Source organism: Pseudoduganella violaceinigra DSM 15887, from assembly GCF_000425385.1.
Classification (GTDB): domain Bacteria; phylum Pseudomonadota; class Gammaproteobacteria; order Burkholderiales; family Burkholderiaceae_D; genus Rugamonas; species Rugamonas violaceinigra.
Window position 1 is genome coordinate 227,993 of record NZ_KE384356.1, and the last position, 55,245, is coordinate 283,237.

At 62.3% G+C, this 55,245-nt stretch carries 59 protein-coding genes (2 of these 59 only partly in view); 28 read left to right on the plus strand and 31 right to left on the minus strand.

From position 1 onward, the window contains the following. The 3 genes from H597_RS0117610 to H597_RS31450 all read right to left on the minus strand — a co-directional run. A protein-coding gene (locus H597_RS0117610) for a M13 family metallopeptidase (RefSeq protein WP_211232067.1) crosses the window boundary here: on the minus strand, nt 1–567 show its beginning. The gene continues 1,431 nt to the left of window position 1, outside the view; the window shows 567 of its 1,998 coding nt (coding positions 1–567); it begins with the start codon at nt 565–567; the stop codon falls past the left edge of the window. 51 nt (nt 568–618) lie between these two features. Continuing rightward, the gene (locus H597_RS0117615; protein WP_028103280.1) at nt 619–2,808 is read right to left on the minus strand and encodes a TonB-dependent receptor plug domain-containing protein; all 2,190 of its coding nucleotides are present in this window, start codon (nt 2,806–2,808) and stop codon (nt 619–621) included. Nucleotides 2,809–2,914: 106 nt separating this feature from the next. Further along, the gene (locus H597_RS31450; protein WP_035374582.1) at nt 2,915–3,481 is read right to left on the minus strand and encodes a hypothetical protein; all 567 of its coding nucleotides are present in this window, start codon (nt 3,479–3,481) and stop codon (nt 2,915–2,917) included. 286 nt (nt 3,482–3,767) lie between these two features. On the opposite strand from H597_RS31450, the gene H597_RS0117625 reads away from it, so the two are divergent. From H597_RS0117625 to H597_RS0117635, 3 genes are all read left to right on the plus strand, one after another. Further along, nucleotides 3,768–5,198 (plus strand): S41 family peptidase, encoded by a 1,431-nt coding sequence (locus H597_RS0117625; RefSeq protein ID WP_028103281.1) that lies wholly within the window; start codon nt 3,768–3,770, stop codon nt 5,196–5,198. A 111-nt stretch (nt 5,199–5,309) separates the two neighbouring features. After that, nucleotides 5,310–6,431, plus strand: coding sequence for a beta-ketoacyl-ACP synthase III (locus H597_RS0117630; protein WP_028103282.1), 1,122 nt, complete (start codon nt 5,310–5,312; stop codon nt 6,429–6,431). Between the two features lie 86 nt (nt 6,432–6,517). Continuing rightward, a complete protein-coding gene (locus H597_RS0117635) occupies nt 6,518–8,221 on the plus strand; it encodes a cation:proton antiporter domain-containing protein (protein ID WP_028103283.1) in 1,704 nt (567 codons plus the stop codon). Nucleotides 8,222–8,245: 24 nt separating this feature from the next. Here the strand turns inward: H597_RS0117635 and H597_RS0117640 are convergent, their stop codons facing one another. After that, nucleotides 8,246–10,285: an NADPH-dependent 2,4-dienoyl-CoA reductase gene (locus H597_RS0117640; protein ID WP_028103284.1), complete on the minus strand. Its 2,040-nt coding sequence runs from the start codon at nt 10,283–10,285 to the stop codon at nt 8,246–8,248. Between the two features lie 158 nt (nt 10,286–10,443). Here H597_RS0117640 and H597_RS31455 point away from each other — a divergent pair, with 158 nt between their 5' ends. After that, complete coding sequence (locus tag H597_RS31455) at nt 10,444–11,001, plus strand: SRPBCC family protein (protein ID WP_229632204.1); 558 nt, start codon at nt 10,444–10,446, stop codon at nt 10,999–11,001. A gap of 6 nt (nt 11,002–11,007) precedes the next feature. Here H597_RS31455 and H597_RS0117650 read toward each other — a convergent pair whose 3' ends face one another. The 10 genes from H597_RS0117650 to H597_RS0117695 all read right to left on the minus strand — a co-directional run bounded on the left by H597_RS0117650 (nt 11,008) and on the right by H597_RS0117695 (nt 18,517). After that, complete coding sequence (locus H597_RS0117650; RefSeq protein ID WP_028103285.1) at nt 11,008–11,460, minus strand: hypothetical protein; 453 nt, start codon at nt 11,458–11,460, stop codon at nt 11,008–11,010. An 8-nt stretch (nt 11,461–11,468) separates the two neighbouring features. Continuing rightward, entirely contained in the window at nt 11,469–11,921 is a 453-nt protein-coding gene (locus H597_RS0117655) for a DUF2721 domain-containing protein (RefSeq protein WP_028103286.1), read from the minus strand. A 2-nt stretch (nt 11,922–11,923) separates the two neighbouring features. After that, nucleotides 11,924–12,883: a prolyl aminopeptidase gene (pip, locus tag H597_RS0117660; protein ID WP_028103287.1), complete on the minus strand. Its 960-nt coding sequence runs from the start codon at nt 12,881–12,883 to the stop codon at nt 11,924–11,926. A 37-nt stretch (nt 12,884–12,920) separates the two neighbouring features. Then, on the minus strand, nt 12,921–14,204 hold the full coding sequence (locus tag H597_RS0117665) for an amino acid deaminase (RefSeq protein WP_028103288.1): 1,284 nt from the start codon (nt 14,202–14,204) through the stop codon (nt 12,921–12,923). 87 nt (nt 14,205–14,291) lie between these two features. Continuing rightward, nucleotides 14,292–14,687, minus strand: coding sequence for a DUF1761 domain-containing protein (locus H597_RS0117670; protein WP_028103289.1), 396 nt, complete (start codon nt 14,685–14,687; stop codon nt 14,292–14,294). A gap of 63 nt (nt 14,688–14,750) precedes the next feature. Further along, nucleotides 14,751–15,098, minus strand: coding sequence for a hypothetical protein (locus H597_RS0117675; RefSeq protein ID WP_154668156.1), 348 nt, complete (start codon nt 15,096–15,098; stop codon nt 14,751–14,753). Between the two features lie 77 nt (nt 15,099–15,175). Then, a complete protein-coding gene (gene phbB, locus H597_RS0117680; RefSeq protein WP_028103291.1) occupies nt 15,176–15,916 on the minus strand; it encodes an acetoacetyl-CoA reductase in 741 nt (246 codons plus the stop codon). Nucleotides 15,917–15,955: 39 nt separating this feature from the next. Then, nucleotides 15,956–17,134 carry an acetyl-CoA C-acetyltransferase gene (locus H597_RS0117685; RefSeq protein WP_028103292.1) on the minus strand — a complete coding sequence of 393 codons (1,179 nt, stop codon included), beginning with the start codon at nt 17,132–17,134 and terminating at the stop codon, nt 15,956–15,958. Nucleotides 17,135–17,209: 75 nt separating this feature from the next. Beyond that, entirely contained in the window at nt 17,210–17,482 is a 273-nt protein-coding gene (locus H597_RS0117690) for a hypothetical protein (protein WP_028103293.1), read from the minus strand. Between the two features lie 126 nt (nt 17,483–17,608). Next, nucleotides 17,609–18,517 carry a LysR family transcriptional regulator gene (locus H597_RS0117695; protein WP_028103294.1) on the minus strand — a complete coding sequence of 303 codons (909 nt, stop codon included), beginning with the start codon at nt 18,515–18,517 and terminating at the stop codon, nt 17,609–17,611. 101 nt (nt 18,518–18,618) lie between these two features. Here H597_RS0117695 and metE point away from each other — a divergent pair, with 101 nt between their 5' ends. Further along, nucleotides 18,619–20,949, plus strand: a complete 2,331-nt coding sequence (gene metE / locus H597_RS0117700) for a 5-methyltetrahydropteroyltriglutamate--homocysteine S-methyltransferase (protein WP_028103295.1) — start codon at nt 18,619–18,621, stop codon at nt 20,947–20,949. 128 nt (nt 20,950–21,077) lie between these two features. On the opposite strand, the gene H597_RS35730 is transcribed toward metE, so the two are convergent. Continuing rightward, complete coding sequence (locus H597_RS35730; RefSeq protein WP_028103296.1) at nt 21,078–21,407, minus strand: hypothetical protein; 330 nt, start codon at nt 21,405–21,407, stop codon at nt 21,078–21,080. 2 nt (nt 21,408–21,409) lie between these two features. After that, a complete protein-coding gene (locus H597_RS0117710; RefSeq protein ID WP_028103297.1) occupies nt 21,410–21,796 on the minus strand; it encodes a RidA family protein in 387 nt (128 codons plus the stop codon). Between the two features lie 205 nt (nt 21,797–22,001). On the opposite strand from H597_RS0117710, the gene minC reads away from it, so the two are divergent. Genes minC through minE form a run of 3 tightly spaced genes read left to right on the plus strand, consistent with a single transcriptional unit; the run spans nt 22,002 to nt 23,845 of the window. Beyond that, nucleotides 22,002–22,757, plus strand: coding sequence for a septum site-determining protein MinC (gene minC / locus H597_RS0117715; protein WP_028103298.1), 756 nt, complete (start codon nt 22,002–22,004; stop codon nt 22,755–22,757). A gap of 21 nt (nt 22,758–22,778) precedes the next feature. Beyond that, entirely contained in the window at nt 22,779–23,594 is an 816-nt protein-coding gene (gene minD, locus H597_RS0117720; RefSeq protein WP_028103299.1) for a septum site-determining protein MinD, read from the plus strand. Further along, nucleotides 23,594–23,845: a cell division topological specificity factor MinE gene (gene minE / locus H597_RS0117725; protein ID WP_028103300.1), complete on the plus strand. Its 252-nt coding sequence runs from the start codon at nt 23,594–23,596 to the stop codon at nt 23,843–23,845. Before minD ends, minE begins: the two co-directional genes overlap by 1 nt. A 44-nt stretch (nt 23,846–23,889) precedes the next feature. Here minE and H597_RS31460 read toward each other — a convergent pair whose 3' ends face one another. After that, on the minus strand, nt 23,890–24,396 hold the full coding sequence (locus H597_RS31460) for a hypothetical protein (protein ID WP_035374587.1): 507 nt from the start codon (nt 24,394–24,396) through the stop codon (nt 23,890–23,892). Between the two features lie 193 nt (nt 24,397–24,589). On the opposite strand from H597_RS31460, the gene H597_RS0117735 reads away from it, so the two are divergent. From H597_RS0117735 to H597_RS0117765, 7 genes are all read left to right on the plus strand, one after another. Next, nucleotides 24,590–25,279 carry a response regulator transcription factor gene (locus tag H597_RS0117735; RefSeq protein WP_028103301.1) on the plus strand — a complete coding sequence of 230 codons (690 nt, stop codon included), beginning with the start codon at nt 24,590–24,592 and terminating at the stop codon, nt 25,277–25,279. A gap of 54 nt (nt 25,280–25,333) precedes the next feature. Next, entirely contained in the window at nt 25,334–26,608 is a 1,275-nt protein-coding gene (gene hemA / locus H597_RS0117740) for a glutamyl-tRNA reductase (RefSeq protein ID WP_028103302.1), read from the plus strand. 79 nt (nt 26,609–26,687) lie between these two features. Beyond that, entirely contained in the window at nt 26,688–27,764 is a 1,077-nt protein-coding gene (prfA, locus tag H597_RS0117745) for a peptide chain release factor 1 (protein ID WP_028103303.1), read from the plus strand. 70 nt (nt 27,765–27,834) lie between these two features. After that, nucleotides 27,835–28,305: a disulfide bond formation protein B gene (locus H597_RS0117750; RefSeq protein ID WP_028103304.1), complete on the plus strand. Its 471-nt coding sequence runs from the start codon at nt 27,835–27,837 to the stop codon at nt 28,303–28,305. Next, nucleotides 28,302–29,132, plus strand: a complete 831-nt coding sequence (prmC, locus tag H597_RS0117755; RefSeq protein ID WP_028103305.1) for a peptide chain release factor N(5)-glutamine methyltransferase — start codon at nt 28,302–28,304, stop codon at nt 29,130–29,132. The genes H597_RS0117750 and prmC overlap by 4 nt, the downstream gene beginning before the upstream one ends. Before the next feature lie 111 nt (nt 29,133–29,243). After that, nucleotides 29,244–30,836 carry a glutamate--cysteine ligase gene (gene gshA, locus H597_RS0117760; RefSeq protein ID WP_028103306.1) on the plus strand — a complete coding sequence of 531 codons (1,593 nt, stop codon included), beginning with the start codon at nt 29,244–29,246 and terminating at the stop codon, nt 30,834–30,836. A 3-nt stretch (nt 30,837–30,839) separates the two neighbouring features. Beyond that, nucleotides 30,840–31,838, plus strand: a complete 999-nt coding sequence (locus tag H597_RS0117765; RefSeq protein ID WP_028103307.1) for a histone deacetylase family protein — start codon at nt 30,840–30,842, stop codon at nt 31,836–31,838. Here the strand turns inward: H597_RS0117765 and H597_RS0117770 are convergent. Both H597_RS0117770 and H597_RS0117775 read right to left on the minus strand, forming a co-directional pair. After that, complete coding sequence (locus tag H597_RS0117770) at nt 31,835–33,142, minus strand: ATP-binding protein (protein WP_028103308.1); 1,308 nt, start codon at nt 33,140–33,142, stop codon at nt 31,835–31,837. The two genes, H597_RS0117765 and H597_RS0117770, sit on opposite strands and share 4 nt — an antisense overlap. Continuing rightward, entirely contained in the window at nt 33,139–33,879 is a 741-nt protein-coding gene (locus H597_RS0117775) for a response regulator (protein ID WP_028103309.1), read from the minus strand. The genes H597_RS0117770 and H597_RS0117775 overlap by 4 nt, the downstream gene beginning before the upstream one ends. Before the next feature lie 152 nt (nt 33,880–34,031). Between H597_RS0117775 and H597_RS0117780 the strand changes: the two genes are divergently transcribed. From H597_RS0117780 to H597_RS0117800, 5 genes are all read left to right on the plus strand, one after another. After that, nucleotides 34,032–34,733: a cytochrome c biogenesis CcdA family protein gene (locus tag H597_RS0117780; RefSeq protein ID WP_028103310.1), complete on the plus strand. Its 702-nt coding sequence runs from the start codon at nt 34,032–34,034 to the stop codon at nt 34,731–34,733. Nucleotide 34,734: 1 nt separating this feature from the next. Further along, on the plus strand, nt 34,735–35,247 hold the full coding sequence (locus tag H597_RS0117785; protein ID WP_028103311.1) for a thioredoxin family protein: 513 nt from the start codon (nt 34,735–34,737) through the stop codon (nt 35,245–35,247). A gap of 154 nt (nt 35,248–35,401) precedes the next feature. After that, a complete protein-coding gene (locus tag H597_RS0117790) occupies nt 35,402–35,830 on the plus strand; it encodes an organic hydroperoxide resistance protein (protein ID WP_028103312.1) in 429 nt (142 codons plus the stop codon). A gap of 55 nt (nt 35,831–35,885) precedes the next feature. Then, nucleotides 35,886–36,179: a DUF4148 domain-containing protein gene (locus H597_RS31465; protein WP_051293892.1), complete on the plus strand. Its 294-nt coding sequence runs from the start codon at nt 35,886–35,888 to the stop codon at nt 36,177–36,179. Nucleotides 36,180–36,220: 41 nt separating this feature from the next. After that, nucleotides 36,221–36,673, plus strand: a complete 453-nt coding sequence (locus H597_RS0117800) for a GNAT family N-acetyltransferase (RefSeq protein ID WP_028103313.1) — start codon at nt 36,221–36,223, stop codon at nt 36,671–36,673. Nucleotides 36,674–36,721: 48 nt separating this feature from the next. Here H597_RS0117800 and H597_RS0117805 read toward each other — a convergent pair whose 3' ends face one another. Together H597_RS0117805 and H597_RS0117810 are read right to left on the minus strand one after the other, a co-directional pair. Continuing rightward, complete coding sequence (locus tag H597_RS0117805) at nt 36,722–37,204, minus strand: FKBP-type peptidyl-prolyl cis-trans isomerase (RefSeq protein WP_028103314.1); 483 nt, start codon at nt 37,202–37,204, stop codon at nt 36,722–36,724. Nucleotides 37,205–37,313: 109 nt separating this feature from the next. Next, on the minus strand, nt 37,314–39,194 hold the full coding sequence (locus tag H597_RS0117810) for a potassium transporter Kup (RefSeq protein WP_028103315.1): 1,881 nt from the start codon (nt 39,192–39,194) through the stop codon (nt 37,314–37,316). Nucleotides 39,195–39,326: 132 nt separating this feature from the next. On the opposite strand from H597_RS0117810, the gene rarD reads away from it, so the two are divergent. From rarD to H597_RS31470, 5 genes are all read left to right on the plus strand, one after another. Continuing rightward, a complete protein-coding gene (gene rarD, locus H597_RS0117815; protein ID WP_028103316.1) occupies nt 39,327–40,202 on the plus strand; it encodes an EamA family transporter RarD in 876 nt (291 codons plus the stop codon). Between the two features lie 158 nt (nt 40,203–40,360). Then, nucleotides 40,361–41,167, plus strand: a complete 807-nt coding sequence (locus tag H597_RS0117820) for a PEP-CTERM sorting domain-containing protein (protein WP_028103317.1) — start codon at nt 40,361–40,363, stop codon at nt 41,165–41,167. A gap of 16 nt (nt 41,168–41,183) precedes the next feature. Continuing rightward, on the plus strand, nt 41,184–41,993 hold the full coding sequence (locus tag H597_RS0117825) for a hypothetical protein (protein ID WP_154668157.1): 810 nt from the start codon (nt 41,184–41,186) through the stop codon (nt 41,991–41,993). Between the two features lie 50 nt (nt 41,994–42,043). Beyond that, nucleotides 42,044–43,711, plus strand: coding sequence for an energy-dependent translational throttle protein EttA (gene ettA / locus H597_RS0117830; RefSeq protein ID WP_028103319.1), 1,668 nt, complete (start codon nt 42,044–42,046; stop codon nt 43,709–43,711). A gap of 137 nt (nt 43,712–43,848) precedes the next feature. After that, nucleotides 43,849–44,322: a DUF6265 family protein gene (locus H597_RS31470; RefSeq protein ID WP_051293893.1), complete on the plus strand. Its 474-nt coding sequence runs from the start codon at nt 43,849–43,851 to the stop codon at nt 44,320–44,322. 101 nt (nt 44,323–44,423) lie between these two features. On the opposite strand, the gene H597_RS0117840 is transcribed toward H597_RS31470, so the two are convergent. Together H597_RS0117840 and H597_RS0117845 are read right to left on the minus strand one after the other, a co-directional pair. Further along, entirely contained in the window at nt 44,424–45,008 is a 585-nt protein-coding gene (locus H597_RS0117840; protein WP_028103320.1) for a porin family protein, read from the minus strand. A gap of 184 nt (nt 45,009–45,192) precedes the next feature. Next, nucleotides 45,193–45,786: an alpha-ketoglutarate-dependent dioxygenase AlkB family protein gene (locus H597_RS0117845; RefSeq protein WP_028103321.1), complete on the minus strand. Its 594-nt coding sequence runs from the start codon at nt 45,784–45,786 to the stop codon at nt 45,193–45,195. An 18-nt stretch (nt 45,787–45,804) separates the two neighbouring features. Between H597_RS0117845 and H597_RS0117850 the strand changes: the two genes are divergently transcribed. Then, on the plus strand, nt 45,805–46,383 hold the full coding sequence (locus H597_RS0117850; RefSeq protein ID WP_028103322.1) for a putative pterin-binding protein: 579 nt from the start codon (nt 45,805–45,807) through the stop codon (nt 46,381–46,383). Here the strand turns inward: H597_RS0117850 and H597_RS0117855 are convergent. The 6 genes from H597_RS0117855 to H597_RS0117880 all read right to left on the minus strand — a co-directional run bounded on the left by H597_RS0117855 (nt 46,374) and on the right by H597_RS0117880 (nt 51,137). Continuing rightward, nucleotides 46,374–46,736 (minus strand): hypothetical protein, encoded by a 363-nt coding sequence (locus tag H597_RS0117855; protein ID WP_028103323.1) that lies wholly within the window; start codon nt 46,734–46,736, stop codon nt 46,374–46,376. The two genes, H597_RS0117850 and H597_RS0117855, sit on opposite strands and share 10 nt — an antisense overlap. 171 nt (nt 46,737–46,907) lie before the next feature. Next, a complete protein-coding gene (locus tag H597_RS0117860) occupies nt 46,908–47,738 on the minus strand; it encodes a Rossmann-like and DUF2520 domain-containing protein (protein WP_035374589.1) in 831 nt (276 codons plus the stop codon). Further along, complete coding sequence (locus H597_RS0117865; RefSeq protein WP_028103325.1) at nt 47,738–48,322, minus strand: DUF924 family protein; 585 nt, start codon at nt 48,320–48,322, stop codon at nt 47,738–47,740. Before H597_RS0117865 ends, H597_RS0117860 begins: the two co-directional genes overlap by 1 nt. A 9-nt stretch (nt 48,323–48,331) precedes the next feature. Next, nucleotides 48,332–49,075 carry an MgtC/SapB family protein gene (locus tag H597_RS0117870; protein ID WP_028103326.1) on the minus strand — a complete coding sequence of 248 codons (744 nt, stop codon included), beginning with the start codon at nt 49,073–49,075 and terminating at the stop codon, nt 48,332–48,334. An 11-nt stretch (nt 49,076–49,086) separates the two neighbouring features. Continuing rightward, entirely contained in the window at nt 49,087–49,350 is a 264-nt protein-coding gene (locus tag H597_RS0117875; protein ID WP_028103327.1) for a hypothetical protein, read from the minus strand. Continuing rightward, nucleotides 49,347–51,137, minus strand: coding sequence for an aminopeptidase P family protein (locus H597_RS0117880; RefSeq protein WP_028103328.1), 1,791 nt, complete (start codon nt 51,135–51,137; stop codon nt 49,347–49,349). The genes H597_RS0117875 and H597_RS0117880 overlap by 4 nt, the downstream gene beginning before the upstream one ends. Before the next feature lie 137 nt (nt 51,138–51,274). Between H597_RS0117880 and H597_RS0117885 the strand changes: the two genes are divergently transcribed. Beyond that, entirely contained in the window at nt 51,275–52,060 is a 786-nt protein-coding gene (locus H597_RS0117885; protein ID WP_028103329.1) for a nucleotidyltransferase domain-containing protein, read from the plus strand. 4 nt (nt 52,061–52,064) lie between these two features. Here H597_RS0117885 and H597_RS0117890 read toward each other — a convergent pair whose 3' ends face one another. Both H597_RS0117890 and H597_RS0117895 read right to left on the minus strand, forming a co-directional pair. After that, nucleotides 52,065–52,871 (minus strand): beta/gamma crystallin-related protein, encoded by an 807-nt coding sequence (locus H597_RS0117890; protein ID WP_028103330.1) that lies wholly within the window; start codon nt 52,869–52,871, stop codon nt 52,065–52,067. A gap of 113 nt (nt 52,872–52,984) precedes the next feature. Beyond that, the gene (locus H597_RS0117895; protein ID WP_035374591.1) at nt 52,985–53,668 is read right to left on the minus strand and encodes a Crp/Fnr family transcriptional regulator; all 684 of its coding nucleotides are present in this window, start codon (nt 53,666–53,668) and stop codon (nt 52,985–52,987) included. A gap of 122 nt (nt 53,669–53,790) precedes the next feature. On the opposite strand from H597_RS0117895, the gene H597_RS0117900 reads away from it, so the two are divergent. After that, a protein-coding gene (locus tag H597_RS0117900; RefSeq protein WP_028103332.1) for an AMP-dependent synthetase/ligase crosses the window boundary here: on the plus strand, nt 53,791–55,245 show its 5' portion. Its footprint extends 468 nt past the window's final position; the window shows 1,455 of its 1,923 coding nt (coding positions 1–1,455); it begins with the start codon at nt 53,791–53,793; its stop codon lies beyond the right edge, outside the window.

The window sequence follows — 55,245 nt, forward strand, 5'->3', positions numbered from 1 at the left end:
GTACTTGGCCAGCACCTCCGCCATCTTGGCGTCGTCCTTCTTCAGGTAGTAGTCGCGGTCAGGCAGGCCCAGGCCGGACTGGCCCATGTGGGCAGCATACTGGGTCGAGTCGCGCGCATCCTGGCTGACGAAGACGCCGTACGGCGCCGGCACGCCGGTCTTGTTGAAATGGGCGATCAGGGCGGGGATGCCCTTCTTGTCTTGCATGCCGCGGATCTTCGACAGCTCGCCGGCCACCGGCTTGGCGCCCAGCTTTTCCAGCTTCGCTTCATCCATGTAGGAGCCGTACAGCACAGCGATCTTGGCGTCGTCGCCCTTCAGGTTCTTCTGGCCTTCCAGGCCCTGGATCAGGTCGCGCAGCTGGAACAGGCTGTCGTCGCGCAGCTTGGCGAAGGAACCCCAGCTCGATTTATCGGCCGGGATCTCGGTGGTGCGCAGCCATTCGCCGTTCAGGTGCTGGAAGAAGTCGTCCTGTACGCGCACGCTGTTGTCGCTGTATTGCGTTTCAATGCCCGATGTCGGCGCCGGGGTGGCGTCATGGCCCGCTGCTTGCGCGAAGGCCGCCATCACGCTCAGGGTAATGGTGCTCAGGATAAATCGTTTCACTCTCTGGTCCCTTTAGAATTTGGTTTCAAGTCGAACACTCCACTGGGTATAAGTGGGGTTCAAGGTGGCTGCCTGTGAGGCGATGCCGTTTGCGTTCACCAGGGTGTACCCGGTTGCATCATCCGCCAGCAGGTTATTGGCGCTGATGCGGATTTGCGTGCGGCCGTCGAAACGCCACAGCGCATACATGTCCAGCACGCGTTTGCGGCTGGATTCTACTATTTGCTGGTCGCTGGTCCGCGTGCGGATAGCCGGCGTCCAGTTGTAGCTGGCGCCCAGCGTGAGCGGAATATCTTTCCAGCGGTAGTCCATGCCCAGGTTGGCCGTTTGTTTGGCCTGCTGGTCCAGGCGGTTGTCCGGGCCCGGAATGCCGTCGACGTTCGACCAGAAACGGCTGTAGTTGCTGCGGAAGTCGATCTGGGGCGCATTGTCCATCAATTCGGACAGCGCAAACTTGGCTTCCAGCTCGACGCCGCTGGTGCGGGCATGGCCGATATTGGCGGGCGAGGACACCCAGCGCAGGCCAAGGTCGGTCTGCTGCTGCGACAGGTCGCGGCGGATCAGGTTGTCGATATCGCGCACGAAGCCGCTGACGCTGACGATGCCGCTGCGGCCCAGGTAGTGTTCATAGGCCAGATCCAGGCCGGTGGCCAGTTCCGGCTTCAAGTTCGGGTTGCCGGTGCGGTCGGGGCTGGTGGCGCTGTTCAGGCGCGACAGGTAGGGCGCGGCAATCAGGTCCTGCACATTGGGCGACTTGTAGCTCTTGGTCAGGCTGGCGCGCACCTGGTCCTTTTCATAGCCGGGAATCTTCCATACCGCATGCAGCAGCGGGCTGAATACCTTGCTGGTGTTGCTGACCGAAGCGGCGCTGCGGTCCGAGGTGGTGCGGATGCCTTCCCAACGCGCGCCGGCATAGGCCGACCACTGCGGCGTGATTTCCCATTCGTCCTGCGCGAACAGGGCGGCGCGGCGGGTATCGGCGGTCAGGTTGTCGCCGGAATCGGCGAACTGCGATTTTCCATCTTTATCGAGCGAAACGCGCACCTGCTCGCGGTGGCTCGCCTCCAGCTCCCAGCCGGCGGCCAGCAGGTGGCCGGCGCCCAGCGGCGAGGTGTACTTGCCGCCGGTGTTGACGCTTTTGTCGCGCGTGTCGTCGGTATCGGTGAAGCGGTCCAGCAGCGCGCCCTGGCTGTCGTACTGGTAGCGCAGCGAATCGCTATCCCGTTTGCCGAAGCCGAAACCGAATTTCACATCCAGCTTGCTGGCGCCTTGCAGGCGGTGCACCCAATTGCCGAATCCGCGCAGGAAGGTGACGTCGCCGCCGGTCGATTGCCGCGCGAAGTTGTATTCGGGCGGTTGGCTGCCGACCGGCTGCGCCAGATTGGTCTGCGCATCGCCGCTCGTCTTCTGGCGCATCAGGAAGGTCTGGAAGTTCAGCGTGTCGCCGTTCTCGAACTTGTAGGAGAAGCGCGGCGCCAGGTGCAGGCCCTTGGCATTGCCGGCGCTATCGCTGTCCAGGAATTGCTCCTTGAGCAGGCCGCCCAAGGCGTCGGTTTCCATGTTGTGAACCAGTGCGCTGTCGTGCTGGCGGCCGTAGCTGAGCGAAGCCGACAGGGTATAGCTCAGCGCCCCCGACTTGCCCGGCGCCGTCAGCGTCAATTCGGGCGAATGGCGGCCCTGCTCCAGGCGATCCGACGCCTTCACCACCAGGTCGTGCATCTGGTAGCCGTCGCGCAGCACGATGTTGATGGTGCCGGCGATGGCGCGCGTGCTGTGCTCGGCTACCGGGCCCCGCATGACTTCAATGCGCTCGACCTGGTCGGGCGACAGCGATTCCATGGAAAAGCCGGCCGGCGGGCGCTCGCCGTTGACCAGCACCTGCGTGTAGCCGTTGCCCAGGCCGCGCATGCGGACTTCGCCCCCGCGGCCGGCACGCCCGCCAAGGGTCACGCCGGGCAAGCGCTTGAGCACGTCGCCGATATTGCTGTCGCCATTGCGGTCCAGCTCTTCGCGGCCGAAGATTTGCTTGCCCGCCGTGGAATTGCGGCGCTCGGTCATATCGTCCTGGCGGCCGCCGCTGATCGTCACCTGGGGCATGACCTTGTCCGCCGGCTTGGCAGCAGGCTGTTCCTGCTGGGTTTGGGCCATGGCCGGCATGGCGGTGCCCAGGGCAGCCAGGGCAAGGGGGATCAGCTTCTTCATAAGTTGACAATATTCCACGCGGCAACACGGGTTGCGCCGCGCAGGCATTGTAAACGCCGTTCCCGGCGGCGGGGACGGCACCCGCCGGTTTTTTACTTTTTGATACCTACATTCCGCGCCCAGGGCCGCCGCCGGCACCGGATCCGCCACCCATGCCACCCATGCCACCGCGCCCGCCGTGGGCGCCGCGGTGGCCGCCTTCGCTGCCCGCCGGCCGCTCGCCGCGCCCACCGCCCGCCCCATCTTCCATGCGGATTAGTTGTTCAAGTAGAAACTTTGCCGCCGCCTCGCGCTGGCCATCGTCCAGCGCATCATTGATGCCCAGCCACCACTCGCGCAGCTGGCGGTCTTCCGCCGCCGTGGCGGCCTGCTCCGCTTCCAGCCCCGCCTGCAGTTCGCGCAGCTCGACATTCTGGGCTTGCAAGCCTTGGCGGGTGGCTTCCTGCACGCGTGCGCGGCGCGCCTTGCGTTCGCGCAGCAAGGCCTTGCTCTGGTCTTCCACCTTGGCCCACAGGGTTTGCTGGTTGGCGTTCAGGTTCAGGGACTTGCGGAATTCGGCCGCCATCGGCACCAGGTCTTCGGCGCGCAGGTCCATGACGGGCACGGCGAAGGCCGGCGCCACGGCCATGGCCAGCACCAGCCAGGCGGCGCGGGCAGTGCGGATCAGTCTCATAACGTGCTCCGGAAAAAAAGATGCCCGCGGGGTGGCCGCAGGCATAAACCACTTCAGGGTAGAGAGAAATACGAGAGCCCAGTGTAGGGCGCGCAGCCCGCCAGCTCTGGCTTTCTTACAATTACTTACTCCGGTTAAAACCTTGATAAACATCTACAAAGTTGCGAATAAATCGTGGCTTTCAAGCTGATTTATTCCATGCTGGCAGCGCAGATTGCTGGAAATCAGGTTTATACTGAATTTCGATGGCGGACGAGTTAACCGCTGTATTTGAAACAGGTGACGCATGGGCAAGAAACTCAAAAACGCTGGCCTGATCGGGCTGGGCGTAGTCGCGGGGGTGGCGGTATCCCTGCAGTTTTCCGCGATGGCGCAAAAACAGGCGGATCCTGCCCTGCCACTGGAAGAGCTCAAGCAGCTCGCCGATGTGTACGGCCTGATCAAATCCGACTATGTCGAGTCAGTGGACGACAAGCGCCTGCTGACCGAGGCCATTTCCGGCATGGTCGCCTCGCTCGATCCGCATTCCGCCTACCTCGACAAGAAGGCCTATGCCGAGCTGCGCGAAGGCTCGCAAGGCAAGTTCGTCGGCCTCGGCATCGAGATCGCCCAGAGCGACGAAGGCTATATCAAGATTGTCGCCCCGATCGAGGATTCGCCCGCCTACCGCGCCGGCATCAAGCCGGGCGATATGATCACCCGCCTCGACACCACCTCGCTCAAGGGCCTGAGCCTGGACGAGTCGGTCAAGAAGATGCGCGGCGAGCCGGGCACCAAGGTCATGCTGACCATCATGCGCAAGGACGAGCCGCAGCCGCTGCAGTTCACCCTGAACCGCGAAGAAATTCACCAGAAGAGCGTCAAGGCCAAGATCGTCTCGCCGGGCTATGCCTGGCTGCGCATCTCGCAATTCCAGGAACCGACGGTGGACGACCTGGCCAGCAAGATCACCGAGCTGTACCGCCAGGACCCGCACCTGAAAGGCCTGGTGCTGGACCTGCGCAACGACCCGGGCGGCGTGCTGCAAGGCGCCATCGGCGTGGCGGCCGCTTTCCTGCCAAAGGACACCCCGATCGTCTCGACCAACGGCCAGCTGCCCGATTCCAAGCAGATTTTCTACGGCCGCGCCGAGTACTACTCGCTGCGCGGCGACGGCGACCCGCTGGCCAAGCTGCCCGATGCGGTCAAGCACATCCCGATGGCCGTGCTGGTCAACACCGGCTCCGCCTCCGCCTCGGAAATCGTGGCCGGCGCCCTGCAGGACTACAAACGCGCCACCATCATCGGCTCGCAGACCTTCGGCAAAGGCTCGGTGCAGACCATCCGCCAGCTGACCGCCGACACCGCCGTCAAGCTGACCACGGCCCGCTACTACACGCCGCACGGCCGCTCGATCCAGGCCAAGGGCATTGCGCCCGACCTGGCGGTGGACGAGAACGAGGACGGCGATGGCTTGAACAGCCTGCGCATGCGCGAAGCCGACCTGGCCAAGCACCTGGTCAACGACCGCGAACAGGAAGCCGGCAAGGTCCAGCGCGACGAGCTGGAAGAGCAGATGCGGGTGCTGGCGGCCGAGAAGAAGCGCAAACCGCTGGAATACGGCAGCGGCGACGACTTCCAGCTGAAGCAGGCGCTCAACCACCTGCAGGGCATCCCGGTGCAGATCGCCAAATCCGAATCCAAGCTGGTCAAACTGGATCCGCCGCCGAAGAAATAAGGTGCGCAGGATCAAGGCGGCGCCCCCTGGGGCGCCGTTTTTGCTTGTAGATAAGGTAAAATCGGCCATCTTACCGGTCGCCTGACCCATTCGAAAAAAGAAAGATTGATCATGAAACAAGCCGTCATCAGCGGAACCGGCCTCTTTACGCCCTCGAATTCGATCAGCAATGAGGAGCTGGTCACTGCTTTCAACGCCTACGTTGAGCTGTTCAATGCGGACAATGCCGCCGCCATCGCCGCCGGCACCGTGACCGCCCTGGAACCTTCCAGCGCCGCCTTCATTGAAAAGGCGTCCGGCATCAAGTCCCGCTATGTGATGGAAAAGTCCGGCATCCTGGATCCGAAGCGCATGACCCCGCGCATCGCCGAACGCAGCAACGAGGAACTGTCGCTGCAGGCCGAAATCTGCGTGGCCGCCGCGCGCCAGGCACTCGACCGCGCCGGCCGCAGCCCGGCCGATATCGACATGGTGCTGGTGGCGTGCTCGAACATGCAGCGCGCCTACCCGGCCATGGCGGTGGAAGTGCAGCAAGCGCTGGGTATCGACGGCTTCGGCTTCGACATGAACGTGGCCTGCTCCTCGGCCACCTTCGGCATCCAGACCGCCGTCGGCGCGGTGCAGAGCGGCCAGGCGCGCGCGGTGCTGATCCTGAATCCGGAAATCACCTCCGGCCACCTGGACTACCGCGACCGCGACAGCCACTTCATTTTCGGCGACGCCTGCACCGCCATCATCGTCGAAGCCAAGGACGGCGCGGTCTCGCAGCACCAGTGGGAGATCCTGGACACCAAGCTGAAAACCAGCTTCTCCAACAACATCCGCAACAACTTCGGCTTCATGAACCGCTTCGACGAAAGCGGCATCGGCGCCCCGGACAAGCTGTTCAAGCAGCAGGGCCGCAAGGTGTTCAAGGACGTGTGCCCGATGGCCGCGCAGATGATCAAGGAATCGATCGGCCGCGCCGGCCTGCAGGTTGAGCAGATGAGCCGCTTCTGGCTGCACCAGGCCAACCTGAGCATGAACCAGCTGATCTCGCGCACCATCCTGGGCCGCGACGCCGAGCCGATGGAAGCGCCGGTGATCCTCGACACCTACGCCAACACCTCCTCGGCCGGCTCCATCATCGCCTTCCACAAGCACCAGGACGACCTGCCGTCCGGCGCCTACGGCGTGATCTGCAGCTTCGGCGCCGGCTACTCGATCGGCTCCGTCGTCGTCCGCAAAGCCTGACAGCAAGTTTCGTCCACTTCGGGGTCAGGAACTGAAGTGGACGATTGTTGCATGCGGTTATACTCCTTACGAAAGGAGGCCTCCGCATGCCCCATGACGTCAGCCTGATCACGACCATTGCCGCAGCCCTCGGCTTCGGCCTCCTCTTCGGCTTCATCGCCACCCGCCTCAAACTTCCCGCCCTCGTCGGCTATCTCGCGGCCGGCATCCTGATCGGTCCCGCTACCCCTGGCTTTGTCGCCGATACCGCCCTCGCCGGCCAGCTGGCGGAAATCGGTGTGATGCTGATGATGTTCGGCGTCGGCCTGCATTTCTCGTTGGACGACCTGTGGGAGGTGCGCAAGGTGGCCCTGCCCGGCGCCATCCTGCAGATCGCGGCGGCGACCGGCATGGGCATGGCGCTGGCCCATTGGTGGGGCTGGAGCCTGGGCGGCGGCCTGGTGTTCGGCCTGGCGCTGTCGGTGGCCAGCACCGTGGTCCTGCTGCGGGCCCTGGAGGAGCGCGGCACGCTGGATTCCTTCAATGGCCGCATCGCCGTCGGCTGGCTGGTGGTGGAGGACCTGGTGACCGTGCTGGTCCTGGTGCTGCTGCCAGCCCTGGCCGGCGCGCTGGGCGGCACGCCGGTGGAGGGCCAGGGCGCCGAGTCCGGCATCGGGATGGCGCTGGCGGCCACGCTGGGGCAGGTGGCGCTCTTCGTCGGCTTCATGCTGCTGGTCGGGCGCAAGCTGTTCCCCTGGATCCTGTGGCAAGTGGCGCGCACCAACTCGCGCGAGCTGTTCACCCTGTGCGTGATTGCGGCGGCGGTGGGCATTGCCTACGCGGCGACCAAGCTGTTCGGCATTTCCTTCGCCCTGGGTGCCTTCTTTGCGGGCATGGTGCTGCGCGAGTCGGAATTGAGCCACCGCGCGGCGCACGAATCGCTGCCGCTGCGCGATGCGTTCGCGGTGCTGTTCTTTGTTTCGGTCGGCATGCTGTTCGAGCCGTCTATTCTGGTCGAACAGCCGCTGCGCGTGCTGGCGGTGCTGGCCATTATCCTGTTCGGGAAGTCGATTGCCGCCTTCGTGCTGGTGGTGCTGCTGCGCTATCCGGCCAGCACGGCGCTGATGGTGTCGGCCAGCCTGGCGCAGATTGGCGAATTCTCCTTCATCCTCGCTGCGCTGGGCATTTCCCTGGGACTGCTGCCGCATGAGGGCCAGAGCCTGGTCCTGGCCGGCGCCATCCTGTCGATTGCGCTGAATCCGCTGATGTTCATGCTGGCCGGACCGCTCGAGCGCCTGCTGGGCAGGAACCAGACGCTGGCGGCGCAATATGCCCGCACTGCCGACCCGCTGGCGGAATTGCCGATGACGACGGCGCAGTCCAAGCTGGAAGGCCAGGTAGTGCTGGTGGGCTACGGCCGCGTGGGGCGAAATATCGCCGCGTCGCTGGCGGCACAGGGCATCAATTACGTGGTGGCGGAGCAGAACCGGGAGCTGGTCGACCAGCTGCGCCAGGAAGGCATCGCCGCGGTGGCGGGCAATGCGGGCGAGCCGGCGGTATTGATCCAGGCGCATATCCACAAGGCGCGCATGCTGGTGGTGGCGACGCCGGATACTTTCCATGTGCGCGCCATGATCGAAACGGCGCGCGCCCTGAATCCGGACATCAAGATCGCCGTGCGCACGGACAGCGAGGAAGACGCCGATTTGCTGCGCAGCGAGCGCGCCGGCGCCATCTTCATCGGCGAGCAGGAACTCGCCAAATCAATGGCGGCCCACGTCGCCGCGGAAATTGGCAAGCAAAGAGCCTGACCCCAAGGTTGCCAAGGCTGCCGATTACAGGCCGGCGGCGAGTTCGGCGCCTTCCTTGATGGCGCGTTTGGCGTCCAGCTCGGCTGCCAGGGCGGCGCCGCCGATCTTGTGGAAGCGCGGGGCGCCGGGCTTGGCGGCTTCGCCTTCCGGCGGCATCAGCTCGGTCAGGCTTTCCTGGCCGGCGCAGATCACCACATTGTCCACCGCCAGCAGGCGCTCTTCTTCGCCGACCTTGATATGCAGTCCGTGGTCGTCGATCAGCTTGTACTGCACGCCGGGGATCATCACCACGCCGTTGCGCGCCAACACCGCGCGGTGCACCCAGCCCGAGGTCTTGCCCAGGCCGGCGCCCAGCTTGCTGGTTTTGCGCTGCAGCAGGTAGAGCTGGCGCACCGGTTCGGCCGCCTTGGCCGGTACCAGGCCGCCGCCCGTGTTGGCGTGCAGGTCGACGCCCCATTCGGCGGTCCAGTGTTCCTTCGCCACGGGCAGGCTGTGCTCGGGGTTGTGCAGCAGGAATTCACCGACGTCGAAGCCGATGCCGCCGGCGCCGATGATGGCGACGCGCTTGCCGACCGGCTTCTTGTCGCGCAGCACATCGAGGTAGGTCAGGACTTTCGGGTGGTCGATGCCGTCGATCTGCGGTTTGCGCACCTTGATGCCGGTGGCCACGATCACGTCGTCATAGCCGCCGGCCAGCAGTTCTTCGCGCGTGACGCGGTGGTTCAGCTGCAGCTTGACGCCGGTCAGCTCGATCTTGCGGCCGAAGTAGCGCAGGGTTTCGTTGAATTCTTCCTTGCCCGGGATTTGCTTGGCAATATTGAACTGGCCGCCAATGCGCTCGCCGGCGTCGAACAGGGTGACGTCGTGGCCGCATTCGGCCGCCACGGTGGCGGCCGACAGGCCGGCCGGGCCAGCGCCGACCACGGCCACTTTGCGGCGCACCGGGGCCTTGCGGTACACCAGCTCCGTCTCATGGCAGGCGCGTGGGTTGACCAGGCAGCTGGCGCGCTTGTTCTGGAAGGTGTGGTCCAGGCAGGCCTGGTTGCATCCGATGCAGGTATTGATTTCGTCGGCGCGGCCGGCGGCGGCCTTGTTGACGAATTCGGCGTCCGCCAGGAAGGGGCGCGCCATCGAGACCATGTCGGCGTCGCCGCGCAGGATGATGTCTTCCGCTTCGGCCGGCATATTGATGCGGTTGGAGGCCACCACCGGGATGCTCACCTCCTTGCGCAGGCGGCCCGCCACTTCGGCGAAGGCGGCGCGCGGCACCGAGGTGACGATGGTCGGTACGCGGGCTTCATGCCAGCCGATGCCGGTGTTCAGGATGGTGGCGCCGGCCTGCTGCAAGGCCTTGGCCACGGTGACCACTTCTTCCCAGGTGTTGCCGCCATCCACCAGATCCAGCAGGGAGTGGCGGTACATGATGATGAAATCGCGGCCCACGGCTTCGCGCATGCGGCGCACGATTTCCACCGGCAGGCGCATGCGGTTGTCGATGCTGCCGCCCCAGCGGTCGGTGCGCAGATTGGTGCGGGCGCACAGGAACTGGTTCAGCAGGTAGCCTTCGCTGCCCATCACTTCGACGCCGTCGTAGCCGGCTTTTTGCGCCAGCTTGGCGGCGCGCACATAGGCTTTGATGGTCGATTCGATGCCGCCTTCGGTCAGGGCCTTGGGCTTGAAGGGCGAGATCGGGGATTTTTTGTCCGAGGCCGAGACGGCGAAGGGCTGGTAGCCGTAGCGCCCGGCGTGCAGGATCTGCATCAGGATCTTGCCGCCTTCTTCGTGCACCGCGCTGGTCAGCTTGCGGTGGTTGAAGACGTCGCCGATGAAGTTCATGGTGCCGCCGAAGGGCAGCAGCCAGCCCTGGCGGTTCGGCGAGATGCCGCCGGTCACGATCATGCCGACGCCGCCCTTGGCGCGTTCGCGGTAGAAGGCGGCCAACTTGTCATAGTTGAAGAAGCGGTCTTCCAGCCCCGTGTGCATGGAACCCATGATGACGCGGTTGCGCAAGGTGGTGAAACCCAGGTCGAGGGGCGAAAGGAGGTGCGGGAAATTCGTGGTCATGGCATATGGCGGGAGTTCTGTGCGCTGTCTAACGATGGAAGCGCGCAGCGCTTGTATTCTGCCACCAGTTACCTTACGCTGGTAGCATGAAGCGACTGTTATTAGTACTGTTCCTCGGTTTTACCGCACCTGCATTCGGTGCCGGGCAAGCGACCAGAATGGAAATCCCGAAGCTGGAAGTGACCGTTAACCGGGTCAAGGCAGACGCACAGCAACTCTATGAAGTGAACGCCAGCGGCACGGTGCATGCCTCCTTGCCAACTGTCTGGCGCGCCCTCACCTCCTACGACCGCATGGAGGAATTCGTTCCCGATATGGCTTCCTGCCGTGTGCTCTCGCGCAATGGCAATGAAGTCATTATTGAGCAATTTGGTACGGCCCGCTTCCTGTTCATGTCGCGTTCCATCCACTTGGTGGTGCGCGCCACGGAGCAGCCGATGTCCACCATCGACATCGCCCTGGTCTCGGGGGACATGAAGCATTACGAGGCGCGCTGGGAATTGATTCCCATTCCGGAAACCGGCGGCACCCGCGTGGTGTACAGCGGCCGCCTGATGCCGAACTTCTATGTCCCCGGACTGTTGGGTACAAACATCATTCGCGGCGACATCGAACGCATGATGAACGCGGTACTGGCCCACCTTGAGCGCCAGCCGGCGCTGCCAAAACAGTCGGAACTGGCGCGCGGGCTGGGCGGCTTGCCCAGCATCCCCTAAGCCGCCTTAGGCGGTGTAGTGGTCGCGGTCGCGCACTTCCGCGAAGTTTTCCAGGCTGCCGATGCGGATCACGACCGGGTTCATGGTCGATGCGGTTTGCATGGAGCGCCAGGCGAACTGCCATTCTTTCTCCATTGCATCTTCACGCGTCTTGGTGAAGGCGGCGCCCAAGGCGGCGCGGCCGCCATATTCGATGGCGCCGTCGATGCCGGCCCAGTTGGGCAAGGTGCGCTGCACGGCGCGGTGGATGCGCTCGCCGAATTCTTCGGTGTTGTGGATCACCAGGCAGCTGTCGGCGCCGAAATGATCGAACAGGTCGCGGTTCCAGGCTTGCGAGAAGCTCAGGGTCAGGAAGCTGCCCACGGGGCGCAGCACGAACTGTCCTTCCTTCAGGGCTTGTTCGAGTTCGCTGCGCGGGCCGTAGCGGTGCAGCGTAGGTGGGCGTTTGTAGTCGTGCATGATGATTCTTAGTTCTGGTTTCTTTCAATGTGCCGCACATGGCGGTGGGCACGCATAAACGCCGAGGCGATAAAGATTTCGCGCAGCAGGTAGCCGAAGTGGGCGATCAGGCAGACCATCGAGGCGACGAACAGGCCGGCGATGTATTTGTCGAGCGCCATATTGGTGGTGTCGCCGATGAACAGCAAGGCCACCACCAGGCAGACGAACAGGCCGCAGGCCGTCGCCAGCGCGATCGCAATATTGATCAGGTGGGAACGGCGGTACAGCACATCCAGCTCGTTGATATAGGTATCGTTGTAGGCGACGTCCAGCCGTTCTTCCAGTACGCGCGAGCGGTCGATGATGCGCGCCAGGCGGTTCAGCAGCACCAGCAACAGGGTGCCCACGGTGGACAGCATGAACACCGGCGCAATGGCGAGCTGGATGATGTGGCCGATGTCGCCGAGCTGGATATTCATATTCATGCGAAGCGTCGTTGCTGGCGGAATTGTTCGGTGGCGTTGACCAGGGCGCGGCTGATGCCCTGCTCCATGGCGCCGTGGCCCGCGTCCGGGATCATCTTCATCACGGCGTTGGCGCCCCAGGCCTGCTGCAGGCGCCAGGCCGATACCGGCGGACAGATCACGTCATAGCGTCCCTGCACGATCAAGGCCGGAAGGTGGGCGATGCGCGCAGTGTTGGCCAGCAGCTGGCCGTCGGTGAAGAAGCCGAGGTTGGCCATGTAGTGCGATTCCATGCGGCCGACGCCCAGGTCGAGGGTGTCCGACGGCGGTTCATCCGGCTGCGGCAGCAGGAAGACGCGGCGCCCTTCGAATCTGCTCCAGGCGCGAACGGCCGGCCAGTGGATTTCCGGGTTCGGGTCCATGATGCGTTTGACGTAGGCTTGCAGCAGGTTGCCGCGTTCCTCCATCGGGATCGGGGCCACGAATTCGTCGTACACCTCAGGGTGGAACCATTCGGAGCCCTGCAGGAACCAGTCGATTTCCTTTTGCGTGCACAGGAAGATGCCGCGCAGGACGAAGCCCAGGCAGCGCTCCGGGTGGGCCTGGCCGTATGCCAGCGCCAGCGTGGAGCCCCAGGAACCGCCGAAAACCAGCCATTTTTCGATGCCGAACAGGTTGCGCAGGCGCTCGATATCCTCAATCAGCAACTGGGTGGTGTTATTGCGCACCTCGCCCAGCGGGGTCGATTTGCCGGCGCCGCGCTGGTCGAACAGGATGACGCGGTAGTGGTCCGGATTGAAAAAACGGCGGTGCTGCGGCGACATGCCGGCGCCCGGGCCGCCATGGAAGAAGACCACCGGGATACCGTTCGGGTTGCCCACTTCTTCCCAATAAATTGTATGGATGTCATCGACCGCCAGCATGCCGCTATTGCGGGGCTGGATCGGCGGGAACAGGTGTGGCAGGGCGTCGGGCATGGTTATCCTCTGTGCATGAAGCCAAGATTGTAACCGCTCAGAAGAAGGTGTTGATGGCTTGAAGGACCTGGTACGTGTCATCCACAAGCAGCAGCACCGGCCATTTGTCGAAGGTGGTGCAGGGGTGGGAAATGCCGCAGCCCACCAGATCGCCCACCTGCAGAGCGGCGCCCGCACCCTCCGGCCAGCGCAGGTAGGCATGCTGGTCGTTCATTTTGACGATGGCCGCGCCTTCGGGGAGCTCCAGCTTGCCCGTTCCCGGGCGCTGCGCGGCGATCGGCAGCGGCAGGCCCAGGTCGTGCGAGGCGTCGCGCTTGCCCATCGCGAGGATGGCCAGGCCGGGTTCCGGCAGGGACAGCACCGTGCTCCACACTTCCAGTGCCGGACGCAGTCCCTCGCCGCCTTCGCGGCCGGCCAGTTCGCCGGTCAAGCCGCCGTAGTAGCCATGGTCGTTGGTCAGGTAGCAGCCGCTGCGCATGACCGGCAGCACCTTCCTGCCCCGCAGCGCCAGTCCGGCAAACTCGCGTGCCACGCGGTCGAAATAGGCCGAACCGCCAGCCGAAATGATCACCTGTTCGCCGCCGAACAGGTCTTCCGCCGCGACGGCTTTCAGCATGTCCGCCATGCTGCGCAGGAAGCCGTTAACCACGTCCACGTCCGCCACCCGGTTGTCGGTGACCACCAGGCCTTCATAGCCTTCGATACCGGCCAGCTGCAGGCCCAGCGCGGCGGCAATGGCGCGGGCCACTTCCATTACCTGCTCCGGCGCGCGGCAACCGGCGCGCTTGCCTTTCATGCCCAGTTCCACCAGCAGCGGCAAAGGCCGTTCCAGGCCGAATGCCTGCACGGCGCGCGCCAGGCGCGCGACGCCCTGCAGCGAATCGGCCAGGGCGAAGAATTCGAAGTTGGGGTCTTCCTGCATCAGGTGCAGGACGGCGCGGATATCGGCGGGCGCCACCAGCTGATTGGCCAGGATCACGCGCCGCACCCCGAAACGTGCCGCAACCTGCACCTGCTGGACGGTGGCCAGCGTGATGCCCCAGGCGCCGTTGTCGATCTGCGCCGCAAACAGCTGCGGGCTCATGGTGGTCTTGCCATGCGGCGCCAGCAGCACCTTGTGGCGCTCGCAGAACCGGCGCATCCACGCCAGGTTGTGCTGCAGTGCGGACGCTTTCAGCACCGCCACCGGCAGGCTGGTGTCAGCCGCCAGCACGTTCCAGTGCTGGGCGCCGATCATGTGCTGGCGCAGCGGCTCTACAATAGGTAGGCCTTTTACCCCTGGCAGCAAAACCTGTTCATCGAGTTCGGGCAGCGCATACATATGTTGTCCAGTCTGTCGTCCATGCGGTCGGCACCACCAAGAATATCACTTCGACCGAAAAGACCGAGGCTGACACCGGCCATATATTCAATGCCACAGGCCAAGAATGAGACCGAACACCAGGAATTGTGCGGTGTGGTAGCCGCCGTCGATGAGCAGCAGCTTAATGCTGCGATTGGCAAACTGGTAATTGATGCCGAAACAGGCGGCGACCATGCCGAAACCGGCCAGGACGCCGTGCTTGACGGCATAGTCCAGGGCCGGCAGAGGGCCAACCCAGCGCGCAAAGGCGAATGCCGCCAGCAGGGAAAAAATAAAGGCGACGCCGAACACGCGCGCCGGGTGGCGGTCCTGTTTGACGCCGCCGTTTTCATCGTTCCACAGCTTGCCGAACAGGATAGGCGAATACCACAGGCCGCCCAGCATGAAGCTCGAGACGGCCGCCAACAGGACGGCCAGGACGTTCATTCCCATCATATGCATCGTTGTCTCCCAATATGTTTATTGTTGAGAAAGAACGATAAGTGAGCCCGGGCCCAGGGTCAATCAACTCTTGCAATGCTCCGACAGCATTTCGCCCATCTTGCCGCTTGCCGCCTGGCGGTCGTCGGCCCAGGTCAAGGCCGATTCGGTGGCCCCCGACGCCTCGCGGCGCAGGAAGCTGACGTAGGTCGAGCCGTTCTTGCCGGTGACGTGCAGCAGCCGCACTTCGCAGCTGAAACGCGCGCTGCCGTCGCCGGCGGCGGACTTGGCCGCGCTCAATACGTCGACCTTGGTGACCGGGCCGATGTGCGCGACCAGCGGCGCGCGCTGGTTGAGGATGTCCAGCAGCTTGTCCTGCGGGATCTCGCGGCTGCATGCGGCCAGCAGCAATAGGGGCAGCAATCTCTTCATACGTCCTCCGGAAAGACAAACGCCGACCAGCGCGGGGGCTGGACGGCGTTTGGGTGTTGCGTTGCTCTTTGCTGCGATCAGGACATGTGCTGCCCGCCGTTGATCGCGATATTGGCGCCGGTGACGAAGGCCGCTTCTTCCGATGCCAGATAGGCCACCAGGCCTGCCACTTCTTCCGGCTTGCCCAGGCGGGCCATCGGGATTTGCGGGATGATCTTCGAATCCAGCACGTCTTTAGGAATCTCCATCACCATCTTGGTGCCGATATAGCCCGGCGAAATGGTGTTGACGGTCACGCCCTTGCGCGCCACTTCCAGCGCCAGCGCCTTGGTGAAGCCGTGCACGCCGGCCTTGGCCGCGGAGTAGTTGGTCTGGCCGAAAGCACCCTTCTGGCCGTTCACCGAGGAGATGTTGATGATGCGGCCCCAGCCGCGATCCACCATGCCATCCGCTACCGGCTTGGTCATGTTGAACACGGAGTCCAGATTGGTCTTCATCACCATGTCCCAATTGACCTTGTCCATCTTCTTGAAGGTCATGTCGCGGGTGATACCGGCGTTATTCACCAGCACCTCCACCGGACCGATCTCGCGCTCGACCGCCGCGATGCAGGTCGCTGCCGAATCGTAGTCCGCCACATCGCAAGGATAGGCTTTGAAGTTGTAGCCCTGGTCCTTCATCGTGGCCAGCCACGACTCATGCGTCTTGTTACTTGGGGAATACGTCGTTACCACCTTGTAGCCCAGCGCGACCAGCTTGATGCAAATCGCTTCGCCCAGACCACCCATGCCGCCCGTTACCAATGCAACTCGTGCCATTTAAAGTTCCCCTTGTGTACGTTCTCTTAGACTAAAAGCTCATTCCCTTTCAACTGCAAGTGCTACGCCCATGCCGCCGCCGATGCACAGCGAGGCCAGGCCCTTCTTCGCGTCACGGCGGACCATTTCATGCAGCAGGGTCACCAGGATGCGGGCACCGGACGCGCCGATCGGGTGGCCGAGGGCAATCGCACCGCCATTGACGTTGATCTTGCTGGTGTCCCAGCCCATTTCCTTGTTCACGGCGCAGGCTTGCGCAGCGAACGCTTCATTGATTTCCATCAGGTCCAGGTCTTGCGGCGACCAGCCGGCCTTTTTCAGGCACAGCTGCGAAGCGGTGACCGGTCCCATGCCCATATAGGCTGGATCCAGGCCGGACGACGCGTAGGCCTTGATGCGCGCCAGCGGCGTCAGACCCAGTTCCTTGGCCTGTTTGGCCGACATCATCATCACGGCGGCCGCGCCATCGTTGATGCCGGAGGCATTGCCGGCGGTGACGGAGCCGGCCTTGTCGAAGGCTGGGCGCAGGCCGGACAGCGCTTCCAGCGTGGAGCCCGGCTTGATGTATTCGTCCTGGTCGAAGAAGATGCTGCCCTTCTTCTGCACGATTTCCAGCGGCAGGATTTCGTCCTTGAACTTGCCAGCCTTTTGCGCCGCTTCCGCTTTCAGCTGCGACTGCAGGGCGAATTCGTCCTGCTGGCTGCGCGAGATATCGTATTTCTTGGCCACGTTCTCGGCGGTGATGCCCATGTGATACTGGTTGTACACGTCCCACAGGCCGTCCACGATCATGGTGTCGACCATCTTGGCGTCGCCCATGCGGAAACCGTCGCGCGAACCGTTCAGCACGTGCGGCGAAGCGCTCATGTTTTCCTGCCCGCCGGCGATGATGATGCTGGCGTCGCCGCACTTGATCGCCTGCGCCGCCAGGTGGGTCGCCTTCAGGCCGCTGCCGCACACTTTGTTGATGGTGTAAGCCGGGATGGCGCTTGGCAGGCCGGATTTGATGACGGCTTGGCGCGCCGGATTCTGGCCGACACCCGCGGTCAGCACCTGGCCCAGGATGACTTCGCTGACCAGGTTCGGGTCGATGCCGGTCTGGGCCAGCAGGCCCTTGATGACATGGGCGCCCAGCTCTGCTGCCGGGGTCTTGGCCAGGGAACCGCCGAACTTGCCTACTGCGGTACGGCCTGCTGCAACAATTACTACATCATCCATTCTGCTTCTCCGGGAGTGGTATGAAAATCGTTCAATGCATTCTAGCTAAGCGCCACGTCTGCGGCCAGCAATGGCCTACCGGAACAATGGCTTATTCAAAGCCACGTCTGTTGCCTCACGTCCAAACGCTTGCGCACGGTCCATGGCGTGCTTGCCCTGGTCGCTTGCCATCTGCAGCAGGTCTTGGGGATGCTTGACGGTCAGGAATTCGTTGGAGGCCGAGGTCATGGCGGCGAGAGAAGCGAGTGCGGTATCACGATGCCAGTCAAAGAAATTGGCGAAGCTGGCGAGTTGCGCGTCGAAAGCCGCTTCGGCAGCGCGGGAAAAATCATTGCTGAACGCGTACATGCTGCTACTCCTTCCTTGAATAGATGGCTAAGTTACCGCAAGACTTCTCATGTTAGTTCGCGAATCCCTGCAATTGTTTGATAAACATCAAGGCTGCTTTCATTTTGCATAATTCCCCTAACGATGTCACGACAATAACTTGATACCGTCCAGCGAGGCGGCGCACTGCTCGCGTATCACGTTGACGAAGTCGTTGACGTAAGCCTTATGCTGCAAGGCCGGCGGCACCGAGACGAACAGGTCGCTCCACAAGCCGGTCTCGCCCACCGGGCGCGCCACCACATAGTCGTAGTCCACATAATTCTTGATGGCCCAGTTCGGCAGCGCGGCGACGCCGCGGCGGCTGGCCACCAGCTGCAGGATGGCGACCGTCAGCTCGGCGGTGCGGCGCTGGTACTGCACGCCGGCCGGACGCAGCACTTCACGGATCAGGTCGATGCGCTGTTCCGGCACAGGATAGGTAATCAAGGTTTCGCCCTCATAGTCCTGGGCCGACAGGCGGCGCAGCTGGGCCATGCGGTGCTTCTGCGCCATGACCGTCAGGATCTCGAAGCGGAACAGCGGGAAGGTGGAGTAATCGGCGCTGTAGTCCGAGCCGATCACCAGGTCGGCCAGGCCATTGCGCAGCAGGTCGGCCGGTTCGCTGTGGAAGCCGGAGACCAGGTCGATTTCCACCTCCGGCCAGCGGGTGCGGAAGGCATCCATCACTGGCATCAGCCAATCGAAACATGTATGGCATTCAAGCGCGACGCGCAATTGGCCGGTGTCGCCCTGCGACAGGCGCAGCACATCGCGCTCGGCGCGTTCCACTTCAGGCAGCAGGGTATCGGCCAGCTTCAGCAGGCGCTCGCCGGTGGCCGTGAAGCCGATCGGCATCGATTTCCGCTCAAAGAGTGGCGTACCGTAGCGATCTTCCAGCAATTTGATTTGATGCGACAAGGCCGACTGCGTCAGGTTCAGCAGTTGCGCTGCCTTGACCAGGCTACCGGAGGAGCGAAGCGCAGACAGCGTGCGCAAGTGACGAATCTCGAGCATGTATGAAAAGTTTTCAAGTTGATGCGCAATAAGTTTCGTTTTTATTATATGCCGCCATGCCGCAAACTGTACTTCATCAATATTTCTTAAGCATGACAAAAATGAAACTGGTACAGACCCATATTCCCGGTTACCCGCGCATCGGCGCAGCGCGTGAACTGAAATTCGCCCTCGAACGCTTCTGGCGCGGTGAAGCGAGTGAAGCGGCGCTCCAGGAAACGGCGAGCAAGCTTCGTGCCCAGCACTGGTCGACGCAGCGCCAGCACGGCCTGGATTGTGTGACGGTGGGCGATTTTGCCCTGTACGACCACGTGGCGAACCATGTCCAGCTGTTCGGCTGCGAACCGAGCCGCTTCGGCTTTACCGGGGGCGAAGCGCCGCTGGCGCGCTATTTTGCAATGGCGCGGGGCGACAGCGCACATGAACAGTGCGGCTGCGGCCATAATGGTGCGGCACTTGAGATGACCAAGTGGTTCGACACCAACTACCACTACCTGGTGCCGGAATTCGACGAATCGACCGCGTTCGAGCTGCACAGCAAGCAGTTGCTCGACGAAGTCACCGAGGCGCGCGCGGCGGGCCACCGGGTGAAGGCGGTCCTGCTCGGCCCGTTGACCTTCCTGTGGCTGGGCAAGGAGCGCAATGCCAGGGATGGATTCCAGCGCCTGGACCTGCTCGATAGCCTGCTGCCGCAATACAGCCGCCTGCTCATGCAGCTGCGCGTCGCCGGCGCGGATTGGGTGCAGCTGGATGAGCCTATCCTCGGCCTCGACCTGCCCAACGCCTGGCGCAATGCCTTCGAACCGGCCTACTGGCTGCTCAACCAGTCCGGTGCCCAGCTGATGGTCGCCACCTACTTCTCGCCGCTGGAAGAAAACGTCAGCCTGGCCTGCCGCCTGCCGGTCGCCGGTCTGCACGTCGACGCCGTCCGTGCCGCCAGCGAACTGGCCAGCGTGGCCGACTGGCTGCCTGCGCACAAGACGCTGTCGATCGGCATCATCGATGGCCGTAACATCTGGCGTAGCGACCTCGATACGGCGCTCGCTACCCTGATGCCGGTGCTTGCCAAGCGTACCGGCCCGGTCTGGCTATCGACCTCATGCTCCCTGCTGCATGTGCCATTCAGCCTGGCGGCCGAAACATCGCTCGATGAAGAAGTAAAACCATGGCTGGCATTCGCCGAAGAGAAGCTGGCGGAACTGGCCCTGCTCAAGGCAGCCTTGTCCGCGGATGAGCGCGTGTCAGGCCAGGTGGCAAGAGGCTTTGCCGAGGCGCGCGCAGCGCTGGCGAGCCGCCGCACCAGCGCCCGGGTTCACAACGCGGACGTGGCAAAGCGTATGGCCGCCTTGGCGTGCGACCCCGCCGCCGCGCGCCGCCACGCCCCGTTCGCGCAACGGCAGCAGCTGCAGCGGGAACGCCTGCGGCTGCCAGCCTTCCCGACCACGACGATTGGCTCCTTCCCGCAAACGCAGCAAATCCGTACCGCACGTGCCGCCTTCAAGCGCGGCGAATTGCCCCCCGCTGCTTACCAGCAAGCGATGCGCGAAGCGATCGAACACGCCATCCGCCAGCAGGAAGAGTTCGGCCTGGACGTACTGGTGCATGGTGAAGCCGAACGCAACGATATGGTCGAGTATTTCGGCGAGCAGCTGGACGGCTTCACGTTCACGGCCAACGGCTGGGTGCAATCCTATGGCTCCCGCTGCGTGAAGCCGCCGGTCATTTACGGCGACGTGCAACGCCCGCAAGCGATGACCGTGCATTGGGCGCAATTCGCGCAAAGCCTGACCGGCAAGCCGGTAAAAGGCATGCTGACCGGGCCGGTCACGATTCTGCAATGGTCTTTTGTGCGGGACGATCAGGCGCGCGCGGATACGGCGCAGCAGATTGCCGCCGCGATTCGCGATGAAGTGCGCGACCTGGAGCATGCCGGCATCGCCATCATTCAGATCGATGAGCCCGCTTTGCGCGAAGGCCTGCCGTTGCGCCGCAGCCGCTGGGACGCTTATCTGGACTGGGCCACCAAGGCCTTCCGCATCAGCGCGGCGGTTGCGGCCGATGCGACGCAGATCCATACCCATATGTGCTATGCCGAGTTCAACGATATCCTGCCTGCGATCGCGGCCTTGGATGCGGACGTCATCACCATCGAATCGAGCCGCTCGGCGATGGAGCTTCTTGGTGGGTTCGCCAGCTTCCGCTATCCGAACGAGATCGGTCCCGGCGTGTACGATATCCACTCGCCGCGTGTGCCCGGCAGCGAGGAAATGGCGGACCTGCTGCGCAAGGCGGCCCGGGTCGTGCCGCCAGCACAGCTATGGGTCAATCCCGACTGTGGACTCAAAACCCGCGCCTGGCCCGAAACTGCGGCCGCCTTGCAGAACATGGTTGCGGCAGCCCAAAAACTGCGCGCGGAACTGGAGCCGAGCTGAGACATCCTTGGTTTGAAGGCGGTCCCTTGATTGTGCAAGCCAAGAACAAGCTCTTCGGACCGCTCAACAATCAGGAATGGCCTCAAGCGACGGCTGCAGCAGCGCAAACTGCGCGTTATCCACCAGCATCACTTGGCGCCGCCGACAAAACGCAGTGCTTCCTGCGCCAGGCTGGTCCACTGGCCCGTGGCTTGCGGGTTCAGTGCCAGCCATTCCTTCATCAATTTCCCGTGACCCGGGTCGAACTTATGGCCGATGCCCGACGCTTCGAGCTCGTCAACCCTGGTACGCGGCAACTTGACCACGAATTCGTCTGCGGCCGACACCATGGCAAAGATCTTTCCATTGACTTTCAGCGCCGAGGAACCGAAGCCCTTCTTACCGCCTTGCCCGAAGTCCACACCCGGCTCGCCGGCCAGCGTTTCCGCCAACCTCGCAAAACGTGACTTGTTGTCCATGATCAGTTCTTGGGGACTGCGATCACATTCATGGTGAGGCGCGCTCCCGGTTTGGGCAGGGCGGCAACCCCGATTACGGTGCGGGCCGGATAGGGCTCGGCAAACAGCTCGGCATAAGCCCGATTCATTTCCGCAAACTCGGCCACGTCCACCATATTGACCTGGACATGCACGACGTCATCCAGGCCAGCGTCTGCCGATGCCAGCATGGCCGCGATATTCTTCAACGTCTGCCGCGTTTGCGTATAGGCATCCGGTCCGGCGAGCTGCCCGGTCCCAGGATCGACGCCGGGCGTGCCCGAGATAAAAACCTGCCCGCCAGCCTTGACGACATGACTGTAGGGACCGATCGGCGGGAATAAGTTGGTTTCGACCAGGGTTCTTGGCATGGCGTTACCTCATCCTGCAAGAATTGTTCAGTTTGATGCCTGTCGCCATCTGTTTCCCCTTCAAAGATAGTTAGTTTTATTACAAATGTTAACATAACACAACTAGCCTGAAAGCCGCATAAACACTAGGATCAGCCTCCCCAAGCAAGCTTAAGCAAAGTACAATGCACCCAGCCTGGGTCCAGCCCGTTACCTTGCGATTGACATGCCTAAGAGTAAGTTCCAGAAGCCTATCGAAATCAAGATTTCCACCGTTGTCGCCGTGTCTACCATTATGTACACGAGCGACCTCGCCACCCTCGACGCCGCCATGCATGAGATGACCGGCGGCGTTTCCGATTTCTTCGAGGGAGACCTGGCGGTGATCGACGTTGGCGACCTGGCGCCAGGCGGCGAACGAATTGACTGGGCGGCAACAATCGCCCTCCTGAAAAAATACCGCCTGAATCCGGTGGCCGTGCGCAACGCCAAGCCGGAGATGGTGGAAGAAATCCAGCAACACGGCCTGCAACTGGACAGCGGCAAGCGGGAAGAACCGCCCATCGTCACTGCCCCGAAGCCAGCGCCGGCCCCTGCGCCGGCCCCGGCTCCGGTAGCGGCGCCAGCGGCACCAGCTTTCAGCGGCACCATGATCATCGACACCCCGGTTCGCGCCGGCCAACGCATCTACGCCCGTGGCGGCGACCTGATCGTGATGGCGGTCGTGAACAACGGCGCCGAGATCATCGCGGATGGCAGTATTCACGTTTACAACACTTTGAACGGCCGTGCCCTGGCAGGTGCTTCCGGCAACGCCTCGGCCCGTATTTTCGCTCTGTCGATGAGCCCCGAACTGGTCTCGATCGCGGGTGTTTACCGTACTTTTGAAGATGGTTTCCCGACCGAAAACGCACGCAAGCCGGTACAAATCCGGCTGAACGGCGATAGTCTGGAGATACAATCTGTCAATTCCGCAAAATAACAGTTCAGTAAAGGATTCTTTGTGGCACGAATTATTGTAGTTACGTCCGGCAAGGGCGGTGTCGGCAAAACGACTTCCAGCGCCAGCTTCTCCACCGGCCTCGCCCTGCGCGGCCACAAAACCGTCGTCATCGACTTTGACGTCGGCCTGCGCAACCTGGACCTGATCATGGGTTGCGAACGACGCGTTGTGTATGACCTGATCAACGTGGTGCACAAGGAAGCCACCCTGAACCAGGCCCTGATCAAGGACAAGCACTGCGAGAACCTGTTCATCCTGCCGGCGTCCCAGACCCGCGACAAGGATGCTCTGACTGAAGATGGCGTGGAAGCCGTGCTGGCCGAGCTGATCAAGATGGACTTCGACTTCATCGTCTGCGACTCGCCGGCCGGTATCGAACATGGCGCCCTGATGGCGCTGACCTTCGCCGACGAAGCCCTGATCGTGACCAATCCGGAAGTGTCCTCGGTGCGCGACTCCGACCGCATCCTCGGCATCATCCAGGCCAAGTCGCGCCGCGCCCTGTCCGGCGGCGATCCGGTCAAGGAACACTTGCTGATCACCCGTTACTCGCCGAAGCGCGTGGAAGCGGGCGAGATGCTGTCGTTTGAAGACGTCCAGGAAATCCTGCGCATTCCTTTGATTGGCATCATCCCCGAGTCGGAGCAAGTGCTGCATGCTTCCAACCAGGGTAACCCGGCAATCCACTTCAAAGGTACGGATGTGGCCGAAGCCTACACCGATGTGGTGTCGCGCTTCCTGGGCGAAGAAGTTGAGCTGAAGTTTACCGACTATGAAAAGCCTGGTTTCCTGAAGCGTATCTTTGGAGCTAAATAATGGCCCTGCTCTCTTTCCTGTTCCAGAACAAGCCGAAGACGGCGGTCGCGGCAAAGGAGCGCTTGCAAATCATCATCGCACGCGAGCGTAATGGCCGCGCGGGACCGGATTTCCTGCCGGCGCTGCACAAAGAACTGATTGAAGTGATTTCGAAGTACACCAAGGTGTCGGCGGACGACATCAAGATTTCCCTGGATCGCCAGGGGAATCTTGAAGTGCTGGACGTGAACGTCGTCTTGCCGGACGCTTGAAGCGGCAAAACCGCGGCCACCGGATGCCTGTCTGACCCAGCGGGTCAGACACTGGTTGGCCGGTGTTGGGCCCCCGCCAGCACCTGCCTTGCCACTTTGGCGCAAGCCTCCACGTGCTGGTAGCCAATCTGCCGGAAGGCAAAGAAACCAATAGTCGCGGACACAATTTGACCAGCAATCGGCACCATTTTGCCCGCCTGCTTGGCCGCTACCTTGCCCGCACTGCGCTTGAGCACCGTCGCCACCAGCTCGCGCGTCACCACCTTGCCCACCAGCATGCCGCCCAGGCTGACCACGGCTTCGTAGGCGATCAGCTTCAATTTGGGCTGCATGCGGTCGATCTGGGCCGGCGACAGGCCGAACTCATGGTTCACATCGTCAATCAGCCGGGTGAACAGGCGCAGATCCGACACCACGTCGATGCCGGGAATCGGTACCGCGGCCACGCCGGCCGACAGCGCGGCGCGGCGCCGCACCAGGCGCCGGCAACGTTCGCGGACGGCATCGATATCGGCCTCCGTCGAGGGCAGCACAATCCAGTCATTTTCCATGCTCAGACTCCCAATCGGCCGGCATCTCGTTGTGCTGGCCGTCCAAGCAGTGTACCGTGTGAGCGGGAGCTGGCCTCACACGGCAGCCTAAGAGTAGTACCACAGGGCAATATTTGATCAAATTGGTAACTATTTCTTGTAAAACTCTGTTATATTCGTGTGACTGCTTCTTAACATTTTGCTGTAAAGAACCATGAGAATCGTTGTCCTTGATGCTGACCGAAGCCAGGCAGACCTCATCTGCCAGGTCCTGACTTCTGCCGGCCATGCCTGCCATGGCTACCAGAGCGCCAAGGACTTGCTGGCCAATATGCGCAAGGATAGCTGCGACATGTTGATCCTCGACTGGCAGGTTGCCGATATGGAGCCTGCCGAACTGGTGCGCAAGGCCCGCGAAAAACTGCCTGAAAACGGCCCGGTCATCTTCCTGACCACCAGCTCCGGCGAAGACGATATCGTCGCCGGCCTGACGGTCGGCGCCGAAGACTTCCTGGTCAAGCCGCTGCGGCGCGCCGAACTGGTGGCGCGCGTCCAGGCCCAGTTGCGCCTCGCCTACCCCAGCCAGAATGGCGCCGAACAGCTGCAGTTCGGCCAATACGTCTTTGAAACCCGTCCTGGCCGCCTGTTGATGGATGGGCAAGTGCTAGACGTGACCCATAAAGAGTTCTACCTGGCCTTGCTGTTTTTCCGCAACATTGGCCGTCCGCTCTCGCGCGCCTACATCCATGAAGCGGTGTGGATACGCGAAACCGAAGTTCCCTCGCGCACCATGGATACCCACGTTTCCCGCGTCCGCAATAAGCTGCAGTTAAAGCCGGAAAACGGCTTCCGCCTGGTGCCGGTGTACAGCTACGGCTACCGGCTGGAAAAGCTCGGCGCCTGAGAGCGAAACCCCAGCAAGGTATAATGGCGTCTGGAATCGCCCGCCCATACCGAAATGCAACTTCTCGCCGTCGGCCTCAACCACACCACAGCACCCGTCGCCTTGCGCGAACGGCTGGCGTTCGCGCCTGAGCAGCTGGGGACGGCGGTGGCGGCGGCGCGCAACTGGTTTGCCCACGCGGATTCCAAGGGCGGCGACGAAGCGGCCATCCTGTCCACCTGCAACCGTACCGAGCTGTACGCCGCCAGCAATGCCGCCCACCCGCTCGACGCCGGCGCGCAATTCCTGGCCGATTTCCACAAACTGAACTACGCCGAGCTGCGCCCGCACCTGTACATGCTGCCGCAGCACGATGCCGTGCGCCATACCTTCCGCGTCGCCTCCGGCCTCGATTCGATGGTACTGGGCGAAACCCAGATCCTGGGCCAGATCAAGGATGCGATCCGCACCGCCGATGAAGCGGGCGGACTCGGCACCTACCTGCACCAGTTGTTCCAGCGCAGCTTCTCGGTTGCCAAGGAAGTGCGCAGCACCACCGAAATCGGCGCCCACAGCGTATCGATGGCGGCGGCCGCCGTGCGCCTGTCGCAGCGCATCTTCGACACGATCTCCGAACAGAACGTGCTGTTCATCGGCGCCGGCGAAATGATCGAGCTGTGCGCCACGCACTTCGCGGCGCAGAACCCGAAATCGATTACCGTGGCCAACCGCACCATGGAACGCGGCGAAGCCCTGGCGCACCGCTTCAACGGCCGGGCCATGCGGCTGGCGGAGCTGGGCAGCCAGCTGCAGCAATACGATATCGTCATCTCCTGCACCGCCTCCTCGCTGCCGCTGATCGGCCTGGGCATGGTGGAACGCGCCATCAAGGCGCGCCGCCACAAGCCGATGTTCATGGTCGACCTGGCCGTGCCGCGCGATATCGAGGCCGAAGTGGGCCGCCTGAACGACGTCTTCCTGTACACCGTGGACGACCTGGGCAAGGTGGTGCAAACCGGTATGGAAAACCGCCAGGCCGCCGTGGCCCAGGCGGAAGCGATCATTGAAACGCGCGTGCAATCGTTCATGCACTGGATCGACGACCGCGCCGTGGTGCCGGTGATCCAGGGCCTGCAGGAGAACAGCGAAGTGATCCGCCTGCTGGAACTGGAACGCGCGCGCAAGCTGCTGGCCAAGGGCGAGCCGATCGATGCGGTGCTCGAGGCGCTGTCCAAGGGGCTGACCGCAAAGTTCATGCACGGTCCGCAGCAGGCGCTGCACCGCGCCCAGGGCGACGAACGCGCCCAGCTGGCCGAGCTGCTGCCGCAATTATTCCGCGGCCGCCGTTAGCGGCGCCTTCCCGCTGCCGCTTGCGCGGCTCTTCTTCCGTTTTCTCGCGCCACTGGGCGCTCCTCCGCATAGGATCCGAATGAAACCATCAATGCTGGCCAAGCTGGACCAACTGGCAAACCGCCTGGTCGAACTGGACGAACTGCTGATGTCCGAAGGCGCCACGTCGAATATGGACAGCTACCGCAAGATGACGCGCGAGCACAGCGAACTGCAGCCGCTGGTCGCGCTGTACAAGGATTACCTGCAGGTGCTGGGCGACATCGACGATGCGCAAGCCATGCTGTCCGATCCCGACATGAAGGAATTCGCGCAGGAGGAAATCGAAGGCGGCAAGGCGCGCCTGGCCGGCCTGGAGCTGGATTTGCAGAAGATGCTGCTGCCCAAGGATGAAAACGACGAGCGCAATATCTTCCTCGAAATCCGCGCCGGCACCGGCGGCGACGAATCGGCCCTGTTCGCGGGCGACCTGCTGCGCATGTACACCCGCTTCGCCGAGCGTTCGCGCTGGCAGGTGGAGATCGTGTCGGCGTCGGAAAGCGATCTTGGCGGCTACCGCGAGGTGATCGCCCGCATCATCGGCAACGGCGCGTACTCCAAGCTGAAGTTTGAGTCCGGCGGCCACCGCGTGCAGCGCGTGCCGGCCACGGAGACCCAGGGCCGCATCCACACTTCGGCCTGCACCGTGGCGGTGATGCCGGAAGCCGATGAAGTGGAGGACGTCCACATCAACCCGGCCGACCTGCGCATCGACACCTACCGCGCTTCCGGCGCCGGCGGGCAGCACATCAACAAGACCGATTCCGCTGTGCGCATCACGCACATCCCGTCGGGCATCGTGGTGGAGTGCCAGGACGACCGCTCGCAGCACAAGAACAAGGCGTCCGCGATGAAGGTGCTGGCGGCGCGCATCAAGGACGTGCAGCTGCGCGAGCAGCAATCGAAGGAAGCGGCCACCCGCAAGAGCCTGATCGGCTCGGGCGACCGCAGCGAACGCATCCGCACCTACAATTTCCCGCAAGGCCGGATGACCGACCACCGCATCAACCTGACGCTGTACAAGCTGGACATGATCATGGACGGCGATCTGGGCGAACTGACCACGGCCCTGACCACCGAGCACCAGGCCGAGCAGTTGGCGGCCTTGGGCGATTAAGGCTTGGTTTAAGGTAGCCTTCAGGGCTTTATGCGAGAATTGGCCGGATTTTCAACTTTGATAAAAGATGATGATGAGCAACCGTAACGTCTTGCTGGCGATCGCCTTTGTGAGCTTTGGCATGATCGGTGCCGCAATGTATCTGCAGCACGTGCTGTACCTGATGCCTTGCCCGCTGTGCGTGATCCAGCGCTACCTGTTCATCGCCATCGGCCTGGCGGCCCTGGTGGGCGCGTTTACCGCCAAGCCCAAGCTGGCTGCCGGCGCTGGCCTGCTGGCCGCCCTCGGTGGCTTGGGCGTGGCCATCAAGCAGCTGTGGATCCTGGCCCACCCGGGCCTGTCCTGCGGCATCGATCCGATGGAAACGATGCTGAACAAAATCCCGACCTCCGAATACCTGCCTTGGCTGTTCTACGCGGAAGGCCTGTGCCAAGACGCCAACGAGAAGTTCTTTGGCCTGGTGATTCCGATGTGGTCCTGCATCTGGTTCGGCATTCTGGCCATTGGCGCGGCCTGGCTGGTGCTGCGTAAGCGCGCATGAAGGACCAGGTCGCAGCCGGGATGACGCTGGGCGCCTTGCAGCGCAAGCCGCTGCTCGACCCGGTCGACCAGCGCATTCTGGTATGCCATGCGCTGGGCATCAGCCGCACTGCTCTGATCACCCAGTCCGACCGCGCGCTGAGCGCCGACGAGGCGGCCCGTATAGCGCAGTTGCTGCAGCGCCGCCATGACGGCGAGCCTGTGGCTTATATCATCGGCCAGCGCGAATTCTTCGGCCTGGATTTCGAAACCACGCCGGCGGTGCTGATCCCGCGCCCCGATACGGAATTGCTGGTGGAGTTGGCGCTGGTGCGCCTGCCGCCGCGCGGCAAGGTGCTCGATATGGGCACCGGCAGCGGCGCCATTGCTGTCGCCATCGCCCATAGCCGGCCGGATGCAAGCGTGACGGCGCTGGACGTGAGCCGGGAGGCGCTGTCCGTGGCCGGCCGCAATGCGCAGCGCAACAACGCCAAGGTGCGCTTCCTGCACAGCGACTGGTATGGCGCTGTCGACGGCGAGCAGTTCGACCTCATCGTTTCCAATCCTCCCTATATCGCCGATGGCGACCGCCACCTGTCCGAGGGCGACCTGCGCTTCGAACCAAGCGCTGCGCTGACCGACTTTGCCGATGGCTTGAGCGCCCTGCGCACCATCATTGCCGGCGCCCCCGCCAAGCTGGCGCCGGGCAGCTGGCTGCTGATGGAACATGGCTATGACCAGTCGGCGGCCGTGCGCGGCCTGCTGTCGTCCGCCGGTTACACTGCTGTGCAAAGCTGGCAGGATTTGGCCGGCATCGAACGGGTCAGCGGCGGCCGCCGGCCCGGGTAAAATACGGCAATATGCGGCTTCCCGGCCGTTTTTCGGGGGGCCTCGTACGCGCTTTTCGGTTTTCGGTTAATCTCGCACCAATTTGATTTGCTGCATCGGAAAGGAAGCAAATTGTCCAATCTATTGACGCGCCGCCTGGCCCTGTTGGCCGACGATAAGCACCGTGCGGTGCTGGGCGGCGGCCTGCGCGGCATCGAACGAGAAACCCTGCGGGTGCAGCCGGACGGCCGCCTTGCGCAGACGCCGCATCCGCTGCCGCTTGGCTCGGCCCTGACGCATCCCCACATCACCACCGATTACGCGGAAACCCTGCTGGAGTTCATCACCCCGGCCGAACAAGACATCGCCATCACGCTGGAAAAGCTCGACGCGATCCACCGTTTCAGCTACACCAAGCTCGGTAAGGAAATGCTGTGGAGCCAATCCATGCCTTGCGAATTGCCCGGCGAGGAAGAGATCGAGATCGCCTGGTATGGCAAGTCCAACCTGGGCATGCTGAAGCATGTGTACCGCCGCGGCCTGGCGCTGCGCTACGGCAAAGCGATGCAGTGCATCGCCGGCATCCACTACAACTATTCGCTCGATGAGCGCCTGTGGCGCGTCCTGGCGGAGAACGAGGGCGCGACCCACATCTCGGCCAAGGCCTACCAGTCGGAAGCCTACCTGGCGGCGATCCGCAACTTCCGCCGCTACAGCTGGCTGCTGATGTACCTGTTCGGCGCTTCGCCGGCTTTGGCGGAGGGCTTCCTGCGCGGCCGCCCGCACAAGCTGGAAAAGCTGTCCGCCGATACGCTGTACCTGCCGTACGCGACCAGCCTGCGCATGAGCGACCTCGGTTATCAGAACGAAGCCCAGTCGGGCCTGCATCCGCACGAGAACAGCCTGGATTCCTATGTGGCCACGCTGACCAAGGCCGTCAACCAGCCTTATGAGCCGTATGCGAAGATCGGCACCAAGGTCGATGGCGAGTGGGTGCAGCTATCGACCAATGTGATCCAGATCGAGAACGAGTACTACTCGACCATCCGGCCGAAGCGCGTGATCAATACCGGCGAGCGCCCGATCCAGGCGCTGTGCAACCGCGGCGTGCAGTACATCGAAGTGCGCTGCATGGACGTGGATCCGTTCGAACCGGTCGGCATCAATGTGCAGACCGGCCGCTTCCTCGATGTCTTCCTCCTGTTCAGCGCCTTGGAGGAAAGCCCGCTGATCACGCCGGAGCATGGCGCACTGCTGGCGCGCAATTTCGCGCGCACCGTGAAGGAGGGCCGCCGCCCGGGCCTGACCCTGACCCGCGCCGGCGAGGAAGTCACGCTGAAGCAGTGGGGCCTGGATTTGCTGGAGCGCTTCAAGCCGGTGGCCGAGTTGCTGGACCGCGAGCACGGCGGACGTGAACACATGGCGGCGCTGGAAGCGCAGGCCGCCAAGCTGCACGACCCGGACACCACGCCGTCGGCGCGCGTGCTGCAGGCGCTGCGCGACAACGGCAAGTCGTTCACCGCTTTCGGCCTGCACCAGAGCGAGAAGCACGCCGCCTATTTCCGCAGCCATCCGCCAAGCGCGGAAGATGTGGCGCGCTTCACGCAAATGGCGCGCGTCTCGATCGCGGAGCAGGAAGCACTGGAACGCACCCAGACCGGCAGCTTCGACGACTACGTCAAGGCCTACCGCGCCAGCAATCTTTGCCCGAACCATTGCACCTGAACCTTGCTCACCTTCTATAACGAACAGCACGCCCAGCACGCAGGTCACACCCAGCGCGTGGAAGGCGTACTGTCCGAGCTTGGAAGACGCGGCCTGGGCCAGATCGTCACGCCGCATGGCGTGCCGCTGATGGCGCTGGAACGCACGCATGCGCCGCGCTACCTGCACTTTCTGCGCACGGCGTGGAGCGAGTGGTCGGCGGCCGGCAAGGCGCCCGCGCCGGCGGTGGCGACACAATGGCCGGTACGCACCTTCCGTACCGACATCGAACCGGCCGACCTGGCCGCGCGCCTTGGTCTGTACTCGATGGACGCTGCCACCGCCATCACGGCGGGCACCTGGACGGCGGCCAAGACTGGCGCCGATTGCGCCGTCAACGCGGCGCACGCCCTGCGTGTCGGCGAACGGGCGAGTTTTGCGCTGACGCAGCCGCCGGGCCACCTCGCCGGCGCCGACTTTTGCGGTGGCGGCTGCTACCTGAATAACGCTGCGCTGGCGGCGCAGCATTTACTCGACGATGGCATGGCGCGCGTGGCGATTCTCGACCTCGACTACCATCACGGCAACGGTGCCCAAGGCATCTTCTATGAACGCGCCGAAGTCCTGTGCCTGTCGATCCACGCCGATCCGCGCCATGCTTTCCCCTGGTTTTCCGGCCATGCCGACGAAACCGGCGGCGCAGCGGGCGCCGGCTGCAACGTCAACCTGCCGCTGGCACCAGGCGCCGGCGCCGCCGACTGGTTCGCGGCGCTGGAAACGGCTTGCCTGCGGCTCAATATGTACCGCCCGGAGGCGCTGGTCGTGGCCTTGGGCGGGAACATTTTCTCCGGCGAAGCGCATGGCGGATTCGGCCTGCAGGCGGGCGACTTCCTGCGCGCCGGCGAACGCCTGGCCTGGCTGGGATTGCCCACCACCTTCGTACTGGAAGGCGGCAGCCCGCTGCGCGAGCTGGGCACCAATATTGTCAATGTGCTGGAAGGCTTCGACTGCGCCCAGGTTTAGCCGGGCAGCGCCAGCCGCGCCTCCAAACCGCCGCCGTCACGCTGGTGCAAGGTAAGCGAGCCGCCCATGGCCGTTGCCAGCTGGCGCGCGATCGCCAGTCCCAGCCCCGTGCCGCCGGTCTCGCGGCTGCGTGAAGATTCCAGCCGCACGAAGGGTTCGAAGACAGCCTGCAGGGATTCTTCGGGAATTCCCGGTCCCCGGTCCAGCACGCGCAACACGATGCCGCCCTGCTCCGCCGCCGTTTCCACCTCCACGTCGGCCGCGCCGCCGAATTTCAGCGCATTATCGATCAGGTTGCCCAGTACCCGGCGCAAAGCCTGCGGCTGCAATTCCATCGGCCGCCCGACCGCGCCGCGCAGCGCGACCTGGTGGCCGGCATCGGTGTAGTCGTGCACCATGCTGTCCAGCAGCGCATCCGGATCGATGCGCGTCGGCGCCTCGCTGGTGCCGTGCAGCGTGCGCGCATAGGCCACGCCTTCCTTCACCAGCTGCTCCATGGCCTGCAGGTCTTGCCGCAGCTTGGACTGCTGCGACTCGTCGTCCATCATGTCGACCCGCAGGCGCATGCGCGTGATCGGCGTCTGCAAGTCGTGCGAGATGGATGCCAGGATCTGGATGCGCTCCGCCATATACCCGGCGATGCGTTCCTGCATGGCGTTGAAGGCGCGCGCGGCGCGCGCCACTTCCGAAGGCCCCTTCTCGGGCAGGTGGGCCCCCTGCATGTCGGGGCCAAGCGCATCGGCGGCCTGCGCCAGCTGCTCCAGCGGCCGCGTGGCAAGGCGTACCGCCAGCCAGCAGCAGAAGGCGAACACCGCCAGCTGCGCGGCCATCAGCGCGCCGAACCAGGGCGACATGGGCACGGTCCGCATGGGGCGGAAGTCGATCGTCAGCGGCATGCCGTCGCTCAGGCGCAAGTGCACCTGGTAGCGTTCATGCTCGCCGATGATCTGGTGCACGGTCAGCTTGTATTGCTTGCCCACCCCCTCTTCAAACGAGCGCACGGCATTGGCTTCCAGCACCCGCAGGTGCGGCAGCGATTCGTCGCATTCCTCCAGCCGGAATTCATAGCTGCGGCGCGCCAGGCGCGGCAGCCATTCCGGCCGCGCGGCCGCAGGCAAGGCATCGAGCAGCGCCACCGACGTGGTGACCTCGCGCTCGATATAGCCCATCATCATATTGGTGGTGGCCTCGTTGCGCTCACGCATGGTGAGCCAGAACGACAGGCCCTGCGCCACCGCCACGCCGAGGCATAGCAGCAGGACCAGGCGTGCAAACAGGCTGCGCGGCCAGCGCGGGCGCCTCATGGCTCGCCTGCCGCCAGCGTCACGGCGGCCGAGAAGACATAGCCCTCGCTGCGCAGCGTCTTGATATAACGCGGTTCGCGCGCCGTGTCGCGCAGGCGCTGGCGCACCCGGCTCACCAGCAGGTCGATCGAGCGGTCGAACTGGTCGGCATTGCGGCCCTGGGTCAGGTTCAGCAGCTGGTCGCGCGTCAACACGCGCTGAGGATGATCGAGGAAGACGCGCAGCAGGCGGTATTCGGCGCCGCTCAGCGCCACCAGGGTGCCGTCGGCGTCGAGCAGGTGGCGCGCCACCGTGTCCAGGCGCCAATCGCCGAAGGCCAGCATCGGCACCGATTCATTGACCTGCATATTCGGCGGCAGCATGCGCGTGCGGCGCAGCACGGCGTTGATGCGCGCCAGCAGTTCGCGCACGGCAAAGGGCTTGGGCAGATAATCGTCGGCGCCCATTTCCAGGCCGATGATGCGGTCGGTCTCCTCGTTGCGGGCGGTGAGCATCAGTACCGGGACGGCTTTGTGCTTACCGGCGCGCAGGTCGCGGCACAGGGTCAGGCCGTCTTCGCCCGGCAGCATCAGATCCAGCACGATCAGGTCCGGGGTGTCGTCTTCGAGCACGGAGCGCATCTGGCGGCCATTCGCCGCCAGCGAGGTGCGCAATCCATTCTTTTGCAGATACGCGCCGATCAGCTCGCGGATGTCGCGGTCATCGTCGACGATCAGGATGTGGTCTTGGTTTTCCATGAAGCCATGATACCCAATGCCGCCGCGAGATTTGTATCCCAGTGTGTACAGCCCGCGCAAGGACACAAAACATTGCACTGGCGGGGAGCGGCGACATATGCCGGATACCTGGCCGCGGTCCAATAGCGTCATCCCCAGACACGGAGCCGACCATGACCAACCCGCTCGACACGCCGCTGGCCTTCCTGGCCGGTTTGCTGACCATCGCTTCGCCCTGCGTGCTGCCCATGCTGCCAATCCTGCTGGGCTCCGGCGTCAACCAGCGCAACCGCCGCCGCCCGCTCTTCATCGTGGCCGGCTTTATCCTGAGCTTTGCCAGCGTCGCCATGCTGCTGGGCGCCGTCTCCGCCGCGGTCGAAGTGGCGCAGGACGTGCTGCGCAATAGCGCCATCTTCCTGCTCGCGCTCTCGGGCCTGTTCCGCGTCTGGCCGGCGCCCTACGAATGGCTGCTGGCCCGCCTGCCGGGCCGCAGCGCCACTTCCGCTCCGCGCCATGACGATGGCGGCAACGGCGGCGCCTTCCTGCTCGGCATGTCACTGGGCGCCGTGTGGACGCCCTGCGCCGGCCCGGTGCTGGCCTCGATCCTGGTGCTGGTGGTGAAAGCCCAGGATCCCGCCTGGTCGGCCTTGCTGCTGACTTTGTACGCCATCGGCGCAGCGGTGCCCATGCTCGGCATCATTTACGGCGGCCAGTACGCTACCCAGCGGGTACGCGCGGTGGCCCGCCACGCCCATCGGCTGCAGCAGGTCTTCGGCCTGCTGGTGCTCGCCACGGCCGTTGCGATCTACCTGCAATACGACACCCTGGCCTATTCCTGGGCCGCGCAACACCTCCCAACCCTGAAAGGACTGTGACATGAAAAACTACCTGAAACTGCTGGTCGCCGCGGCAACACTTCTGGGCGCCAGCGCCGGCGCTGCCACGGCGCCTGCCGAGGCCCCCGAATTCAGCGGCATCATCCAATGGCTGAACAGCGAACCGCTCACCATGAAGCAGCTGCGCGGCAAAGTGGTCCTGGTGGATTTCTGGACCTATGACTGCATCAACTGTATCAACACCCTGTCGCATGTCGTGAAGTGGCACGACAAGTACAAGGACAAGGGTCTGGTCGTGATCGGCGTCCATACGCCGGAATACGCGTTCGAGCGCAAAACCGACAATGTGCGCACCGCTTTGAAGCGCTTCGACATACGTTATCCAGTGGCCCAGGATAACCGCTACGCAACCTGGAATGCGTACAACAACCGCTACTGGCCGGCTTTCTATTTGATCAATAAGAAAGGGCAAGTGGTGTATACCCACTTTGGTGAAGGGCAATACGAACAAACTGAAGCGAGAATCCAGCAATTGCTGGCGCAAGCCGAGTGAGTTCCGCCATGAGCGAAAGATTTTTCAAAAATAGCTTGCAATTAAATCGCGCGCTATCTATAGTGTGGACATGGGCAGCCAACACCGCCCCTTAAGCCCGAAACAAATAGCACACTAGTTAATCGCTCACTATCATTGATAAAGGAACTTCACCATGGCAAAGATCTCCAACATCCTGTACCGCGCCAACGCAACGTCGACCGGCGGCCGCGAAGGCAAATCCGTCTCCAGCGACAATGCACTGGACGTCAAGCTGACCACGCCTAAAGAACTGGGCGGCAACGGCGCCTTCGGCACCAACCCGGAGCAACTGTTCGCAGCGGGCTACTCGGCCTGCTTCATCGGTGCCCTGAAGTTTGTTGGCGGCCGCGACAAGATCGCCGTACCGGCGGACACGTCGATCAATGCCACCGTCGGCATCGGCCCGATCGAAACCGGCTTCGGCATCGAAGTGGAGTTGAAGATCTCCCTGCCTGGCCTGGACCGCGCAACCGCGGAAAAACTGGTGAACGCCGCCCACATCGTGTGCCCGTACTCGAACGCGACACGCGGCAATATCGACGTCACCCTGACCATCGAATAAGCAGCGCAGGGCGCGGCGGCCACGGCGGCCGCGCCCATCCCAGAGGAGAAATATCATGAAAGCCTTTGCAGCCCTCATCGCTTCCACCGCCCTGGCCCTTTCCACTGCCGCCCAGGCAGCGCCGCCCGATACCGGTGAAAGCTACCAATCCGATTTCACGTTTGTCTCGACCAAAACCCGCGCTGAAGTGAAGGCTGAAACCATCGCCGCCCTGCGCCGCGGCGACATCCTGACCGGCGAGCTGTATCCGCTGGATTTCGCATCGCCGCTGCACGGCAGAATGCGTGCGCAAGTGAAGGCCGAACTGGCCTCCGCCACTTCTGGCGGCGAGATCCTCAAGGCGCAGTAAGCTGGCATAAAATGGTCGCCTCCCCATATGCGAGGCGACCAATGATTGAATGGCAGTGGCTGGACTTCAACAGCATTCCCAACACGGACCTGTACGACATGCTGCGTCAGCGGCAAGAGGTCTTCGTCATCGAGCAGCAGTGTTTTTATTCCGATATGGACGGCTATGATGCAGCCGCCCATCACCTGCTCGGCTGGCAGCAAACCGGGGGCAAGCGCACGCTGGCCGCCTACCTGCGCTGCATCGCACCGGGCATCAAATACCCTGAAATGTCGCTGGGACGCGTGCTGACCACCCAGGCTGCGCGAGGCAGCGGCGCCGGACGGCAGCTGGTTGCGGAAGGCATCCGCTGCGCCGAGCTGCTGCACCCGGGGCACCGTATCCGCATCGGCGCCCAGGCCCATCTCGAAAAATTCTATGGCAGCTTCGGCTTCCAGGCAGTCGGCGAACCATACGACGAAGACGGTATTCCCCACCTGGAAATGCTGCGGTAAACGAAAAAGCGGCCACACGGGCCGCTTCTCGAATGATGCCGCAGTCTCTTACTGGCCAACGGCGACCAGGGTCACGTCAAACACCAGGGCGGAATTGGACGGAATCACCACGCCGGTAGCGGACTTCCTCGCCTGTGCGCCATAGGCCAGGCTGGCGGGAATGATCAGGGTACGCGAGCCGCCCACTTTCATGCCAACGACGCCCTGGTCCCAGCCGACGATCACGCTGCCACTCCCCAGGACAAAGGCGATCGGAGAGTTCGGAGTTTTCGTCACATCAGCGGAGAACGTGGTCTCGAATTGCTGGCCCTTGAATCCCGCGGCTTTCTCGTCGTACAGGTAGCCGGTGTAATTGACGGTCACCAGCTTGCCAGCGGTGGCGACAGTACCGCTACCTACCGTGTTGTCGCTTGCCTTAAAGGCCGGCTGCGCAGGAACCGTGGTGTCGACGTCGTTTTTGTGGCCACCGCCGCAAGCTGCCAGCGCGAGCGCGCATGCCATGGAAGCGATAACTTTGAACATATTCTTCATTTCAGTCTTGCCTATTTCTTGGTCAGTGGGGGTGGATATTGGAGCAGGAGTGTAGCAGACTGCCCCAGTCCATTCCCCACCGGGATAAAAACGTTACAAATTTCCCAGGTCAGATTTCAACCTGCGTGCCGAGTTCAATGACACGGTTCGGCGGGATCTGGTAGTAGTCGGCCGCCGCGCGAGCGTTGCGCGACATGGCCACGAACAGATGCTCGCGCCACGGGGCCATGCCGTCGCCCGGTGTCGAAATCACGGTTTGGCGGGCGATGAAGAACGAGGTTTCCATCATCTCGAACTTCAGGCCTTTGGCTTCACATAGCGCCATGATGGCCGGCACATCCGGCTCGTCCTTGAAGCCGTAGTTGATGTTCAACTGATAGCACTCATGTCCCAGCGGCGTGACCTTTACCTGCTCCGCAGGCGGTACATAAGGTTCTTCGATAATGTGCACGGTGAAGAACACCACGCGTTCATGGATCACCTTATTGTGAGAGAGGTTATGCAGCAGCGCATGCGGCACGCCATCGCTCTCGCCGCGCAGGAAGACTGCCGTACCGGGTACACGCGTCGGCGGATCCGTGAACAGCGAATCGAGGAAGGCTTCCAGCGGAATCGCGTGCTTCTCCAGGTTCTTGAAGACAAGGCCACGGCCCGTGCGCCACGTCAGCATGGTCGTAAATAGCGCCGTACCGAGCAGCAGCGGGAACCAGCCGCCGTGGAACAGCTTCAGCGAAGTCGCGGAGAACAGCGTGATATCGATGACAATGAAGAAGCCGGTCGCACCAAAGCACAAGGCCAGCGGCAGATTCCAGCGGTAACGGGTCACGAAGAAAGTCAGGATCGTGGTCGCAAGCATGGTCGCCGTGACCGCGATGCCGTAGGCGCCGGCCAGCGCATCCGAAGACTGGAACCCTACCACGGCAATCAGCACGACAATCAATTGCAGCCAGTTCACAACAGGAATGTAGATCTGGCCCATTTCGCTTTCCGAGGTGTGCTGGATGCGCATGCGCGGCAGCATACCCAGCGCGATGGCCTGCTTTGTCATCGAGAAGGTGCCAGAAATCGTCGCCTGCGATGCAATCACCGTAGCGGCCGTCGACAGGATCACCAGAGGGATCACGCTCCAGCTACCCAATTGGTTGAAGAACGGGTTGGAAATCACCGTCGGATCCTTGATCAGCAGCGCCCCCTGGCCCAGATAGTTCACCGCCAACGCCGGGAAGCAGACCAGGAACCAGGCAAAGCGGATCGGCTTCTTGCCGAAGTGACCCATGTCGGCGTACAAGGCTTCCGCGCCGGTGAACGCCAGCACGACCGCACCGAGGGCCACGAACGCCACCATCCCATGCGAGAACAGGAAGGTGAACGCATGCACCGGATTCAGCGCTGCCAAAATCGCCGGCTCTTTGACGATATTGACGACGCCCATCGCCGCCAGCGCCACAAACCACAGCGCCATAATTGGGCCAAAGAAACGGCCGATGCCGGCCGTCCCGTGGCGCTGCACGGCGTACAGGCTGACCAGCACAAGGATGGTGAGCGGAACGATGAATTTTTCCAGGCCGGGCGCGGCAACTTCCAGACCCTCGATCGCCGAGAGCACCGAAATCGCCGGCGTGATCACACTGTCGCCGTAAAACATGGTCGCGCCGAACGTGCCAATCAACAGCAGCGGGAAATGCCATTTCGGCGCAGCCTTGTGCACCGAGTTCAGTGCCAGCGCCATCAGGGCCATGATGCCGCCTTCGCCGCGGTTATCGGCGCGTAACATCAAGGTGACATATTTAAGGGAGACAATCATCGTCAGGCCCCAGAAGATCAGGGAGACGATTCCGAGGAGGTTTTCCTGGTTCAGCGGCAGGCCATGGGCCGGGTCGAAGATGGTTTTGAGGGTATAGAGGGGGCTGGTACCGATATCGCCATAGACAATGCCAATGGCTGCAAGCGTCAACGCTGCGACGCTGCTTTTCTTATGTTCAGACAAGATTTCACCCAAAAGTGGTTTTGGTGCATCGCACAATAGGCCAGTTATCGGCCTTTTGCAAGTTTTTTACATCGCCGGTGAAAAATTGGCGAATGTGCTATTTTCCACCTTTACGCAAAGAAAATCACTGCTCTCATGAATACCGGCATGCTGTACGCCGCAGGCGCTTTCCTGTCCTGGGGACTCTTCCCGCTCTATTTCCATGCGATCAAGAATGTGCCCGCGTCGGAAATCCTCGCGCACCGCATGGCTTGGTCGCTGGTCTTCCTGATGCTCGTGCTGACCGTGCGCCGCCAATGGAAATGGCTGCCGGACGTGTTGCGCAAACCCAAGGTGGTGGCCAGTTTCCTGGCCAGCGCTTTCCTGCTGAGCGCGAACTGGTTCGTCTACATCTGGGCGGTGAACAACGGCCATGTGGTGGATGCCAGCCTGGGCTACTTCATCAATCCCCTGGTGAATGTGCTGCTGGGCATGCTGGTGCTGAAGGAAAAGCTGCGCCGCGGCCAATGGCTTGCAATCGGCGTGGCGGCCACCGGCGTCGCCTGGCTGACCTGGCAGGCTGGCCAGGTACCCTATATCGCCCTGGTGCTGGCCCTGAGCTTTGGCGCCTATGGCCTGCTGCGCAAAACTGCCGCGCTGGCGGCGCTCGAAGGACTCTCGTTTGAAACCCTGATCCTCTTCCCGCTGGCGGTGGCCTACCTCGGCTGGCTGGTGGTTCACGGGCAGAGCGTGTTCCTGAACGCCGAGTCCGACAGCACGCGTTGGCTGCTGGCGGCTGCCGGCCCAACCACGGCCATTCCGCTGCTGCTGTTTGCGGCCGGGGCGCGCCGCATCCCGATGTCGGTGCTGGGGATGTTGCAATACATGTCGCCTTCGCTGCAAATGCTGCTCGGCGTTTGGGTCTTTCACGAGGCGTTTTCATCCACCCGCCTGGCAGGTTTCCTGTTCATCTGGAGCGCGCTGCTGATCTACATGCTCGAGGGTTGGTTGATCAGCAGAAAAACGACTTGAGTGTCGAGAAACTTTACATCGTTTGGTACTCGCATAACTGCAATTTCCATCGCTCAATAAAGTTTCGCATACGGATCAAGGACATGCGTAAAGGAAAGGCCTTCGGGCACACTTTATGCTTATCAGTTGGTATCCAATAGTCCAACATGGAGTCGTCAATGAAAAGCACAAGAATCGTCGCCGGTATCGCCGCCCTGCTCTGCGCTGTATCCGCACAGGCCGCTCAAATTTCGCTCACCAGCACGGTCTTGCTCGGCAATACGCTGACGAACGGTCAAAGCCAGAATGTCCAGGTCAACGTGAACAGCTTGCTTGCCGGCACCGGTTTTGCCAGCAATTCGATCGTTTCCGGCTTGCTGACGGTGACCGGCTTCTCCGATCCGGATTACGCCCCCGTGTTTGCGACCGGAGGCGGTGGCTATGTCCAGGAAGCGACTACCACCCACCAGTACAAGTCCTGCAACCCCAACGGCAAGAACTGCACGACCAAGACGGTGACGGACAAGAACCACGTCAAATACGCAACCAACAATCACCTCGACCTGGTGGCCGACACCATGGTGGTCAAGGCGGGTGACGCGTCCGAAAGCGATTCGGTCAGCGACTTTAACGAGAGCACCACCGATTACGGCAGCCGGGTATGGGAAAAGACCACTGGCAGCGACAATGGCGGCTATAACTTCTTTTACCACCGCAACCGCGACCATTACCTGTCCGTCAGCGGCGCGCTGGAAGTACTGCTGGACCTCGACGCCAAGGCCCTGGGCGACCTCGGTGCGGATGGCATCCTGAACCTGTCCATCAGCTCCTATCTGGGCCAGTTCAAGGTCTACGACGTGCGCCTGGACTTCGTGGCCGAAAAAGCCAACCCGGCCGACGACGTGCAGGTCCCTGTTCCGACCAGCCTGCTGCTGACCGGCCTGGGCCTGGCTGCCCTGGCTACGGTGCGCCGCCGCAAGGCATAAAAAGCCGCTCCCCGGCATGGAAGAAACCCGGCAAGCGCCGGGTTTTTTTATGGGCGATTGGTTAAAATCGCTACCCCAAAAGTCGGAATGCAAGGTTGAAATGCACATCAGAACGGCGATCATTGCCATTATTTGTTTGTTCGCTGCGGGATCGGTCCCGGCTGGCGAGTTGTCCAGCTTACGCGTAGATCTTGACGGAGATGGGAAAGCGGAAATCATCAAAGTTTCGACGTTTCCGACTCCGGAAGCCGGCCGCTCGCGGGCTGCTGTGACAATTGGCACTGCAAAGTATTCTGCCGAGTTCTTTTCCGCCGAGCTCGATGTTCCCGAATTACGCGTAGTCGCGCTTGACCGCGAACGCCGACAACGGCAACTCCTCCTCACAACCCAGGAGCCGGCTTGGTGCATTCACCATTTGCTGTCCTATGTGGGGCATAAACTTATTCCACTCTTGAAATTCAACTCTGGTCCGACTTGCCAAGCCCCACTCACCAGCGGTGGTGAGGTCAGAGTCACTACCTGGCAAGGTTTTTGGGACAAAGAAGACCGGTATTTCTTGAACTTGGAGGGTACCGCGCTTGTCGCAGTAAAAGATAACAAGTTCAGCCTTTCCGCCTCTGGCGCTGCGGCGAAAACGTTTCAATTGCAAGGCGCAGAGTGCCCGGCAAAATCGGTTCTGCCAAATGCGTACGTCCGCGTAACTCTCTATGACGCCGAATCCAGGAGCTATCGCGTAGAAACGTCGGATGGCGGTTGCGGCTGGCTTCCCGCTGTCGACGTGGACACAAGCGACGGACTGATCAAAGAATTGCCATGGGCCGGCTGACCGTTGTTTTGCTAAACTAGCGCCTTTACGAACCGACAAGAACACATACCGTGGCCAATTACGTCTATACCATGAACCGCGTGGGCAAAATCGTCCCACCGAAACGCCAGATTCTGAAGGACATTTCGCTGTCTTTCTTCCCGGGCGCCAAAATCGGCGTGCTGGGCCTGAACGGCTCCGGCAAATCCTCCCTGCTGAAGATCATGGCGGGCATCGACACCGATATCCAGGGCGAAGCACGCCCGATGCCGGGCCTGAACATCGGCTACCTGCCGCAGGAACCGCAGCTGGATCCTGAAAAAACCGTGCGCCAGGAAGTGGAATCCGGCCTGGGCGAAGCCTTCAACGCGCAAGCCCTGCTGGAAGCCGTGTACGCCGCTTACGCTGAAGAAGATGCAGACTTCGACGCCCTGGCCAAGGAGCAGGAACGCCTGGAATCGATCATCGCCGCGGCCGACGGCGGCAACCTGAACCTGCAGCTGGAAATGGCCGCCGACGCGCTGCGCCTGCCACCGTGGGACCAGAAGATTGGCGTGCTGTCCGGCGGTGAAAAGCGCCGCGTGGCGCTGTGCAAGCTGCTGCTGTCCAAGCCTGACATGCTGCTGCTCGACGAGCCGACCAACCACCTGGATGCCGAATCCGTGGAATGGCTGGAGCAATTCCTGGTGCGCTTCCCAGGCACCGTGGTCGGCATCACCCACGACCGCTACTTCCTGGACAACGCTGCCGAATGGATTCTGGAACTGGACCGCGGCCATGGCATTCCATGGAAAGGCAACTACTCCTCCTGGCTGGACCAGAAGCAGGCCCGCCTGAAGCAGGAAGAAGCCACCGAATCGGCACGCCAGAAAGCGCTGCAGAAGGAATTGGAATGGTCGCGCCAGAATCCGAAGGCACGCCAAGCCAAGTCCAAAGCCCGTATGGCGCGTTTCAATGAACTGAGCGAATACGAATACCAGAAGCGCAACGAGACCCAGGAGATCTTCATCCCTGTGGCGGAACGCCTGGGTAACGATGTGATCGAGTTCAAGAACGTGACCAAGTCGTTTGGCGACCGCCTGCTGATCGACAACCTGTCCTTCATCATCCCGCCAGGCGCGATCGTCGGCATCATCGGCCCGAACGGGGCCGGTAAGTCGACCCTGTTCAAGATGATCGCCGGCCTCGAGCAGCCGGACAGCGGCGAAGTGGTCATCGGCAAGACTGCCAAGATTTCCCTGGTGGACCAGAGCCGCGACAAACTGGACAACGAGAAGACCGTGTTCGAGGCAGTGTCCGGCGGCGCCGACCTCCTGAGCGTGGGCCGTTTCGAAATGCCGTCGCGCGCCTACTGCGGCCGCTTCAACTTCAAGGGCTCGGACCAGCAGAAAATCGTCGGCAACCTCTCCGGCGGTGAGCGTGGCCGGCTGCATCTGGCCAAGACCCTGCTGATGGGCGGCAACGTCCTGCTGCTGGATGAACCGTCCAATGACCTGGACGTGGAAACCCTGCGTGCGCTGGAAGATGCGCTGCTGGAATTCGCCGGTTCCGTGATGGTGATTTCCCACGACCGCTGGTTCCTGGACCGTATCGCGACCCACATCCTGGCCTTCGAAGGCGATTCCCAGGTCAGCTTCTTTGCCGGTAACTACCAGGAATACGAAGCCGACAAGAAGAAACGCCTGGGTGAGGAAGGTGCCAAGCCAAAGCGTATCCGCTATAAGCCGCTGCACGGCTAAGAAACCGGTAAGGCAGGGTCTGACCCAAGGGTCAGACCCCGTTGTGCCGAAGCCAGCGGTCAAGGTTAGCCGCGAGATCATTCAGGGTCAGACCCTTGGGTCTGACCCTGGTTTACCGGTTTTAAGAGGAAGGCAATATGCGCAAGCAATTCCTTTGCGGCCTGCTATTAGCCAGTGCAGGCGCGATCGCACACGAAGCACCGCTGGAAAAGCTGTCCTGGCTGGCCGGTTGCTGGTCGCAAACGGGGGCGGAAAAGGGCTCGGTGGAAATGTGGACCCTGCCCGCCGGCGGCACCATGCTCGGCGTGGCCCGCATCGTCAAGGATGGCAAGACGGTGGAATGGGAACACACCATGATCCGCGAAACCGAACCGGGTATCTGGTCCTATGTGGCCAAGCCGGGCCGGCAGCCGGAAGCCGCTTTCCCGATCAAGTCGATCGGCGATGGGGAGGTGGTGTTTGAGAACCCGCAACATGACTTCCCGCAGCGGATTGTTTACCAGCGCGATGGCGCCGATGGCCTCAAAGCGCGGATCGAAGGCGTATCGAAGGGCAAGGAAAAATCCTTCGATTACCCTATGCAGCGGACGCAATGTCCGACTGGAAGGTGAGGCGGGCACAAGGACTTGGGCAGCGCAAGGCTGCCATGGTCGCGCCCGGCCTCGATCGGTACTTTGCGGGGGGAAGCAGCTGAACTGCCCTCCCCCTCGACTCAGAAGCTTGCCTTGACGCCCAGATTGAACGCGCCTTTGCGGCGGCCCTGGTCAATGTCGTTCTTGCCGAAGTGTTCGTACTCCAGCACGCCCGAGACTTTGTCGGTGAAGGCGTATTCAGCGCCAACCGCGGCGTACAGTGCGTTACGGCTGCTATCGCCGTTGTAGGCGGAAGCCAGGCCGGTCGCGCGCACGTCGTTCTTGTTGTGCGCCACACCCAGCTTGCCGGTCAGCGCAACCTGCTGGTTGATCGGGAAGGTGCCCTTGCCGGCCAGATAGAAGGACTTGGCTTTGCCTTCGATGCTGCCGGTGCCGGCGCCGGTGGTGTAGTTGTACGACTGTTTGCCGAAGTCTACGTAACCGGCTTCCACGCCCCAGGTTTTGTCGATCTGCACGCCGCCGAAGATCTTGCCACCGTATTCGGTGCTCTTCTTGTCGCCATTGCTGGTGTCGTTAGGCAGGGTGTACTTGTTCGAATTGGCCACCACGCCGGCGCCGACATACGGCTTCAGTTCCTGCGCCTGGACAGAAGCTGCACCGAGGGCAGCGGCGGTAGCGATAAGTGCGAATGCGATTTTTTTCATGTTCGTGATCTCTCAGCAAAAGTGAATTGGACTTGCCTGTGATCGCGCTTCGTCTGAGGAAGTGCGATGGAAAACACGATAACACTGCCAAAAGTTCAAGGGGGAGACGAACTGGTAAGAATTGTGTGGAATTGTAAGTGCGCTTGAATTGCCAAGGTTCGGCACAAGATACGGACATTTGGCTTCAGATGAGCCGAAATGTGAGATTAATGCGCGCGCCGCAGGCTTGGCGCTCTTTATTGACGCCGTGCCGCCAGCAATGCTGGAGTTTTCCCGCCATCAGCAGCAGGCTGCCATCGGTCAGATCGATCTTCACGGTTTTTGGCAGCTTTTTGTGCTTCAGGATAAAGGTGCGGGTGGCGCCAAAGCTGACCGAGGCGATGGCGGGCTGCGGGCCCAGTTCCGCTTCGTCATCGCTGTGGAAGCCCATGCTGTCCTGCTCGTTGCGGTAATAGTTCAACAGCACACTGTTGAAGCGTTTGCCGCTGGCAGCCTCGACAGCCCGCTTGATCTCCAGCTGCAGCGGGGTGAACGGCAGAGGTTCAAAGGTGCGGCCGGAATAGGTATAGCGCTGCTCGCCGTACCAGGCACTCAGGCGCGGCTGCGCCACTTCCCGCCCGAATAGGAAAATCGTTTCCGCCTTCCATGCCGTTTCCTCCAACAGCCGCTGCATAACTTCAGCGTTATCCACAACGAGCGGCAGCTGCTGCATGAAATACAGTTCGCCATCCTCGATCGGAATGGGTAATAGCTCAGCTTCGGCGGAAAACAGGTCCATACACGTTATGATATCGCAATGAATAAACGTCACTTCCTTGGCGCCGTGGCAGCGGCCGGCGCCCTCCCGTCCCTGGCCGTCGCTGCGCCCAAGTCCGAACGCGGTCCGGCGCTGCTGACCGTGACCGGGGCGATTGCCAAACCCAACCGCGGCAGCTTTGACCGCGTGGCCGACCAGATGATGCAGCGCCAGCACCTGAGCTTCGACAAGGCGTTCACCTTTGATTTTGCGGCACTGGCGGCCATGCCATCGATCACCATCAAGCCGACGCTGGAATACGATAGCCGCCCGCACACGCTGTCCGGTCCGCTGCTGGCGGATGTGCTGAAGGCCGCCGGCGCGCAAACCCATGACAACAGCAAGCTGCTACTGCGGGCGGTGGATGGCTATGCTGCGGCGGTGCCGATGTCGCGCGTCAAGGCGCAGCGCTACATCGTTGCCACGCACCTGGACGGCGCGCCGATGGCGCTGGGGGGATTGGGTCCGCTATGGGCAATCTACGACGCCGATCGCGTGCCTGAGATGGCCAGCAAGCCCGTGGGCGAACGCTTTGGCGCTTGCCCCTGGGCCCTGTATCACATCGAGGTTCAGGCGTAAGCTTCGGCCAGCGACATCACCCGCGGGGTGATCTCCACCCCGATGTCGCCGAAGATCTTGTTGATGATGGCCATATTGGCTTCGGCTTCATCCACCTTCCAGCCATTGAACAGGTCGGTGCCGTCTTTCTGGAAATGCAGGTCCAGCACCTTGCCGCGGTCTTTGTGGGTATAGCCGGAGCTGTGCACTTGCTTGAAGCCGCCGGCAGCCAGCGCTTCCAGCACGGCGGTCGGTGGATTGTCCGGGTCGGTTGCCATGTACACACCGAAAGTCTTGCCAGGCGGCTTGGCGGCGATGTCAACTTCGTAGATGCCAGGCGCCTTGGTGACAGATGTGGATTTCAAAAATAACATAGCGTTCCCCTAGAACTTTATGGCATTCCCCAATTGGACTAGCTTATTGCTAATGGCTAGGTTTGTCACCAGTCCGCGCTAATCTTTTTGCTCCACCACAACAAAAGCCGGGGCAAAGGTCATTACCTTCCCTTCAACTATACTTTTGCACTGCTGATTTGCAAGGGGGCCTTAGGGTTGCCCGTTGCGTTTGCGCTCGGCCAGCGCCATGGTGGGCGGGACCAGGGCCCGGTATAGCTGGCCGGTTGCCGCGTCCCATGCCATCACCGCATCCTGTTGCCTCAGCACGGTCGCCATATCGCCGCGTGCGACGGGTCCGGTCAGGGCCGGTGCGGCACCGAGGCGGAACGCATTTTCCATCGACTCTAGCGCAAGTGGCCGCGCCAGCTCGCGCGCTACGGTTTCGGGAATGCCCGCCGCCTGGTATGAGCGCAAGGCGGCATCGATCACGGTCACCAGGTAGTTGCTGGCAAATACAGCAGCCGCGTGGTACACGGTCTTGGCGGACGCGTCGATCTGGACCGCCCTGGCGCCGATTGCGGCGAACGCCGGCAACAGGACATCGAGTGCCTGCTGGTCGCCCTCCACGCCGCAGAAGGTGCCGGCAAAGCCGGACGCCACGGCTTCCACATCGGCAAAGCTGCGAATCGGATGGACGCTCGCCACATGGGCGCCCGCCGCACGCGCGGCCTGCAATCGGTCCGACGCCAGGGCGCCGCTGCAATGGAATACCACCGCGCATTGAAGCGGTACGGCGGCGGCCAGGGCTGCGCAAGCCGGTGCGATCTGGTCGTCGGTGACGCTCAGCATATAGACATCGGCGCGCCTTGCGGCAGCGCCCGCGACACCCGGCCTTCCGGCGCCAATGAAGGCTGCAGCCTGCCCGGCGCTGCCCATTGAACGCGCCAGCACGTCCTGTATTACAAAGGCACCGGTTTGTGAAAACAGGCGCCCCAGCACACGGCCCACATGGCCGCCGCCCACGACGGAAAGGCTCAACATCAGAAACTGGACCCCGGCTGCTTGAGGAATTCGACTTCTTCCGGGGTCGACTCGCGCCCCAGGATGGCGTTACGGTGCGGGAAGCGCCCGAAACGGTGGATCACTTCGAAATGTTTCTTGGCGAAGTCGAGCATGCCGGCATAGCCCGGCGAATCGGCCGCCAGCATCGCGAACAAGTCCACGCAGCGCATCTGCATCGACAGGTTTTCCGAATGCTCGAGCGGCATGTAAGAGAATGCGCGCTGGGCCGGCGGCAAGGTCTGGTTTGCGCCCGAATCGTCGAGGGCTTTCGCCGCCTCCAGCGCCAGCTCATCGCCGGCAAAGGCCTTCGGCGTGCCGCGGTAGACATTGCGTGTGAACTGGTCGAGCACGATGATGCGCGCCAGCGTGCCCTGGGTGCCTTCATCGTCCCATTGGCGCAGGCCGCCCACCAGTCCCTGTTCGATCACATCGCCGAACTGCTGGAAGATCAGGCGATCGAACGCGTCGTCCTTGCGCCACCATTCGGGGCGCGACATATTGTGTCCCTTGGCGCCGATCGGCAGGAACCAGAAATCAAGAACATCTTGTGAGTGAATGATCAACCTTCTCTCCTAGTTGCGTGCATGGGTGACCTGGAAGCTGTCGATGCCGTCGAAATGCGTCATCTCCTCGGCGATGCGCGACAGCGGCGAGCCGCTGCGCTTGCTGAGCGCCAGCGCCACGAAGCGCCATTCCAGCTTACCCTGGTCCATGCCGATCGTCAGCGAGCCGCCGGCGATCTGGTATCCGCGCTCCAGTGCCATGGCGCGCAGCTGGTCTTCCTTCGGCTCGAAACCCGGCTTGAAGCGCATGGTGATGGCGATTGCGTGGCGCGACGGCAGCCATGCCTCCAGCTTGGACAGGAAAATCATCGACATCGCGCACAGGAAGGCCAGGCCCATGGCGCCAAGGTAGAAACCCAGGCCCACCGCCACCCCGATCACAGACGACGCCCAGATCGAGGCCGCCGTCGTCAGGCCGGAAATATTGAAGCCCTCGCGCATGATCACGCCCGCGCCGAGGAAGCCGATACCGGTCACGATGCCCTGGACCACGCGGGTCGGGTCGGTGCCGACCAGCTCCGACATATGGCCGCCGAACCACAGCGAGGGATAGCCGCACAGCACGGTCAAAGCGGCCGAGGCCATGCACACCAGCCCATAGGTACGCATGCCGGCCGCTCGGCCGTGGTAGGAGCGCTCATAGCCGACCAACAGCCCAAGCAGCAGCGCCCCGGCGATGTTCATCAGGATTACGAAATTGGTCGCCAGTTCGCCGGACGACCAGTAGGCACGCAGGAATTCTATGCTGGGCATCGCTGCCTCACTCATGTTTTTGGAGTTTTCTTCGCTGTGAGCTGCTTTTCAAATGCTACATCGAGTTTGCTGACGCGTCTGACTTTTTGCGGCCCTTGCGCGTTGACGAAGGCGACAAAATCGTCCAGCTCCATTGGCGGACAAAGGGGCGGCTGGCCCAGGCCTTCAGTCAGGAAGAAATGGCCGCTGCCGGTCATGGTCAGCGAATAGGCCTGGTTGCCGGAACGCTCTTTCAGTCGCGCCAGCGCGTTGGATGCCTTGGTGGAGCGGCTCATATTGCCTCAGTCCTTTCTTCCAGCCAGCGCAGCGCGGCGCCGCCGACATGCTTGGCCAGGCGCTGGCGCACGGTGGCGTGGTAGTCGTTCAGCCAATGGATTTCGTCTTCGCGCAGCAGGGATGTATCGACGCAGCGGGTATCGATTGGGCACAGGGTCAGCGTTTCGAAGCGCAGGAATTCGCCGAATCCGGATTCCGCAGCCGGCACGTTCAGCACCAGATTTTCGATGCGGATGCCCCATTTGCCGGGCCGGTAAATACCCGGTTCGTTGGAGGTGATCATGCCAGGCTCCATCGCCGTATGCGCTTCCGGCGGCGTCGATGGGGAAATCGATTGCGGCCCTTCGTGCACATTGAGGAAATAGCCGACGCCGTGGCCCGTGCCGTGGCCGAAATCGATGCCGGCCGCCCACAGCGGCGCGCGCGCGATCGCATCGAGCATCGGCGACTTCACGCCGCGCGGGAACTGGGCGACGGACAAGGCCATCATGCCCTTCAGGACCAGGGTGAAATCGCGCTTATGTTCCTCGGTAATGGCGCCGACCGGCACCACGCGCGTGATGTCGGTAGTGCCGCCGTAATACTGGCCGCCGGAATCGAGCAACAGCAGCCCGTCGCCTTCAATCACGGCGCTGCCCAGCTCAGGCGCGCGGTAATGCATGATCGCGCCGTTGGAGTTGAAGCCGGCAATCGTGCCGAAGCTCGGGCTGGCGAAGCCCGGACGGCGGCGGCGCGCCTCCAGCAGGTGCTGGCCGACGGCGTATTCAGTCAAAGGCTCGCGGCGCGGATCGGCCAGGGTTTGCTCCAGCCAGCAGAAAAATTCGCACAGTGCGGCGCCATCCTGCTCCATCGTGGCGCGCACGTGGTCTGCTTCCCGTGCGGTCTTGCGCGACTTGGCGAAAGTGCTTGGATTGACCGCTTCGATCACCGTGACGCTTTCGGAAACCGCCTGGCGGGTACCGAAAGTGAGACGGCGCGGATCCAGCAGCAGCGTGCTGCCTGCCGGGATCGCGGCCAGCGCCTGTGCAGCTTCCGCATATGGCGCGACGAATACATTGTCGGCGGCCAGCAGGGCTGCCAGGCCGGGGTCGATCTTGCCCGCCGCGACGAACAGCATTACGCGTTCCTGGTCGATCAATGCGTGGGACAGGAAGATCGGGTTGTAATTGACGTCCGCGCCGCGCAGGTTGAACAGGTAGGCGATATCGTCGAGCGTCGAAATGATGTGGTGGGTCGCCCCCTGACGCGCCATTTCCGCGCGCAGGGCAGCCAGCTTGGCGGCGCGGGACAGGTCGGCGTACGGGCGCTGATGCTCGTACACCGGCGCGGCGGGCAGGCCCGGACGGTCGGTCCACACCTCATTCAGCAGGTCGAGATCCGTACGCATGGCGATGCCGCGCGCCTGCAGCAGGCGGGCAATCGACAGGCCGAGCACCGCGCCATCGACTGCCAGCATCTGGCCGGGCTTCAGCGTTTCCGCCAGCCAGTCCACGTACTGCACGCTGGCGCCTGATGAAATTTTCATCAGCTTGACGCCGGTGCCGGCCAGTTCAGACTCCGCCTGGGTCCAGTAACGGCCGTCGGTCCAGACGCCCGCGAAATCCTGGGTGATGATGAAGGTGCCCACCGATCCAGTGAAATTCGACAGCCATTCACGCCCCTGCCAGCGGGGCGGCAGGTATTCGGACAAATGCGGATCGGAGGAAGGGACCATGCAGGCATCGACCTGATGACGGCGCATCGCCGCGCGCATGGATTCCAGTCTGGTGCTGATTGAATCTTTCATAGCGCAATCATACCCCGATTGCGCGGTTTCTTTGCAACAGCGCTATCTCTATGCCATGATTCTCCATCCCTTCGTTCGATGCCTGTTCCGACATCGCCGAAGGGGTTGGCATAACTCAAGTTAAAGGCAGTGAAGAATTGATACCTGAAGATGTACGCGAAGAGATCATGCGCCGGCTCGCGGCAGCGGAAGCCGAGCATAACGTAAGGATTCTGCTGGCCGTCGAATCCGGCAGCCGGGCGTGGGGCTTTGCATCTCCGAACAGCGATTTCGATGTGCGTTTCATTTACGCGCACGAGTCTGACTGGTACCTGGCCGTTGATCTTGAAGAGCGGCGCGATGTCATTGAATACGAGATCGTCGACGACATCGACCTCAATGGATGGGATGTTCGCAAGGCGCTGAGGCTTTTCCGCAGGTCCAACCCGGCGTTTGTCGAATGGATCCAGTCGCCGATCCTTTATCGTTCGCATGGGGGCTTCGCGCAAGGAGCGCGCGAATTGCTTCCTACAGTGTATTCCTGCGAGAACGGCATTTACCATTACCGCAGTATGGCGAAAACAAACTATCGCGGCTATTTGAAGGCCGAGATGGTACCGTTGAAAAAATACTTCTATGTATTGCGCCCGCTGCTGGCAGTACGTTGGCTGGAGCGCTACGGTACGGCCGCGCCGATCGAATTCGACAAGATGCTGCACCTGCTCGAGGGCGAAACGGAATTACTGGATGCCATCGCTGTGCTGCTGGAAAAGAAGAAGGCTGCGCCAGAAATGGGGCTGTCCGAACCGGTCCCATGCCTGAACCGGTTTATCGAGGCGGAACTTGCCCGCCTCGACCGGCCAGATGTGGTGCGCGACCGCAGCATTGACGTCAACACAGAACTGAACCGGCTGTTCCACGCCACCCTGGCCGAACAACGTTAGTACGCTACATGCGCGGCACGCCTTCGCGATTGACCGTAATGTAGCGCCCCGGTTCCGCCGAGAGCTGGGCGCGGTGTTCCGTGCCGCGGAATTCATAGGTCACGTCCCAGTACTGCGGTGTCCTGCTGGGCACCGCTTCGCAGCGCTGGACGTTTTCGGCGTACTGATTGCCGCTGTTGCGGCCGACATTGGAACCAACCGCGGCACCGGCGATCGCACCGCCGACGGTAGCAATGTCGCGGCCCGACCCCTTGCCTACCTGGTGTCCAAGCACGCCGCCGATCAGGGCGCCCGCGATCGCACCCGCTGTGCCGTTGTCACCCGAGGAAGTGACCTGCTGCCGTTCAACCCAGCAGCGTTGTTCCGGCGGACCGACCACGGCGCGCGCCGAGGTGATGGGCGCTTCATAGGTGCGTTCGCTTGGACGCATGCGGTACTCGTAGGTCGCTTGCGGCAACGGCTGAGGTGCGTAGGCCATTTCGTCATATCGGCGCCGGCTCGGTACGGCCCGGATGGAAGAAATGCTATTGTCCAGTCCCATGCCGCGCAATGATTCATAGCTGCCCGGACGCAGGATTTTGCACTCGCCTCCAAAATTGGGGTCTTCGCAGACTTCCCAGCGCCCGCGGTCGACCACCACCGACGAGGCACGGTCATCAAAGCCCGCCGAGCGCAGGTCGCGAATGGAACTGCTCACATTCATGGGGCGGCCACGCCAGCCCTCGCCTGGATAGAGGGTAATTTGCGCAAATGCCTGAGCGCTCAGCAAAGTCATGCCAGCCGCCAGCAAAGTTCTGATTGGAAAGTTCATGATGTCCTCCGATACAGATCAGGTGCGCCCAGCATGCCGCGATCAAGTAAGCTGGTCTGTTCGGGAACGCGCGTTGCAAAAATTAAGTTACGGTGGCTCCTGCTCTGAGCGGCTCAAGCCTCGAAGCGGCGCAGGCCGTCGAGGTCGAGGATTCGGATCCCGCCGTAATCGACCCGCAACAACCCTTCCTTTTCCAGTACCTGCAACGCCTGGTTGGCGCGCTGGCGCGAGGCGCCCGAGAGCAAGCCCACCTCTTCCTGCGAGATCTGCACCAGCCGTTCGATGCCAGGATACAAATGGGAATTAAATAGTGACGCCAGGCACCGTGCAACGCGCGTGTCCGGGTCCAGCAAGCGTTCGTTTTCCACCATACCGATGAACTGACCCAAGCGTTCGTTGAGCTGCATCAAGAGGAACCTGGTGAAGGGTAGGCTATTCTCGAGCAGGTAGTGGAAGGTGACCGCCGGCATGCGTGCAATACGGCTGTCGCGCAGGGTCATTGCGTCGTAACGGCGATGTTCGTCTTTCAGTAAAGACCCTTCGCCAAACCAGCCGCCGGGCGGAACGCCAGTAAATGTGACGCTTTTTCCGTTCGGCGAAAAGTTATTCATTTTCACCATGCCCGAAATAATGCCGATCCAATTATCGACAATTTCGCCTTTATGGCAAACATATCCCCCTTTGGGGATGAATTCCTCGTAACAGGTCGCCTCCACACGGGCTAGCTGCTCCGCTGTCAACACAGGCGCCCAGGTGGAACTGCGAATGGCTTCAATCAGGCTGGGTTCAGTTTTCATTGTTGTTGCGTCGCACCATCAAAAGTCGGCCAATTGTCTTTGAAATGACAACCTTGCGACTTAGCTCACGCTAATATCATCACACAAAAAGCCCTAGGCACCTAAAAAACCAAGGAGACACCGTGCAGGATAATCTGACGACCTTCCCTCGCAGGCTGCTTCAGCACGGCAAGGAGCGGCCGCAAAAGCCTGCGTTCCGCGAAAAGGACCTGGGCATCTGGCAGACCTGGGATTGGCAGCAGGTGAATGCCGAAGTGCGTGCACTGGCTTGCGGCCTGGCGGCGATCGGCTTCCAGCGCGGCATGAACCTGGCCATCATCGGCGACAACCGCCCGCGCCTGTATTGGTCGATGCTGGCGGCGCAGTGCCTTGGCGGCGTGCCGGTCCCCATGTATCAGGATGCTCCCGCCGCCGACCTGGCCTTCGTGCTGGAGAATGCGGAAATCCAGTACGCCATCGTGGAAGACCAGGAGCAGGTCGACAAGCTGCTCGACCTGTGCGAACAGTGCCCCTCGATCGCGCACATCGCCTATGAAGACGAACGGGGCATGCGCAACTACACGCACCAGCAACTGATGTCTTATGCCAGCCTGCAGGAACTGGGCCGCGAGTACGACAAGGCGCACCCGGGCTTTTATGAGGCATCGATCGCGGAGGGCAAGGAAAGCGATAGCGCCATCATCCTGTACACCTCCGGCACGACCGGCAAGCCCAAGGGCGTGTGCCAGACGCACAAGGCGCTGCTGTCCGCTGCCATCGGCGGTATCAGCTTCGACAAGCTGACCGATTCCGAGAACGTACTGTCCTACCTGCCGATGGCGTGGGTGGGCGACTGCCTGTTCTCCTTCGCGCAGGCGCTGACTGCCGGCTTTACCGTCAACTGCCCCGAGTCATCCGACACGGTCACCAACGATCTGCGCGAGATCGGCCCGTCCTACTACTTCGCTCCGCCGCGCATCTTCGAGAACATGCTGACCCAGGTGATGATACGCATGGAGGACGCCGGCATGATCAAGCGCAAGATGTTCCACCATTTCATGGGCGTGGCGCGCCGCGTGGGCTCCGACATCCTGGACGGCAAGCAGGTTTCGCTGGGCGACCGTATCAGCTACGCCATCGGCAATGTGCTGGTGTACGGGCCGTTGCGCAATGTGCTTGGCATGTCGCGCATCCGCGTAGCCTACACGGCGGGCGCGGCGATCGGGCCGGACCTGTTCCGCTTCTATCGCTCCATCGGCGTGAACCTCAAGCAGTTCTACGGCTCCACCGAAACCTGCGCCTATATCTGCCTGCAGCCCGACGGCGAAATCAAGTTCGACTCGGTCGGCAAGCCCGCGCCGGGCGTGGAAGTGAAACTGGCGCCGAACGGCGAAGTGCTGGTCAAGTCGCCGACGCTGATGCACTGCTATTACAAGCGCCCCGACGCGACGGCGGAAGCCATCGATGGCGAAGGCTATTTTCATACCGGCGATGCCGGCATCTTCGACAATGACGGCCACCTGCGCATCATCGACCGGGCAGCCGACGTGGGCAAGATGAACAACGGCGCCATCTTCGCGCCGAACTACATCGAGAAC

Excerpts from the sequence above, each read along its gene's own strand:
- H597_RS0117615 (WP_028103280.1), bottom strand. The coding sequence starts at position 2,808 with ATGAAGAAGCTGATCCCCCTTGCCCTGGCTGCCCTGGGCACCGCCATG.
- H597_RS31450 (WP_035374582.1), bottom strand. The coding sequence starts at position 3,481 with ATGAGACTGATCCGCACTGCCCGCGCCGCCTGGCTGGTGCTGGCCATG.
- H597_RS0117625 (WP_028103281.1), top strand. The coding sequence starts at position 3,768 with ATGGGCAAGAAACTCAAAAACGCTGGCCTGATCGGGCTGGGCGTAGTC.
- H597_RS0117630 (WP_028103282.1), top strand. The coding sequence starts at position 5,310 with ATGAAACAAGCCGTCATCAGCGGAACCGGCCTCTTTACGCCCTCGAAT.
- H597_RS0117635 (WP_028103283.1), top strand. The coding sequence starts at position 6,518 with ATGCCCCATGACGTCAGCCTGATCACGACCATTGCCGCAGCCCTCGGC.
- H597_RS0117640 (WP_028103284.1), bottom strand. The coding sequence starts at position 10,285 with ATGACCACGAATTTCCCGCACCTCCTTTCGCCCCTCGACCTGGGTTTC.
- H597_RS31455 (WP_229632204.1), top strand. The coding sequence starts at position 10,444 with ATGGAAATCCCGAAGCTGGAAGTGACCGTTAACCGGGTCAAGGCAGAC.
- H597_RS0117650 (WP_028103285.1), bottom strand. The coding sequence starts at position 11,460 with ATGCACGACTACAAACGCCCACCTACGCTGCACCGCTACGGCCCGCGC.
- H597_RS0117655 (WP_028103286.1), bottom strand. The coding sequence starts at position 11,921 with ATGAATATCCAGCTCGGCGACATCGGCCACATCATCCAGCTCGCCATT.
- pip (WP_028103287.1), bottom strand. The coding sequence starts at position 12,883 with ATGCCCGACGCCCTGCCACACCTGTTCCCGCCGATCCAGCCCCGCAAT.
- H597_RS0117665 (WP_028103288.1), bottom strand. The coding sequence starts at position 14,204 with ATGTATGCGCTGCCCGAACTCGATGAACAGGTTTTGCTGCCAGGGGTA.
- H597_RS0117670 (WP_028103289.1), bottom strand. The coding sequence starts at position 14,687 with ATGCATATGATGGGAATGAACGTCCTGGCCGTCCTGTTGGCGGCCGTC.
- H597_RS0117675 (WP_154668156.1), bottom strand. The coding sequence starts at position 15,098 with ATGAAGAGATTGCTGCCCCTATTGCTGCTGGCCGCATGCAGCCGCGAG.
- phbB (WP_028103291.1), bottom strand. The coding sequence starts at position 15,916 with ATGGCACGAGTTGCATTGGTAACGGGCGGCATGGGTGGTCTGGGCGAA.
- H597_RS0117685 (WP_028103292.1), bottom strand. The coding sequence starts at position 17,134 with ATGGATGATGTAGTAATTGTTGCAGCAGGCCGTACCGCAGTAGGCAAG.
- H597_RS0117690 (WP_028103293.1), bottom strand. The coding sequence starts at position 17,482 with ATGTACGCGTTCAGCAATGATTTTTCCCGCGCTGCCGAAGCGGCTTTC.
- H597_RS0117695 (WP_028103294.1), bottom strand. The coding sequence starts at position 18,517 with ATGCTCGAGATTCGTCACTTGCGCACGCTGTCTGCGCTTCGCTCCTCC.
- metE (WP_028103295.1), top strand. The coding sequence starts at position 18,619 with ATGAAACTGGTACAGACCCATATTCCCGGTTACCCGCGCATCGGCGCA.
- H597_RS35730 (WP_028103296.1), bottom strand. The coding sequence starts at position 21,407 with ATGGACAACAAGTCACGTTTTGCGAGGTTGGCGGAAACGCTGGCCGGC.
- H597_RS0117710 (WP_028103297.1), bottom strand. The coding sequence starts at position 21,796 with ATGCCAAGAACCCTGGTCGAAACCAACTTATTCCCGCCGATCGGTCCC.
- minC (WP_028103298.1), top strand. The coding sequence starts at position 22,002 with ATGCCTAAGAGTAAGTTCCAGAAGCCTATCGAAATCAAGATTTCCACC.
- minE (WP_028103300.1), top strand. The coding sequence starts at position 23,594 with ATGGCCCTGCTCTCTTTCCTGTTCCAGAACAAGCCGAAGACGGCGGTC.
- H597_RS31460 (WP_035374587.1), bottom strand. The coding sequence starts at position 24,396 with ATGGAAAATGACTGGATTGTGCTGCCCTCGACGGAGGCCGATATCGAT.
- H597_RS0117735 (WP_028103301.1), top strand. The coding sequence starts at position 24,590 with ATGAGAATCGTTGTCCTTGATGCTGACCGAAGCCAGGCAGACCTCATC.
- hemA (WP_028103302.1), top strand. The coding sequence starts at position 25,334 with ATGCAACTTCTCGCCGTCGGCCTCAACCACACCACAGCACCCGTCGCC.
- prfA (WP_028103303.1), top strand. The coding sequence starts at position 26,688 with ATGAAACCATCAATGCTGGCCAAGCTGGACCAACTGGCAAACCGCCTG.
- H597_RS0117750 (WP_028103304.1), top strand. The coding sequence starts at position 27,835 with ATGATGAGCAACCGTAACGTCTTGCTGGCGATCGCCTTTGTGAGCTTT.
- prmC (WP_028103305.1), top strand. The coding sequence starts at position 28,302 with ATGAAGGACCAGGTCGCAGCCGGGATGACGCTGGGCGCCTTGCAGCGC.
- H597_RS0117770 (WP_028103308.1), bottom strand. The coding sequence starts at position 33,142 with ATGAGGCGCCCGCGCTGGCCGCGCAGCCTGTTTGCACGCCTGGTCCTG.
- H597_RS0117775 (WP_028103309.1), bottom strand. The coding sequence starts at position 33,879 with ATGGAAAACCAAGACCACATCCTGATCGTCGACGATGACCGCGACATC.
- H597_RS0117780 (WP_028103310.1), top strand. The coding sequence starts at position 34,032 with ATGACCAACCCGCTCGACACGCCGCTGGCCTTCCTGGCCGGTTTGCTG.
- H597_RS0117785 (WP_028103311.1), top strand. The coding sequence starts at position 34,735 with ATGAAAAACTACCTGAAACTGCTGGTCGCCGCGGCAACACTTCTGGGC.
- H597_RS0117790 (WP_028103312.1), top strand. The coding sequence starts at position 35,402 with ATGGCAAAGATCTCCAACATCCTGTACCGCGCCAACGCAACGTCGACC.
- H597_RS31465 (WP_051293892.1), top strand. The coding sequence starts at position 35,886 with ATGAAAGCCTTTGCAGCCCTCATCGCTTCCACCGCCCTGGCCCTTTCC.
- H597_RS0117800 (WP_028103313.1), top strand. The coding sequence starts at position 36,221 with ATGATTGAATGGCAGTGGCTGGACTTCAACAGCATTCCCAACACGGAC.
- H597_RS0117805 (WP_028103314.1), bottom strand. The coding sequence starts at position 37,204 with ATGAAGAATATGTTCAAAGTTATCGCTTCCATGGCATGCGCGCTCGCG.
- rarD (WP_028103316.1), top strand. The coding sequence starts at position 39,327 with ATGAATACCGGCATGCTGTACGCCGCAGGCGCTTTCCTGTCCTGGGGA.
- H597_RS0117820 (WP_028103317.1), top strand. The coding sequence starts at position 40,361 with ATGAAAAGCACAAGAATCGTCGCCGGTATCGCCGCCCTGCTCTGCGCT.
- H597_RS0117825 (WP_154668157.1), top strand. The coding sequence starts at position 41,184 with ATGGAAGAAACCCGGCAAGCGCCGGGTTTTTTTATGGGCGATTGGTTA.
- H597_RS31470 (WP_051293893.1), top strand. The coding sequence starts at position 43,849 with ATGCGCAAGCAATTCCTTTGCGGCCTGCTATTAGCCAGTGCAGGCGCG.
- H597_RS0117840 (WP_028103320.1), bottom strand. The coding sequence starts at position 45,008 with ATGAAAAAAATCGCATTCGCACTTATCGCTACCGCCGCTGCCCTCGGT.
- H597_RS0117845 (WP_028103321.1), bottom strand. The coding sequence starts at position 45,786 with ATGGACCTGTTTTCCGCCGAAGCTGAGCTATTACCCATTCCGATCGAG.
- H597_RS0117850 (WP_028103322.1), top strand. The coding sequence starts at position 45,805 with ATGAATAAACGTCACTTCCTTGGCGCCGTGGCAGCGGCCGGCGCCCTC.
- H597_RS0117855 (WP_028103323.1), bottom strand. The coding sequence starts at position 46,736 with ATGTTATTTTTGAAATCCACATCTGTCACCAAGGCGCCTGGCATCTAC.
- H597_RS0117860 (WP_035374589.1), bottom strand. The coding sequence starts at position 47,738 with ATGTTGAGCCTTTCCGTCGTGGGCGGCGGCCATGTGGGCCGTGTGCTG.
- H597_RS0117870 (WP_028103326.1), bottom strand. The coding sequence starts at position 49,075 with ATGCCCAGCATAGAATTCCTGCGTGCCTACTGGTCGTCCGGCGAACTG.
- H597_RS0117875 (WP_028103327.1), bottom strand. The coding sequence starts at position 49,350 with ATGAGCCGCTCCACCAAGGCATCCAACGCGCTGGCGCGACTGAAAGAG.
- H597_RS0117880 (WP_028103328.1), bottom strand. The coding sequence starts at position 51,137 with ATGAAAGATTCAATCAGCACCAGACTGGAATCCATGCGCGCGGCGATG.
- H597_RS0117890 (WP_028103330.1), bottom strand. The coding sequence starts at position 52,871 with ATGAACTTTCCAATCAGAACTTTGCTGGCGGCTGGCATGACTTTGCTG.
- H597_RS0117895 (WP_035374591.1), bottom strand. The coding sequence starts at position 53,668 with ATGAAAACTGAACCCAGCCTGATTGAAGCCATTCGCAGTTCCACCTGG.